The sequence below is a fragment of the Novipirellula aureliae genome, assembly GCF_007860185.1.
Classification (GTDB): domain Bacteria; phylum Planctomycetota; class Planctomycetia; order Pirellulales; family Pirellulaceae; genus Novipirellula_A; species Novipirellula_A aureliae.
In genome coordinates this window covers 584,056-636,055 of record NZ_SJPY01000005.1, presented here as the reverse complement: position 1 = coordinate 636,055, position 52,000 = coordinate 584,056, and the positions used below count along the sequence as shown (strand labels likewise).

The following is a 52,000-nucleotide window of genomic DNA, read 5'->3' as shown; positions in this document are numbered from 1 at the left end:
ACAAATTGCTGCGCAGACTGTAAACTCATGAAGGGTCTTCCTTGTTTGTCGAAAGTGCTTTGTTGTTAAACACTTAGACGCAAGAAAGGCCCTTTTTGTTTGGTGTCTCGTGAATAATCCGGGCTAGTCAGGACATCCGGTGAAGGGATCACCCCATCGAATTAGCGGGGTGAGAGGGCACTCGCTGACCACCAAAATCGACACACAAGTTGCTGGCGGGAGCGGCACATTGGCTGCCAAACGAACATCCTTGCACGTCTCTCTTTAATCTCACTGTGTTAACCAGCGAGGATCGAAGCAGCGGTAGAATCATCCTCACGATTTGGTTTTTCCCCTGAAAAGGGATAGGGGACTGAGGCGACTAGGCTCATTGCTGGAGCCGAGCACTCGAATCATCCCGAATCGGTCCCAATCGTATCACGGAGGATATCACCGATCGTATCACCGGGAAGTATCACCAAATCGTATCACGACTGGTCGTCGTAAGTCCCTACCTGGAAAGGACTTAAAAATCGGAGCGACAAGATTTGAACTTGCGACCTCTGCGTCCCGAACGCAGCGCTCTACCAGGCTGAGCCACGCTCCGATGTATTCGCAATTTTATCGTTTTCAATTGCAGGATGCTATAAGGGATCCTGCGGTTTCCTCAACGTGGCCGGATGACAGTCCATCGCGATTTCAAATGTTTTGCACAGAACCAATTGACTCCGTTGGCTGCTTCGCGAGCTGTGGCAACGTGAATCGGCTTCGGTTCGCGAATTGGCCGTTGCCCGGATGATTCATGGGCTTGCAAATTGTTTTGCTAACGTCTACGCCTTCAAGCGTTTACGTTCATTGCTCGAAAAACAGTCTGCGTATTAGCCGTTTTGGCGTTAGCGGCCTGTCGATTTAATCGGTTTGACCCGACTTATTGTTTAACGCCAAGCCATAGGCGACCGCATATGAACAAGCTGACGCCTTCGGCTAAGCGTTAAACGATTAAATCAGCAGGCCGCTATCGGCAAAACGGCTAATGAATCATCCGGGCTAGCCATTGATGGCACGAGCACCGATTCCAACACCGCGGCGGTGCTAAAGTTGATGCAACGGATGAAGTGACACTAACGCTCGGGAAAAGCTGTGCATTTAACGCGAATCTGCCTGAAGCGTATCACTTCGCTGGCCAGGTCGTCGATGAATCGGGGCAATCAATTGAAGGTGTATCAGCCTCTTCGTCTCTCGGTACGGAGAGATTTTGTGCCGGCGTCGAGGATCTGATCACCGACGTTGACGGACGATTTGCAGTCTATAGCAACGAAGCTAGACTTCTCGAGGATCATCCGAAGTGGGGCAAGCGAACCGCTGCAATTTCGTTCTCTCATGATCTCTACATTGAGGCAGAAATTGAAAGGTTAGTCGATGTGGAGCCGTCCAAACGCGATGATCTGCGAATTGTATTGCAAAAAGGATTTTCTATCGGTGGGACCGTTGTCGCCGCTGATGGGACGCCGACGGCCGATGTACCGATTTCGATGACGCAAACAGAGGCTTACCCGCGAAAAGTCGTTCGCACGGACGAACAGGGGCATTTTCGCTTTGATGGAATTGGAAGTGGCGATGCGACACTTCGCGTGGTGGATGCCCGCCTTCCCACTCGGACATGGTAACAATCCTTCCGGCTGGACGGAGGACGACGGGGGGCTTCGGTTCGCGTCGTTTACAGCTTCAGAGATGACAGGGGACACGGAAGCAATACCCAGTACATGCAGCTCACTGCCGACGACATAGCGAACCTTGAAAAGTCGCTTGCGTCTTTTGGGGCCGATGGCGAGAAAGGAGCTAGCTGTTCGTCTTGATGGGGGTCAGCTTTTTGCCTTCTCGAATCGCAGGTTCGCGAACTTGTTCCCCCTTCATCGGCTTGAAGTCACGAATCCAGATATTACGAAAACGAACGGCGTTGCCATGCTCAAAAAGGGTCAACGGTGCTTTACCGTGAGCGGTGTAGGAAGGTGGTGCTTGGTAGAAGGTGTTTCCTGCTAACTCGAAGTGGTGCTGGATCAGCACACCATTGTGCATGACCGTCACGATGGCTGGTGATACAAGTTTGCCGTCATCATCAAAGCGTGGTGCGGTGAAGAAGATATCATAGACATTCCATTCTCCTGGTGGTCGCATCGCGTTGACCGCTGGAGGACTCTGCTTGTAGATCGCACCCGCTTGCCCGTCGAAGTAGGTATCATTTTGGTAGGAGTCAAGGATTTGAACTTCGTAGCGGTCCATGATCAGGACACCGTTATTGCCTCGTCCTTGTCCTTTACCAGTAGGAGGTGTGGGGGCTGACCATTCAATATGAATCTGGCAATCACCAAAATCTTGTTTCGTTTTGATTTGGCCTTTGCCAGTGATGGCAACCCCGTCTTTGATAATCCAATTTTCGCCATTTTCCCACTTGTCCAAATTGGTTCCGTCAAACAAGACGATAGCGTCTGACGGTGGATCGGAATTCGTTTTCCCTGGCTCGACGACCGGGGGTTCTTGCCACTCGATCCCGCTCAAATACTCTCCGGAATAAGCGGTGGCTGACGTTCCGAGCATAGCGGCAATCAGCAAAACGCGGCCCAGTGTAGGGCGAACAAAAAGAAAAAGGCTTTCACATTGATTTGACATGTTTGCTTCCTGTTGATTTGGTAGGATGGAGCGAGCCGGTATCGACGTTTGGGGTCTTAGCTTCTACTTTACTCCGAATGAGTTTCCTTCGCGATCCTACATGGCGATCAACAAGAAGTCTCTTTTTTTGCAAATTTTTGGAACAAACTCATGGCGATACAGTGGTTTCCAGGCCACATGCACAAGGCTCGTTTGGAAATGGAAGCGGTGCTTCCCAAGGTGCATCTGGTAATCGAGGTCCTGGACGCTCGGATTCCCTATTCGAGCGAAAATCCATTGTTGGCGGAATTACGAGGCGACAAGCCCTGTTTGAAAGTTCTTGCCAAGAGTGATCTCGCTGATGAAGCGATGACAGCCACATGGCTATCGTATTATGAGCAATCCGATTCACTCCGGGCGGCGGCGGTTACGAGCGAGGATGTGCCGACGATCCGCAGACTCAAATCGATTCTGACTCGGATGGTTCCTCATCGCAGGGACAAAACGACCGCCGCGATGATTGTCGGCATTCCCAATGTCGGGAAGTCGACAATCATTAATTTTTTGGCGGGAAAAAAAATTGCCAAAACCGGAAACACTCCGGCAATCACTCGGCAGCAGCAACAGGTGAAAATCGGCGATGGTATCATGCTACTCGATACCCCCGGAATGCTCTGGCCGAATGTTCACAATGTGAACAGCGGCTACCGTCTAGCCCTGCTCGGTTCGGTCAAGGAAACGGCGATGGATTACGCCGACATCGGTTTCTTTGCTGCCCGTTTTTTACTGGCCAAGTATCCGGATCGATTGGCAGCGAGATACGAGCTTGATGTAATGCCTGAGACCGAGTTAGAGTTGATTGAAGCGATCGGGCGCAAACGAGGTTGTTTGGGAAAGAGCAATTTGGTCGATATCGATCGTGCTTCCAGAATTCTAGTAACCGAATTTCGCTCCGGGGTCATGGGGCGGTTAACCTTGGAAACCCCCCAGATGATGGCGAGAGAAAGGGTGCAAACGGCCGCTCGGGTTGCCGAGGCAGCCGAAGCGGCGACCAAGAAAGATGCGAAGCGAAAGAAGCGTTTTCGCGATAAGCAACGAGCCCAGCGAAAGTCGCGTGAAATGGACGGCCGCTAGAGCTTTGTCACCATGAAAAATGGGGGCTAAGCCTCTTTCGTGGCAGTGGCTTCTAGCCGCGGTTTACTGGAGCAACACGCCCCAGCCACTCTTTTGCCACAAGCTTAGAATCAAGGGGTCACAAAGCACGAATGCCAGGTAGTCAACGACGCCCCAATTGCTTGGCGTACTGTTTCACCACCGGTCGCTGGCCCAAACGAGGATTGATATGCGGGCGGGCTTTCAGCAACGTTCGTTGGGCTTCCGCGATCGATTGATTCCGGTACTTGAGCAGCCAACACATTGCTACGGTCGCACTACGGGCGCGGCCTGCTTTACAGTGAATGTAAACCGTTTGGTTCTGCTTGGCGTGTTGTTCAACGAACTCGACCGCTTCGCTGACGTTTTCAAGCGACGGATGAGTGAAGTCGGTCGTCGGCATCCAAAATTGTTCAATGCTGAAACTTTCATAGGCTAAGAGCGGACCAGGGTATTCTTCGCAAGTATTCACGACTGCCTTGACCCCTTCGGCGGCCAACCGAGGAACATCACGAGCGAACGGGTAGGCGCCAACGATCACATGCGAATCGATGTAGTCCCACCAACGTCGGATGTGAAGGATTCGGCCGAGGGTGTAGTTCCAAGCCAAGGTCGGGTAGAAAACCGATTGAGCGTACAAACGCTTCGATCGCGACAATGGGGGATTCAGATTGGATTCGGATACGGTTGGCATGTCGCTGATCGATACATCCTCACTCAATCGAAACAGAGGGAGCTACGCGTGAAGCTATTTTGATACTTGATATTAGGCGATCGAGATACTTGTCGCAACTACGGACGGCATCCCAGGATGGCCCGACCGCAGCAAATGCGGAGAGCGTGATGGACAAGTGCCGCATGGCGAGTGAGTGCTTAGCGCACGACTCTCTCGTGCGGCGAGGAGGAGCGAGTGATCGTTGAAAAATCAACGATTTGACGAAGGCTCTCGCAACAGACGGTGTAGCGAAGTCTTGCTCGAAACGAAACCGATAACGCTTGTCCGCCAATGAATAGCGAAACATGATCGCCCAGTAACCGGGCCAATCGGTTCTCTTCGGCGATGAATCGTTCCGGTTCTTGGATCGCCGAAATGCTCATCCAAACCAATTCAGCTTTGTAGTCATGAGCCGCCTGCAGGAAGCTATCCAACGGCAAATTGCTGCCCAGATTGATCGCCTTCCAGCCCGCTTCGCGGAGTGCCAATTTAACCAATGCGGTCGGCAATTGATAATGATCTCCCTCAGGTGCCCCGCCGATCGCCACCGGTGCCCCCTTGGATGGCGCTGCGATTTGTTCGACTAACCTTACTATCAACTTTATGCAGAGATCGCAGGCGCGACGTTCTTGATACACGTCTAACTCGTTGCAACCCCAAGCCTCGCCAATCCCATACATTGCGTCGGTGATCAAACTTTCGGCAGCTTGCCAACGGGAGACGCCAGTCTCAATTCGGTTTTCCAACAATTTCCAACACTTCTCGAAATCGCCCGCTACCAAAGCACAACGAAATTCGCATTGGTTCGGATCTTGCTCACCAGGGATCCGATCGTCTCGTCCCGGCGCCAGGGATGGCAAACCCAGCACATCGGGATTGACCAGCACGCGGTCGGTATCGCGAAGAAATTGCTGAAGTCCCTCAATCGTAATTCGGCGATGCCCGCCAAGCGTTCGGATGGTCGGAATATCACCGCGATCACACCATCGCTTGATGGAGGATTCGCTAACCTGCAAAGCATCCGCAATTTGTTTTGGCGAAAAATGGGGAAGTCGAACTGCCACGTCTAAACTCTTTCAACGAGTTGTGAATTGAACAAAATGAACGTTTTGACTGATCTCTAGAGCGATATCCAAATTGAAAGTGGCGTAGGGAGTCAGGACTGGCAGCCATATCTAGCTTGAGCAGGACACCTTGGTTCGGGTCGGCGCGCTTCCTGCAGCAAGCTCCATTCGAGAAACTATAGAACAACTGGCAAGAAAGCCAACGGCATCATTGGCAGGAAAACGAACAATTTCCGGGCTCCACGCCTGAAGATGGCAGGAAAATGACCAGAAACGGAACCATGTAATAAATATGCGGAAAATGCTCGTTTGCGCCTTGCCTTCCGATGACACCGCGCATATAACGACATGAACGTTTTGGGCGTCAAAAACGTTCATTCTTGATTGAGCGTCCATTAACCTGTTCCGTTTTCACTGGAAAGTAACTCGATGACCCAAGCAACCTCCACCGTTTCTGATAAGAAGATGACGATTCCAGCGCGCGTTGCAGCGTGGATGCGTTCGGCCGAACTCGAAGCGGCGAATCTTGCTGCCGACGCTGCGGCTCGCGACTACAATTTGATGAGCCGGGACGATCTGAGGCGCGCGACGAAGATGCAACTTCGCCAAGAGATCGGCTTGATCAGTAACAGCGCCTTCGCGGATGCGGGTTCGGGAAACCAGATTTTTTCGGTGTCACTCGGGCTGGCACCTCGTCAGAAGGAGCTTGGAATGCGAACGGCTACCCGCAGCGGCGTTGATCTGCCAATTCATCTCGGTCGACTTTGCGAGGCTCCTTTGTTGACGTCCGAGCAAGAGGTGATGCTATTTCAGCGAATGAACTTTTTACTCCATCACGCTGCGGTTCATCGCCGCTTGTTAAACCCGAACCGTCCGTCACGCGTTCGCTTGATGCTGATCGATCGCTTGGTGTCGCTCGCCAATTGGCATCGAGACCGAATCGTTGAGGCAAATCTGCGTTTGGTTTTCTCGATCGTCAAGAAGTTTGTGAATGCAAACAATCCATTTGATGAGTTGCTAAGTGACGGCATCGTGGCCCTAATGCGTGCGGTAGAGAAATTCGATTACGACCGTGGATTTCGTTTCAGTACGTATGCAACTCAGGTTGTTCGTCGCAATTCGTATCGCACGGTGGTGATGAATCAGCAAGAGCGACAAAAAGTGGTGGGGGGACTACAGGACATGAATTTGGATCTGAGTGATGAGGATCGTGGTTCTTCGATTAGCGAAGGTCGTTGGCATGAACTTCGCAGCCGCTTGGCAAGCATGCTTGAAGACTTGGACCGCCGCGAGAAGTTGATTATTCGCGCTCGATTTTCGCTTGGTTCGCATCGCAAGGTTCATACTCTACAATCGTTGGCTGACCGTTTGGGGATAAGTAAAGAGCGAGTTCGTCAAATCGAACGACGGGCGATGGATAAGCTACGCAGTATGGCTGGCGAAGTCCAGCTTGCTGAACTCGAAGTATAAGGGCAACGTTTTTTATGACGGCTTCTATTCGGTATCGCGTTTCAAGTTCACTTCGTGTTTCCAAAGAGCGAGCTTTCGCCTATCACGAACGGTTTGGGGCATTGCAGAGGTTAACGCCGCCATGGGAGTCGGTTGTCATCGAGAAGAGTGATGGCAGTTTAAAAGTTGGCAGCCAAGTTATTTTGAAGATGAGTGTTTTCGGCGTGCCGCTTCGTTGGGTCGCCGAGCATACTGCTTATAACCCACCCCACTCGTTTACCGACACTCAGATTTCAGGTCCATTTGCGAGTTGGGAGCACCGGCACGAGTTCGCTGATGGGGAGAGCCCGCAGAACAACGGTTCGTGTCTCACCGATACGATCGACTACCGGGTTCGTTTGGGTGCCCTCGGACGGCTGTTTGGTGGCGCATGGGTACGTCGAAAAGTTGAGTCGATGTTTGCTTACCGGCATCGGATCACGCGAGACGATTTGGCTTTGATGAGCGTCTATCCCAACCAGACGTCACAAATCGCGATTTCAGGGAGTCACGGATTGGTGGGATCCGCGCTCCAAAGCATGTTGACTTTGTTCGGCCATCAAACGGTTCGTATTGTCCGCGATTCACCATCGAAAGACCGCCTTGCCGTCTGGGAAAGCGAAAGCGAAGCCAAGCGTCTTGACGGCACAGAGGCCGTTATCCATTTGGCTGGAAAATCAATCGCTGGCAAACGATGGTCCGAAAATATGAAGCGTCAGATTCATGACAGCCGTGTGATGAAGACTCGGCAATTATGTGAATCCCTTGCCAAACTCGAAAACAAGCCGAAGGTTTTGATCTGTGCGTCAGCGACCGGCATTTATGGCGATCGAGGCGAGGCAATTCTCGATGAACAATCCAGTGGCGGAGGCGACTTTTTGGCGGGGGTGGCTGACGAGTGGGAGCAAGCTTGTCAACCGGCGAAGGATGCCGGAATTCGAGTCGTCCATGCGCGGTTTGGTTTGATTCTTTCACCATCAGGCGGCGCACTTCAGAAAATGCTTGTGCCAGCAAAATTCGCGGGCGGCGCACTTGGAAACGGCAAACAGTGGTGGAGTTGGATTGCTCTCGATGATGCGATCGGCGCACTCTACCACTCAATGATGAATGAACAGGTTCGTGGAGCGGTAAACTTCGTTTCTCCCCACCCGATCCGCAACTCCGATTTCGCAAAAACACTCGGCAGAGTGGTCAATCGGCCAGCGCTATTTCCGGCGCCAGCGGCCGCATTACGTCTGGCAATGGGTGAGATGGCAGACGCATTATTGCTGTCAAGCACACGCGTGCTTCCGACCGTTTTGCAAGCTACGAATTACTCGTTTCGTTTCACGGATTTGGAAGAAACTTTGCGATATCTGCTCGGCAAAGAGCGGCTTAAGTCTTCTCTTCGTCAGCCCGTGCCTTGAACCGTTCGAGTTGGATATGATCGTAGGTTAAACCAAGGTGACCGACCGAGCGAGCGATTTCAGCGAGCGATGAGTAGCCCAGTTTGCGACCAATTTCTGTTTTGTGTCGCTCGATGGTGCGTGGGCTACGGTGCAACATTCGGCCCACCTCAGGCACGCTGTTGCCATGTCCAAGCAGAATGAAAATTTGGAGTTCTCGTTTACTCAATGATGACAAGCAACCCAGGTCGATGTATTGGCTTGTTACTGTATCGATCGACGGCGAATCCTGACCTTGGTCGTGTCGTGAGATAATCAACGCGTAGTGATTCACTCCCTCTTCGCCCGTAACGGCATCACTTTCTGCGTCCGTGCTCACTCCACTTTCCTCGGAATCCGAATCGCGAAACTGGAGTGCCGTCGATTCACCGACTGGATAGATGGTGGAGACGATTTGCTGTCCGTCGTAGATGTGTTTTGCTCGCAGCGGCTTGCCCTCGACAATGACTTGGTTAATCCATGCAAGCCGTTCCTTGACAAATTCCGGGTGAAAGATATCGCTCAGCTTTCGGGGTAATTCCCCATCATCGGAGCTAGGCGGAGCAATCCCAAAGAGTGCGTAGGCAGCATCGTTGCCATAGATAACCGCGCCATCTTTCGACAGAATCGTCAGCCCGATTCCGGGTTCAACGCGGAAGATGTCAGCCCAGTCGATTGCATCAAATAAATTGCCCATTAGTCTGTTTTCTTGTTCCAATGTTGGTGGTTTTCGATGGCGGAGCCGTCAAGGCTGCGTCGACATATTCGACTTGTTTGCGATGAGCTTGGCAATAGCTACCGAGATCATACTGGGGGATGGGCGCATGCCGTCATTCGATGCGCAGGAGTTAGTGATATTCTATAACGATCAACGACGGGTGGAAAGCGTAAGACGGTTTTTGCCGGGAGACAAATGACAAATTCCCAAACCAGGTGTCTTAACAGAATTGCTGGATTGGAGGATAATCGCTGTTTGTAATCCGAGGATACCGTTCAATACAATCAAGATTGATTTCCATGTCAGCGATCGACCAACTTTTTGCCGAATTACGAGACTCCAATCGAAAAGCGTTGATGCCATTCATTACCGCTGGCGATCCCGACATTGAAACGACCGAGGCAATCCTGCGCAGTATCAAGGCGTCCGGAGCGGATTTGTGTGAGCTGGGGATCCCTTATAGCGATCCGATCGCGGATGGTCCGGTCATCCAATCCTCGTACCAACGCGCCTTGGATAGAGGCTTTAAACTCAAGCAGGCATTCGATTTAGGTAAACGACTTTTGGGCGGCCCCCAGAGTCCCCCATTAGCGATGCCTCGCGTCACCATGGTCAGTTATTCGATCATCAATCGGATCGGGCTCGATTCCTATGTTGAGCAAGCAAAGGAGGCTGGCTATGCAGGTGCGATTGTTCCCGATTTGCTGGTAGAGGAAGCTTCCGCTTTTGCCAAAATCTGCCAAGCAGCTGACTTTAGCTTGATTCAATTGGTGACGCCCACGACCCCCAAGGAACGCCAAGTTCGAATTGCCAACTTGTCGTCTGGTTTTCTGTATTATGTTTCCGTGACGGGTATCACAGGTGAGCGAACCGCCATGCCAACGGATTTGATCGATAACGTTGGGTGGTTGCGCGATCAAACCGACTTACCCATTTGTATTGGTTTTGGTATTAGCAGCCCTGAAACGGCAGCACAGCTTGCCCCCGTAGCGGATGGTTTGATCGTTGGCTCGGCGATCGTCCGGCGAATGGCGCTAGGGCAAGACAAGCAGGATACGGTGAATCGCGTTTGTGAATTTGTCCAAGAGTTGCGGCAAGCGATCGACAAGTAGCGGCGTCTCTCCGAGACGCCGAGGTGTGAGGCTTGAGGCTTGAGGTGTGAGGCTTGAGGTGTGAGGTGTGAGGCTTGGGGTGTGAGGCTTGCGGTGCGAGTCTCGGAGAGACTCGCCTACTGTGAATGCGAGTCTCGGAGATACCCGACGCTTGTTTGAAAATAGCGTTTTCGTCGATCTTCGGTTGGCGTTTTTGAGGTAGATGCTTCCTGCAAATCAGCTAGGTTGGCTTGGCAGTATCGGCACCCCACCTCGTCAAGATGAAAGCGGATATAGTCCGCTTTTTCGGCCTCGAGAGCATCGAGTAAGTATTGTCCGAGTTCGCTGCGGCTTGGGCATGACAGTCGATCGCGTCGCCAAATCGCACCAATGGTGTGCAGGCCGGCAGCTTCACGCCCTTGGATTTCGATCAATCTTCGCCGCAGATCGGTATCGCTGCGAAGACGTTCTTCTAATTGTGAACTTTGGCACGCTGGTAGCGCTTCGTCAAGAAACGCGGCTAGCTCGGCATCGGTAAAGTCACTCATCGTCATTACTCGACGCGGCGGATGCAAAGCGTGACGTTTTGACCGCCGAAGCCAAAGCTGTTGTTAAGGGCGTTGCTCACGTTTGCTTTGCGTGCGACGTTTGGAACGTAATCCAAATCGCAATCAGGATCTGGGTTTTCGTAGTTAATCGTTGGCGGTAAAACGGAATCACGAATTGCCAGCAGGCAAACGATCATTTCGGTCACACCACCTGCGGCGATCAAGTGCCCCATCATGCTCTTGGTGCTACTAATGGGCACCTTCATCGCGTTTTCGCCAAAGACTTCCTTACACGCTTTCGTTTCAACTCGATCGTTAACGGTGGTGCTCGTGCCGTGCGCGTTGACGTAGTCGATATCGGAGGGATTCAAGCCGGCATCAGCAATGGCCATTCGCATTGCCGCGATCCCGCCGTGCCCGTCGGGCGGGATGTCGGTCACACGGTAAGCGTCGGCGGTACTGCCGTAACCGGCCACTTCACCATAAATGTTTGCTCCCCGACGGCGAGCGGATTCCAATTCTTCGAGCACAATCATTGCGGAACCCTCCCCGAGGACGAACCCGTTGCGCAGGCGGTCGAACGGGCGGCTCGCCTTGGTGGGTTCCTCGTTGCTCTCGCTCATTGCGGTCAGGAGGTTGAATCCGGTCACGCCGAGAGGATGGATCATGCTGTGGGTACCTCCGGCGAGCATGAAGTCGGCATCGCCTCGGCGAATGATCTCGGTCGCTTCGCCGACCGCTTGGCTGCTAGCCGCACAGGCGGTAAGGCAGTTCATGTTGGGGCCTTGTGCATTGAACATGGTCGCCAAGTGAGCGGCAGGCATGTTAGGTTCCTGTTCAAGTTCCTTGGCAGGATCCAGCAGTTCCAAGCCTTTGGCGATGAACTTTGATGCGTCATAGTCACCCTCCGCCAAAGCAGCGGACATCATACGGCTAAACGTTGTGAAATCTTGATTCCCTTCGCCACTGCCCATGTAAACGCCGAAGCGGGTCGGATCGGTAATCGCAGCGAGCACACCGCTGTCCTCTACCGCTTGTTTCGCCGCACCGATAGCAAAGCGGGTGTGTCGGCCTCGATTCGACCACGCTTGGACCGATTCGCCAACCTTGCTGACGTCCCAGTCTTTGACTTCGGCACTTATCTTGGTGGGGAAGCCTGAGGCGTCGAACAGTGTGGTTTTGGCGACACCGCTTTTACCTTCTTGAAGGCCTGCCCAAACGGTAGGCGCGTCATGGCCCATCGGGTTAATCATTCCGATACCAGTGACGACGACACGGCGACGCATGGGAAAACCTATTGTGCTTGAAAAGGTGAAACGGTGGCCGCACGCTTGGCGGGCGGGTTGGTGGTACTACAGACAATCATAAACCGGGACAGGGTTACCAGAAGCGTCCACTGCGACATGAAAGAAATTCATGAGTCGCAGCATTGCTTCAAGATCACCGGGGCCAAAAAGTGGTCCATCGGTGAAGCGTCCCTCTTCTAAAAACGCGAACATCAATTCGATTTCAGCATGCAGGCTGTCGTCAATATAGCTGGTGGCCGAAACGGTCGCACCGGTATCGTGAACCGACTCCATCTTGACTTTGTAGCAAAGCTGATCACCCGGACGTGCAAAGCGATGGTAAACCGCCTTGCCGACCTTCGCCAAAACGCAACGTTTTTTGAACTGGAAATGCTCAGAAACCAAAATTCCGCCAAGTTGGGCGATCCCTTCAAGCACCAAAGTTGGTGGTAGGAGGGGGAATCCTGGGCTGTATTCATCCACAACCTCTTCGTCTAACGAGACATTTTTGATCCCGTGCGCGTGGCTGCCACTAACAAATTCAGTAAAACGGTCGACCCAAAACCAACGCATCGAAAATTACGCTCCGAGCTTGGCTTCGACATAATTGCACAAATCGCCAACCGTTAGCAAGTTGCCAAAATTCTCAACGCGAGGGTTTTTTTCGAATTCTGACAAGTCTGCCCAAGGCATTCGTGTCTTCAGTTCAACCAGTCCCTCGGCGGTTACCTTGCCATCTTGAACGTATTGCGTATTGGTCAAGACATCTTCGGGCGAAAGTTCTTCACGGGGGATGGTAATGTCAAATGCTTTTTCGAGTTTGAAAACAATGTCCAAAAAGTCAATTGATTCGGCGCCCAAATCTCCGACCAAGGTAGCATCGGTGGTCACTTCGTCATCGTCAACGCCCAATGCGTCGATCAGTGCTTCTTGGACTTTGGCAAAAATTTCGTCTTGAGAAAGAGCCATCAGAGTGAATCCTTGTGTGTTTTTCTTGGGTGGTTAAGTGAATGCGTATGGGTGGGAAGTGTAACTTGAAGAGGAAGCTTTTAGGAACCATCGGATAAAAGGGGGCCAAACATTTCCAAAAACTGCTTTTTCGCTCGCCAACTAACGTCCTGATCAGTGTTTAACCTTTCTGGATCGTTACAGCTACAACGTTCAAGAACGAGGCGAGCCGAAACGGTTGTTCGCCCCTGTTTTGTCGCATTGGCTTTGACAGTCGTCAAATTTCCGTCTGATTTCAACACTTCTGCGTTAATTTGTAGTGTTTCTCCGGGTACGAGGAAATCCCCGAACTTCACACTTTTCACTTCGCGGAGCAGAATGAGAGGATATTTGAAATCGTCGCCGCTGCGAATCATCCAAATTGCAGCTTGGTGAATTGCCTCGAGCATCATCACGCCAGGCATCACGGGAAAACGAGGGAAATGGTCGAGGAGGTACTCTTCGTCTTCCTGAAGCGTTCGCTCGGCCGAGATCTTCTTCCCAGGTTCGATCGAGGTGATTTTGTCAAGTTGTCTGTACTTCATGGATTAACTAGGCTTTGTCCAGAAAAAGGGGGCTGACCCTTTGGAGGCGGACATTTGTTTTTTCAGTAGTTTTCGGATTATTTTGAGAGGTTCAGCCCCCTTCTCGGGCATGTTTTGAGAAGGTCAGCCCCCTTCTCGGGCATGTTTTGAGAAGGTCAGACCCCTTCTCGGGCAAACGCCGCCTAGCCGTTTACCGACTGACGGCGTTGAGGACCAGGAATTTCGGGTCCAGAATGGCTGATTTGATTCGTTTCGTCAACGAAGACCAACTTAGGACGGTGGTTTGCGACTTGGTCTTCGCTCAAAAATGTATACGTCGCCAAGATCACTCGGTCGCCCGGATGCATCAAGTGGGCTGCGGCCCCGTTCATGCAGACGTCACGCGAACCAGGTAAGCCGGCAATCGCATAGGTTTCCAGCCTTGTTCCGCGCGTCGTGTTCCAGACATGGACCGATTCATACGGTACGATTCCCGCCGCTTCGAGGAGCTCGGGTGGTATCGTAACGCTGCCTTCGTAATCCACATCAGCAGCCGTGATCGTGGCACGATGGATCTTCGCAGAGAGTAGTTTTCGAGTGGGGCCTGGCATGACGGGTGTTCCAGTTCAAATGGATCAATAAGGCTGCGACGAGATGGAATTCGGCTAGCGGTTGGCGTTTTGCATTTTTTCAGCCATGTCGGATTCAACAGCCGATTTTTCAGACAAATAAGGTTCGAGAAGCTTACGGGTTACTTCGTCGTTCATTGACAGCTTCCCAAATCCACGGACTCCTCCAGCCTCGATCGCAGACTGTTGGTGTTCGTCATAATTGGTCACGAGCATCACCGGCACTTCCTTGAACGCAGGGTCGCCCTTGATTTTCGCTAGGATTTCTAAGCCGTCCGAGTAATCACGGTCCAATTTACGATTGATGGTAACCAAGTCGACCTTGTGCTTGCGAAGAGCCTCAACGGTATCGTCGAAACCATGGGTTTGGATCACCGATGCTTTGAAATGCGAAGACGCCATGCGGCGTATCGATTGAAAGTCGGGACCGCAGTTTCCGCAGTCGACAAGTAATTTTGGCATACAGTTCTAACCCGATGAGTTGGGGAATTCGTCGTGTAGGAATGGTCGTGTAGGAATGGTCTGGTAGGATTGGTCGTGTAGGAATGGTCTCTGGCAGGTAAGTGCATCTTCCCCGCTGAGAATAAGTGGTTGCCAGTAGTAGACCTTGCAAATGATCCTTGCAAATGATCCTTGCAAATGAGCCTTGCAAACGATCCTTGCAAACGATCCCCCGCAAATGATCTCGATGTAGCAGGATCTTCGACAAGATCCGCTAACCTAAGAATCAATTGTGACAGAGCACTCGATGCGAATCCTACGTCCGATCACCATTATATCGGACATTTGTGCCAAGTAGCCAGACCTTCTGTGCCGCAAAACTCAGTCAGACTGCTTTCCGATGGCAAACAATTTGTCTTTGGTGCTAATAAACAACGTTGACTTTGCCGCAACGGGGGTGCTGTAGACGCTCGTTTCCATATTGATTTCTTCAATTGGCTCCTTGTTTTCGGGACCAAATTCAAAAACGGCGACGTCGCCATCCTCGTCGCCTATGTACACGTGTCCATCTGCTATCAGCGGACTGCCCCAGCTTTGGGCGAACATGTCATAGGTGAAGTGCACGATCGGCATCCCCGATTCATCTGGTTTTGTGCTCAGGCAATGGACCAAACCAGCAAAGTCAGCGATATAGAGGACATCATCCTTAATCGCTACGGTCCCACAGCTTCGGTGCATTTCTTCTTCAAAATCGTATTCGCCATCACCATTTTGGTCAGCAAACCGGTAGTGCCAAACGGCTGCAGAATTGGGGTTGGCGACAGCCGCTTCGCCATTTTCGGGAATCACCGCCTGCAGTCGGCGATGTTCGATTGGCGTTCGCGATCCGTCGTCTTGAATTTTGACAGCCAATTCAGGCGACACGTCCCCTCGCCGAGTCGGGTCGATGCACCACAAGTGCCCTTCTCCTTCACCATGCTCCGGGTCTTGGCCGACGGCGACAAAGATTTTTCCGTCGTAGGCAACGGGTGTTGCAATGATGTTATTGCGGGTTCCTTTTCCGCCGAGCACCCATTTTGATTCTTTGGGGTTGCAGTCGAACTTCCAAAGCAATTCGGGCTTGCCCTCGGAGCCTTTGTCTGCACGGAAGCTATAGAGATACCCGTCACCGCCTGCGAACAACGCTTGCGGGGTACCATCGAAGACGGCAACCGTCGGGCTCGACCATTGGCCGTGCAAGATATTCACTCCAGGCGATCGGTCCGTCCAATAGACCTCAGCGGTATTCTTGTCCATACAAAGGAAGGAGGGGGCATCGGGAGCCGGTAAGTTGATGTGCGCTTCATCCATCCCATTGCTGGTGTTGACAAACAGCAGATCGCCGTAGCTTGTTACGCTGCAGGCGGCCATGTTGTGTTGGCTAACCCCGAGTTCGTCCATCATATCGTATACCCAAACCGTATCCGCTTCACGTTTATCTTGAGTGCCGAGTGTTTTGGAAAAGACCAAACGCGGTCCCACGATTTTTGCAGACAGCTCGCGATCGACGCCGCCGAAATTCCCCGCCAAACTCCAAACTTTGTCCGCTGTGATTGTCTTGATCGCGACATCGCCTTGGACTTCTTCACCGGCTGCCGAAAGAGCGTCCTTTGCCGCCTGGGAAAGCTTTCCAGCACTCAGGGCTGCGACGGAGTCCGTGTAGGCTTGGGCCGCATCACCCGCATTCATAATCTCAGCCACTTTTGCCGGTTCATCCACGACCGGACCATCATCTTCGTTATCGTAAAACCCGTTTGTGTCGAGGCATCGGACTTCGCCACGGTTGGTGACAAACCATAGCCGATCACCTTCGACGAGTGGCGCACAACAAATGCCTTGCAGCGGCCAATCGTGAACCCGTCCCGTGATTAGTTTTTCACTGCTATGCTGCCAAAGGAAGTCGCCGTTGGAATCATCGAGCGCGATCAAGCAGCCCAGGTCGACTTCGGAAGGGTAGCGTTTGAGGTAGCCAGAGCCATTGTTGGTACCGACGAAAACCTTCCCATCCGCGATCACAGGGTTGCCGTAGGTTTGGCTGCCGAGCGAGGTCACCCAGCGGATGTTCTCTGACGAATCCTTGTCCCAGGCGTCGGTTTGGCGATCGAAATCGCCAATGATCCAGGTTGCTGGGAGCCCCGTAACATTGGGAGCATTGTTGCCGAGCCGGGTGCCGCCCCACTGAGGCCAGGAATCGCCCGACTCCATCACTTCTTCGGGTGATTTGTATTCTTGAACGCCGCTGATCGGCGTGTCATCCTTTACCGACACCAGCAACTCCGCGGAGGCTTCCTCGCTGCAACAGGACGTTGCTTTTGGGCAGCAGGGACAGCAGGAGCTATCAGCGGTCTCCGTGGCTGAGACGGTGGACGCATGTAGTGACGTTGGTTGACCGCATCCGCTTAATGCAAGCGAAGTTAAGCTCCCGCAAACCGTTGCGACAAAGATCAATGTGATTGCGTTCCATTCGCTCTTTTTTGAATCGTTTTTAGTCATCGAGTTATCGTTGGTAAATGGTGTCTTGGTTTTACAAAAAAACGCTCGTTCCCAGACTCTTGCCGGGAGACGCACTGCGATCGAGGCTCCCGCCTCGCGTATCATTGTCTCGGCGGGTGTGAACCTGCCATCATCGGGTCCTCCGGGCGGGAGCCAGGGAACTCGTTTTGCTGTTTTAGTCGTTCGCTCTGACTTCGACATTGTCGATGTAAATCTCCGCATCCTTTGCGTTTCCGTACAAACCGGGGCTGGCGTGCAGATTTGGCGATTCGTCGCGAGCGGTGATCGTCCATTCGTCGGGCTCCGTTTCTTCCTTTGGCCATACCTTGCCTTTTAGCACGGCAACGGCCGCAGGCGGCTCGCCCTCGATCTCCGCTCTCAGTTTGATTCGATACCACCGGTCTTCCTGCCAAGGGAAGGCAATCGTCTCGGCCATCCGCAGTTGTGCCGCCCAGGTTCGAATTTGCAATTGTTGGCTAATCCCCATCAAGTCGAGGACATAACCATGAGCGCTGACGCCGATATCGGGCAGTTTTTCGTTCATTCGAGCACCTCGGACATCGGCGGTAATCGTGTACTCGGACAAATCGCTTGGTCCCATCATCGCACGGCTTCTCGCTCCCTTGGGAATCGTCGTGATTTTGACCAGGGCGGGTGAGCCATCGATCGGTTTGATAATGTGTCGATATCTCGCTCCCACCCACGAAAGCGGCGGGTCGCTGAGTCCGTCAAAGGTGAACTTCCAAGGCAGATCAGGGACAATACGAACACGCGCCACACCGGTTGAGTCCGTTTCCGCTGCATCGCCCATGGTCGCTCGGATTGTGGCTCCGGTGTGGGCGACGTCCTTGGCAGCCGTGAACCGAGTTCCTTCGATCGTTCCCACCTGTTGACCACTTGGACCCTGTACCGAGAGCCGAACTCCAGGCGGTGTTTCCACTTTCTGGCCCAGCGAATTGTACGCCAGGATCGAAAAATCGACCGATTCACCTGGTTTGACAATCACCTCGGCTGGCACGACGAGAAACTGAGTCGCTTGCTCATTTTCAGTCACAGGAGTTTCTTCGCCGATCGAACTTGCCATATCCACCGGCGTTTGCGAACTATTTTCGCCACCCACGCAGTACAAACAAGTCGAGCTTGGGAAGTAGAGTTTGGCATCGGCGACGATTGGCGAGCCCGAGAACTGCGTATCGCGAATCCGGCCTTTGTTGAGTACTTCAAAGCCGTCATCGGTCGGTGCCAGAACGGCCCACGGTCCATTTTCGCTGAGCACATAGATTTTCCCATCGGCGGTCAACAATGCACTTCGTTGGCGGCTGCTTAGAAAACTCTTCTGTTCGATGATGGGTTCGCCCGTCGCCATGTCGAAGATCCACATTTTACAGCGATCATCGACCACGTACAAACGATCTCCGATGACAACGGGTTCGCTGTAACCGACTACCACGTCTTCTCGCTTCCAGACCTCTTCAACCTTGGTTTCGTCGCCACTGCCAGAGACTTTCAAGGCGACCACGGCTCCCATCGAACGGCCGTCGATGTTTTCTTCGCTTTGCGTCGCGAACACCATCTTCCCGACAACCAAAGGCGTGGCGTAGATTCCGCGTCTTGATAAATCGTAATGCCAAAGCGGTTTCCCCGTACGAGGTTGGAAACCCCAAATCGCTCCGTCGCCTGCACCGAGGATCAATTGGCGTTGGCCATCGATCGTGACCAAACTGGGAGCGGAGTAAGTCGTGTCCTCCGGCAAATCCTTGGTCCCGCTGATCCAAACGGGTTCGCCGGTCATTTTATTGAAAGCGATCACACGATGATTCGGCTTGGCGTATTCTCCCCAGTTGATCAGCACACCGCTGATAATTGCCAAATCCTCGTGGATGACCGGAAAATTGGTTCGCCCACCGTAGGTGCTAAGCAGGCCGTATTGTTCCTGTAGCGGCGTTTTCCAGACGGTTTCGCCAGATTTCGCATCGATGCAGAGAAAGAGGCCACAAGCACCGAGGGCATAAACGTTGCCCGATTCGGCATCACCCACCACACTGGCCCAACCGATTCGCTCGGCGGGAACATCGGAAAGCCATACATTGTAGCGGTTTTCCCAGAGCGTTTCGCCCGTTGCCGCATCGAGACAAACGACGCGTTCGGCTTCGGTTGCCGTTCCTTCATCCGCACGCTGGATTGTGTACAAACGACCATCCATGACGATCGGCGTGCAAATCCCGCCCAGATCTTCTCGTTTCCAGATCAGGTTACTGCCGTCACCGCCTTGGGGGTCAAAATCCTCGGGCAAGCCGGTCGCGTCTGCACTGCCGTCAAACGCTGGACCTCGCCAATAGGGCCAATCCGCATGGCTGGTTTGTTGGGCTGCAGGATTTTGGTCTTGGGCAGACGCTAGCGAAGCTAGCAGGCCGGAGAACGTTACTATTACGATGGCAAACGAAATGGCTGCCAAAGTTCGTCGTATGGAAACGGATTTCATGGTTGTTTTCACTAGGTTCTCGTTCGGAGGATCGTCAACAGAGACAGATGGACGGTGATCTTGGTCGAGTGATGGTGAGTTTACCGAAACAGTCGAAAACGCCAGTATGATAATGGGTGGTCAGCAAGCAGTACTCGGAAGAGGCGTTTTCATCTTCTCGCTGGCACCCTGTGATGATTGTAATCAACAGTCTAGCAGAACAACAGGCACGACTGGCTGAACGAGAAGATTGGGAGATTCTTCTCTAGTCGTCAAAGCCTTCCAAACGTGTGAAAATCGCTCGGAACAGTGAATCTTGACCGGTTCTCCGCCGATATCGTTATTGTCCCGCTAAGGAACGTCGCCTTGAAACACTCAAAGTGACATTTGGCAGCGGAATGACCCAAATGTGCTTCCGGTACTGGATGCCGGAAGAAAACAGATGATTTATTGGATTGAAAAAGCGAGCCTTTGAACGTGTTGATGGGCGGCGAAGTTGTACGGATCCGCCAAAATCGACGAAGTCAAGAAAGGATCGACATGCTGAACGAAGTCGGCGGGCCGGGTGTCCGCACCCGACCCGCTAGAGCAAGTCGACGAGAGCTTTTGAGGTATGCTCGCCGGCGACTTCGTTCGGCGACTGGATCTCATCGGTGACTTGAACGATGAAGCACCGCTATTTCAATTTTCAAACATCGCTACAAACTTCCCGCATAAATTGCAATTTAGGGAGAAATGGCTCCAATGAAGCGGACAATACTAACTTTAACCTTGGTCCTTGGTAGTTCGATCTGTACCCAAAGTTTCGGGTTCGACCTACTTGACCGAATGTTGGGCGTTAAGGGCTGTGGCTCGAACGCCTGTTGTGATACCGGCTGCTATGCCGAACCTACTTGTGGCTGCGAAGCTCCTTGTGAAGTTGCCTGTGAACCCACTTGTGGCTGCGAAGCTCCTTGTGGTCCTAAAGGCTGTGGATTGCTAGACAAACTCGGCGGATGCCTCGAGCCAACGTGTGGCTGCGAAGCACCGGTTTGTGGATGTGCCGAACCCGTTTGCGAACCTACTTGTGGCTGCGAAGCTCCTTGTGGTCCTAAAGGCTGCGGATTGCTAGACAAACTCGGTGGATGCCTCGAGCCAACGTGTGGCTGCGAAGCACCTGCATGTGGATGTGCTGTGGAACCAACCTGTGGCTGCGAAGCTCCTTGCCAACCCGAATGTGGTTGTGAGGTTTCTTCCTGCGACAGTGGTTGCTGCGGAAGCGTCAAACGAGGTGGTTTGCTGTCGAAGCTTTTCAAAGGAAAACTTTGCAGCAGCAACGCTTGTGACTCGTGCTGCGAAGTGCCAGCTTGCGAGCCAGCGTACGAGCCATGCTGTGACTCCGGTTGCGATTCGGCTTGCGGACCAAAAGGCTGTGGCCTTCTGAGCAAGTTGTTCGGAAACATTCGCAAGAGTAGCAGCTGCTGTGACATGGGTTGTGATTCGGGCTGCGAAACGGGCTGCAGCAGCTGTGGCTGCGGAGCTCCTGCTCAATACTCGGCTCCTTCGCCATCGGCACCTGTCGAATACTCGGCTCCCATGCCACCCGCACCAGTGGTTGACCCAAGTGCAAGCTTGACAACCAAGCGTCGCGTCATTCAGGCCAGTGCAAGCTACGTTCGCTGAAATAGGCTTACAAGGTAGCACACTGATAACCTTATCAGACGTGACCGAAACGACCCGGTCGGGGATTTCCCTGACCGGGTCGTTTTTTTTTCGATTCACGTTTTTCTGCTCTACGGCATCAATACATCGATCCAGACCAAGCGATGGTCTGACGCGGAGAGCCAACTTGCTGCTCCGCTGGTCGACGCGGGCCAAAACACTCCGCTATCGACCACCCGCAGCGATCGACTTGGCAAAACATAGTCGACTCGCATGCCACCATTCTTTCCAAACGCAGCCGTCGTCGAAGCGGGCGGCTGCGTTTCAGCGAACCGTCCGTCACGGTCGAACATCCCCTGCTTCGGTTCCGGATCGGTCAGCGTTGAAAGTCCAAGCAGGCGAGTGATCCCACTTTGACGACTGTCACCTTGCTGAGGGTCCGAGTTGAGGTCCCCAGCGATCACGAACGATTGATCGCTTGACAGCCCCCCTTGTTTGCCAACGTCATCGACGTGGTAGTCTGGCGTGGTTTTGTCAACGTAATCGGACCAGAAACGGATCTCGTCGTGGTTGCGGCATCCATTTCGATCTTCGGCGCCGTCAAAGACGGGTGGCGTCGGATGCGATGCCAGCAAATGAATCGTGTGGTCGCCGATGCGGATTGGCACGTCGACATGATTCTTGCTCGACAGGCGAAGTAAGTTCCAGACGCGGTCGCTGTAGTGGTTTTCGCCTGTTTTCGGATCGACCGGTTTCATCGCCGCTGGCATTTCGGACCAGCGAAACTTTTGGAACGACCGGATGGAGTCTCTGTCGATCTCGTAACGACTGAGCACCGCCATTGCGTACTGCCCCTCGTACAAGCCAAAACCCCACGCATCATTGGGTAGATTGATTTTTGCATCACCATCGATATCGTGATCCGACGACAATCCCGTGTTGGTCGGTACGCTGTAGCGATAACGATATTCAATCGGTTCCAAGTTTTGATTTGCAACCGCCAAGTATTGATCGGCAAACCGATCTAGCAGTTTGCCGTCTTCGTCATAGTCGATTTCGTTAATCAGCAACACATCAGGCCGAACGGATTGGATGATCTTTGCCAATTGGTTTGCCTGTCGGTCGTTCCCCGTTTTGAGTCGCTCCTCGACTTCGCCCGCCCGCTTGCCGTAGAGCGAAACGTTGAACGTGGCGAAGCGAACCCTCGGCTGGTCGAACGTTTCGGTCGCCTGTTCTTGAACCACTCGCAGGTCCTCGGCTTGCGTTGCTTCCGGAGCAGTAGCGATCGCTGCAGCAACGATCGCTGCAGCAACGATCCCAGCGGCAGTGATCCTAGCGGCAGTGATCCTAGCAGCAGTGATCCTAGCAGCAGTGATCCCAGCAGTAGCGATCCTAGCAGTAGCGATCCTAGCAGCAACGGTCGCTGCAGCAACGATCCCAGTGGCAGTGATCCCAGCGGCAGTGATCTTGACGCCTGATTTCCGGCAAAGTCGTCTCGAGGTATGATGCTCTTTTCTCATCTTTATCCCGCTGAAGTTGTTCTTGAAAAGGGAATTTACGTTCGGCGCCCATTGTAACGAAAGAGCCAACTCTGATGAAAATCAACACCGACATTTTTGGGGCGACAGACGCCGGACTCGAAATCTCTCGTTTTTGCCTCGTTAATTCTCACGGCAACGAGGTGTATTTGATGAATTGGGGAGCGACGCTTCTTGACGTGATTGTCCCCGATGCGAAAGGCAACCGAGACAATGTGAATGTCTCGTTTACTAATCTGCAACCCTACCTCGATGAGCACCCCTATTTGGGGGCGACGGTTGGACGGTTTTGCAATCGGATCGGCAACGCCTCGTTCGAGATCGGAGGCAAGAAATACTCATTGACTCAGAATCATGGCGATCATCACCTGCATGGTGGCAACAAAGGCTTGACGTACCAGCGTTGGGATTCCGAACCGTATCAGGAGAACGGAACGGTTGGAGTCCGCTTCACCATCACTAGTCCTGATGGCGAAGAAGGCTATCCCGGCAACGTTTCGGTTACAGCGGATTACAACTGGAACGATCAGAACGAATTAGCGATTGTTTATTCCGCAACGACGGACGCGGCAACACACATAAACTTAACCAATCATTCTTATTGGAATCTGGCGGGAGCTTTGAGCGGTACGGCGCTTCATCATGTCGCAGAGATTTGCGCGGACCAAATTTTGAAGACCGACAAAGACTGTATTCCGACGGGGGAACTCACGGATATTGAAGGCACGGCATGGGATTTTGCGACACCGACGGCACTCGGTGCCCGCATCGACCAAGTCAGTGCCAATAGCGGTTATGATGATTGCTATGTCGTTCGGGGCGAAGCGGGACAACTTCGCCAAGCGGCTCGGGTTGTCGATCCACAATCGGGCCGAGTCCTCGAAATTGAAACCACTCAACCCGGCATGCAGCTCTATACAGCAAACTTTCTGCCTGGCGACGGGCGATCCAATGGTGTTGGTGGACACGAAGCATTTTGTCTCGAAACGCAGCGATATCCAAATACTCCCAACGTTGACAGCTTTCCAAGTACGCTACTGAAGCCGGGCGAAGTGTACAAAGAAACGACAATCCATCGCTTTTCGGTCGAGAGGTGAATGGGTTCCGCATGAAGGAAACCGTTCCTCATGAAGTCCGCTCGTTGCCGGACTCTTCCCTGAACCCACAAGCGGATGCAAAGGTTAAAAACCCACGGTTGACGCAGCAACCATTTTTGCTTGGTTCATGATCGCCATGATCCTATTGGTCGCGGTCGCGATGATCGTGTTCAAGGGGTCGCTTCCCAAGAAAATCGCCATGAAGCGGAACCGTCCCCCAAGTCGATGCGATCAATACCGCCCGTTAAATGGTTTAGCCTAACAGCGGGCCGGTAAGAGGCCCTTGCTTTCTCGAGCCGTACAGGGAAGTTAGAAGTCCCCAATGGTTGCATTCCCAGGCGAGAGACTGGGAACAAGTGTACTGGTTATTATGCAGATCGACGTTTGTAAAACCGAGTCAAATACTCGATGGTGTGAGCCGTGATTTTAAGCGAGTGCTCTTGGGCTGCTAGCGTCAGGGCGCGATTCGCAAGGCATGCGATCTCTCCGATGCGTCCCCCTGTAACCCGATGCAGCCGTTCGATCGCTGATTCTGCAAAGATACTTGCATCGCCATCGACGCGGCGCATTGATTGCAAGATGAATTGGCGAGTGTCATCGAGCGGCATCGGTTGAAGCTCGATTTTTGGAGGAAGCGTCCCCAGATGCATTTCGCTGCGGAGAAAATCGTCGGGACTCATCGCAATAAGAAAGGTCAATGCAGAAACATTCTTTAGTTTCTGCATTAGCCGCAGTAGGCATGCATGGTAGCAGTCACTCATCCATATCGAGTGAACGCCACGATTGGCAAGCGACTTGAGGTTCGAGAGAACGCCTTCTTGCTGAATCACCCGATCATGGAGGATCGCTACTTCGCGTTTGCCTAGGAATGCAAATTGGGTGGCTGTATTGCCCACTCCACGAAACAGAGAAAGATGTTTCAGCAGCGTCGTCGTCCCATTCGCTGGCGACGCGACTAGCGAAATCACAGGTGGTTTCTTGGGGACCCGTAAACCAAACTGCGCGAGAGCGGCCCGTTGCGGAGACCCCACAAAGAACCAGTTTTCAACATCGGGCGAAAACGGATCCGCGGAAAGCTTCCAATATCGTTCTGCCTCATTCAACGGTACTTGCTACTTCTTTTGCGTACAGGATTCAAGATGCCCAGCGGCACGAGTGCTCGACATTTCATTCGTTAGCGGGAAGATGCGTCGAGGAAGTCGTCAAGTATTTCGGTGAAGCGAGATCCGATTCGAAGCTCTTGACGATTTTACGCTACCCAAAAATCGCTTTGCACTTGTTGTGTCGTGCCTAGAAAGTATCATCGTCCTCGGTTTGCTGTTTTCTAAAGGGGTGAACCCAATGGTCACACTTCATTCTTCATTGTTTTGATATTCCAAGATGACTCGTCGTTATTACTGTCCTAATCTGCCGCCGTTGGGTGGCGAAATCAAGCTTGACGATTCGGAGTCGCAGCACGCGACGCGAGTCATGCGAGTCAAGGTGGGCGAGTCGATCACGCTGTTTGACGGTCGTGGCCACGAGGCGGAGGCGACAATCTCAGCGGTGTCACGAAATGAATGTTGGTGTGAGGCTTTTGTGCCTAAGCGAGTCATTCGAGAGCCAGCCACTTCACTCGATCTAGCTATCTCACTGCCCAAACCCGAACGCTGTAAAGAATTGATCGAACGTTTGACGGAAATAGGAGTCCGCAAAGTTATACCGATTGTAACGCGGCACACTCAGCGGCCACCTTCACCGGCGTTACTCGATAAGTTGTCTCGCATCATGATTGAATCGTGCAAACAATGCGGCCGCAATGAATTGATGGTCATCGATCCCGTTACCAAAATGGAAACGCTACTCGAGTCGGAGGCAACGGAATCATGTCGGCGTTTGCTTGCCCATACTGGTCAAGCCGAACCGCTTGAGCGACAATCGGATGCTACGTCGGTGTTGGTGGCGATTGGGCCTGAAGGTGGCTGGGCCGAAGCCGAAGTCGAGTTGGCGGTCGAAAATGGATTCCATACTGTCTCACTCGGGAAACTTGTTTTTCGTGTCGAAACCGCTGCTGTGGTCGTTGCTGCCCGTTTGATTGTGTAGGGGTTATCAGGAATCAAGTCATTTGCGAATCGCGTTTGTCATTACCGAACTGAATCCTGGCGGGGCCGAACGGTGCTTGACCGAATTGGCGATTGGGATGACTCAATCGGATGATGATGTGCGCGTCTTTTCGATCGGCCCGCGACCGGAAGATCAGCATGGCGTTTTAGTCGACCGGATGGCCGAACATGGGATTGCACCAGAGTACTTGGGGGCTGGTTCGGTTTGGCAATTCGCGAAGGCTCGCAAGCAACTTCGCGATGCACTTCGTCTGTTCGCGCCGACCATCGTGCAAACCTTTTTGTTTCACGCGAATGTGCTCGGAACACTGGCAGCGAAAGAGGCGGGCATTGCTACAAGAGTCGGTGGGCTTCGAGTGGCCGAAGTCAATCCGATCCGCTATCGGATGGAGCGGCGCTGCGTCAAGCAGATGCGGAAAGTGGTTTGCGTCAGTGACGAAGTGAAGCAGTTTGCAATGAAGTATTTGGCTTCGGGTGCTGAACAAACCATCGTGATTCCGAATGCCGTAAACACCACTCGCTTTTCAACGGCTCTGTCTTTTCCCTGGTCGTCGATCGGTTGGCCCGACGATAGCATTGTGAGTCTGTTCGTCGGACGCATGCATCCTCAAAAGGGACTGGAGTTGATTCAGCAGCAGATTGATCGACTAGCACCGGCGGGAAGCAAGCGTCGAGTGCTGCTTGTCGGCGATGGTCCACTTGCAAAGAAAATCGATCGATGGATTGACCTGCAAGGCGGACGGCGAGTGAAACGGTTGCCGTACCAGCGTGATATTGCCCCGCTCATGAAAGCCGCCCGTGTGCTAATTTTACCAAGTCATTTTGAAGGAATGCCCAATGTTGTTCTCGAAATGATGGCAGCCGGTCGTCCCGTCGTTAGCAGCCGAGTCGAAGGAAGTGGCGAGTTGCTTTCTCATCAAGCGGAAATGCAACTTTTTGCACCCCATGATTCCGAAGCGATGGCCTTCGCAGCCGAGCGGTTCTTGACCAATCCCCAATTGAGCGACGAAATTGGCCTTCAAAATCAGACGCGTGTTCGAAACGACTTTTCGATTCTAACGATGGTCGACCGTTATCGGTCTTTGTATCGATCTTTGCTTGAACGTTCAGGATGATCTTTACAAAATCCGTTAAGCTTTGCATACTGCTGAAACGCGAACACGGAAGGCGACAACGTAGAACTCACGGATTAATATGCTTGCGATTAACCAATTGTCGACACTGCGATGGAGCTTTGCCGAAGATGCCCACGCGTATGCGTCCCGCGGCTTCACCGGCATAGGAATCTATCGTCCCAAACTAGAGGATTTTGGGCTGGATCGGACGATCGAACTGCTGGCCGAAACGGCGTTAGCGGTTACTTCTTTATCATGGGTAGGCGGATTCACCGGCAGCGACGGACGGGGGTTTTCAGACGCCGTGGCCGATGCGATCAACGCCGTTCGTGACGCCGCCAATTTGCAAGCAGGAACGTTAGTGGTACTGGCGGGTGGCCAGAACAACCATATTCGAAACCATGCTCGCCGCACGCTCTGCGACGCCCTTCGCGAGATCGTCGAGGTGGCCGAAGAGTTTGGCGTCCGTTTGTCTCTCGAACCGATTCACCCTGGATGTGGCGACGAATGGTCGTTCGTTAACGATCTGCAATCGACACTTGATATTATTGAAACCGTCGACAGTCCTTCGCTCGGCTTGGTACTCGATACCTACCATGTCGGCATGGATGAAGAAGTCGTGCGCTGGCTTCCCGATGTCGTTCCGCACTTGCATTTGGTTCAATTAGGGGATGCACGTCATTCGCCGCTGGGAGAAATGAACCGTTGTTTACTCGGCGATGGTTGTGTCCCGATTCGAACGATACTTGATACGCTTCGTGAACAAGAGTACGACGGCCCCTACGAAATTGAGCTGATTGGCGAAGACGTCGAGTCGTTGTCCTACGAATCCATCCTTGACCATGCCAAGTTGTTCATGGATCGGATCACCGACCGAGTGAATCAACCGTAGGCCTGTTCGTAGCGAACGTCGCCAAGACTGTCGGCATTGGGACGTCTGCTCGACCGCCGCCGAACTCTTGACAAGCTCTGCAAAAAAACTCACGCCCTTATGGGGGCAAGATACCCCAGCCACTCTCCTGCCAAGCCTAAAATCAAGCTGTGCCAAATCACGAGGTTCGTCGATACCCTTTCAGCAGCTGCCACCATAACGAGGCAGCGATCTTCAGGCATCCCGTAACGAGGCAGGAGCCTTGTTGCGATTCAAGCCGCTAACACGCTTTAGACCGGGTCGTATGCATCGTTCCCCAGGCCGCGTCCGCGCGGGATGAACTTGCACATCAAGATTCCCAGGAAGTATAAAAACATCAACGGAACGGCGAGTGCGACCATGCTGGTAACATCTGCCGGTGTCGCAATCATCGAGACGACGAAAATCACTACGGTTGCGACTCGCCAACTACCAATATATGCCTCGGTTTCGAACAGGCCGATCCGTTGTAGAAATAGCATCACCAGCGGCAGTTGGAAAGCGATTCCAAAACCGAGCGGTAGCATGAGAACGAAATTGACGTAATACGTAAGTCGCGGTTCGACGGCGACATCCATACTGCCGTTAAACTTCAGTAGGAAGGAAAGGACGTAGTTGAGGACTAGAAAGAACGCCAGAATAACGCCGCTTGAAAAGAGCAGGACGCTAATCGGTAAATACATGTAAAAGTAGCGTCTTTCATGGCTGTGAAGTCCCGCCGCCACAAAGCTCCAAAGGTGGTACAGGATCATCGGAGACGCCAACACCGCTCCCACGATCAATCCCGCTTTCACCCAAATCATAAACGACTCTTCCACTTTTAGCGTGCTGGCGCTAGCTTTGTTTTGCCGCAGTTGAATCTTAGGTTTCAAATCAGACGGGTCGGGCAGGCGGCTAATCAGATCTTTCATCTGATGGGGCTGGACCACAATCACCGGGGAGTCTGCGTTTGCGTCCTCGTCGTCGGGTGTGGCAGGAATTAATGCATCTGGATCCAGCGTTTGAAGTTCGTCAGGAATTTCGTAGACCAATTCCCAAATCAGGGCGCTGTTCATCAAAAATTGACGAAGCGGTTGGATTTCGGGTGCATCCAAATCGGTGTAGCCTAGACTGGTCAGGTCCCGTTCGGCGTTGAATTTCTGGATCGCCTCTTGCAGCGGGTGTTGGATATAGCGAACCACGCGATTTGCGAACAATAATCCGACCGCCATACCAATGGCTAACCAGAGAATTGCCTTGACGAGACTACTGCGCAATTCTTCGAGGTGTTCCCCGAAGGTCATCGTCGAATTATCGAAAAGGTCGTCTTTGGGGAGTGCCGGTCGGTCCACGTTTATTGTATTTTTTGTTGAGGGCAGACTTAGAAGAAAAATCGCTGGCTTCGTACCATAGGATAAACAAATGATCCCGCCGTACCCACTCGTATTCAAACCACTCCTCAAACAAACGATCTGGGGAGGCCGACTACTCGGTGAGCGACTCGGGAAATCGATCGGTGACGATACCAATTATGCCGAGAGTTGGGAAATCGTCGACCATGGGCAAGACCAAAGTGTCGTTGAATCAGGGCCTTTAGCGGGAAAATCGCTACATGAGCTGCTGACCCATCACCGTCGTTGGCTTGTGGGAGGAAAGGATGCGTCGCCAAGCAATGCCTTAGCGAATGACAATGTACTCGAAAGTGACGGGATACAAAGCAATCGATTTCCGCTCTTGCTGAAGTATCTCGATTGTAATCGCGTTCTGTCGGTCCAAGTACACCCTTCGGACGATTATGGCTTAAAAATGTCGGTGCCTGATCGCGGCAAGACCGAAGCGTGGTTTGTCGTCGACGCCAAGCCCGATTCGGTCATCTATGCGGGCCTAAAAGAGGGCGTGACCGCTAGCGAATTGCGACAAGCGATCCATGCGGGACAAACCGAGCAGGTGTTGCATCAATTCCACCCTACGCCAGGTGATTGCGTGTTTATTCCTGCCGGAACCGTCCACGCCATCGGTGCGGGGGTGTTGATTGCTGAGATCCAACAAGCGAGCAATACGACGTTTAGGCTTTTTGATTGGGATCGAACGGATGCCGATGGAAATTCGCGCCCCTTGCATATCGAAGAAAGCTTTGATGTTATCGATTTCGCAGGTGGACCCGTTAAACCCATCCATTTTGACCCGTCTCTTGCCGATTGGCAAACGCTCGTTGAATGTGACAAATTTCGTTTGCGAGCGGTGCAAAATGCAAACGTTTTGGTCGGAGATGACGATCAATTTCACATTTTGACCGTTCCTCAAGGGACCGCGTCGTTGAACACCAAACGGCAGTCGATCGAAATGACCACTGGCACGTCGCTGCTCTTGCCCGCAGCCCATGACGAGGTCGAGCTTCAGGTGGGCAGCGACAGCATCGTATTGGAAATGTCGTGAGGCAGGTTTACTGCCCTTCACGTGACGCCAATTTCCGGCTAGGATTTCTGGCAATAAAAAATAATAAATAAAGCCTGAAACCCTACTGCGACCGCAAACGAGCCCGCTAATGAATTCCAAAGCAAGCACGACCGCCAACGACATTGAAACGCAAGCCGTCGACACCATTCGAGCCCTCAGTATGGATGCGGTTCAAACCGCTAACAGCGGCCACCCAGGCACTCCCATGGCGCTGGCTCCGATCGCTTATCAAGTCTTCAACAAGACGATGAATTACGATCCGGCCAAACCGCATTGGCCTAACCGCGATCGTTTCATTTTGTCATGTGGCCACGCGTCGATGCTGCTTTACAGTACGTTGCATTTGGCAGGTGTCAAAGCGGTCGACAAGTCGGGCAAGGTTCTCGATGAGCTATCGATCAAACGAGAAGATATCGAGAATTTTCGTCAACTCGGATCGGTCTGTGCCGGCCATCCCGAGTATTCGGAAGCAGCAGGGATTGAAACGACGACCGGGCCGCTCGGCGCGGGTGTCAGTAATTCGGTCGGTATGGCCATGGCCGAAAAATGGCTGAAGGCGAACTACAATACCGACGACGAAGTCTTGTTCAACTACAATGTTTACGCCATTTGTAGCGATGGCGATTTGATGGAAGGCGTTGCTTGTGAAGCCGCTTCGGTCGCTGGCCATTTGCAACTCGACAATCTGTGCTGGCTTTACGACGACAACCACATCACGATCGAGGGTGACACGGACTTGGCGTTCAGCGAAGACGTCGGCACTCGATTCAAAGGATTGGGTTGGAACGTTCTGCACGTGGACGATGCGAACGACCGGGATGCATTGGCTGCCGCAATCGAAAAGTTCAAGGCATGCCATGACAAACCGACCCTAATCATTTGTCGCAGCATCATTGGTTGGGGAGCCCCAAACAAGCAAAATACGCATGGAGCCCACGGGGCACCATTGGGTTGGGACGAAATCGCACTGGCCAAAAAGAACTACAATTTTCCACCCGACGAGAAATTTTATGTTCCCGAAGGCGTGGTCGAAAACTTTGCTGAAAATGTTGGCCGCCGTGGTCAAGCAGCGTCCAAGGCGTGGGACGACGTTTGGGCCAAATACCAAAAAGCCCATCCTCAGAAAGCAGCCGAACTACAAACAATGTTCGACGGTAAACTGCCCGACGGATGGGATAAGGATATCCCCACATTCGAAGCCAGCGAAAAGGGGGACGCGACCCGCAATAGCGGCGGCAAAGTCCTCAATGCGATCGCTAAAAACGTGCCTTTCATGATCGGTGGATCAGCCGACTTGGCTCCGAGTACAAAAACCAATTTGACGTTCGAAGGTGCCGGACAGTTTTTGCCTCGCCAATACGCTGGACGCAATTTGCACTTTGGTATTCGAGAACATGCGATGGCCGGAATTGTCAATGGTTTGTCGCTCTCCGGATTGCGAAGTTACGGGTCAACCTTCTTCGTCTTTACCGATTACATGCGAGGCGGCATGCGATTGAGCAGTATCATGCACCAACCGGTTTGGTACATTTTGACTCATGACTCGATTGGTGTTGGCGAAGACGGGCCAACCCACCAACCGGTTGAGCACTTGGCTGCTTGTCGCGCGATCCCCGGTTTGTATGTTTTTCGGCCTGGTGACGCCAACGAGGTGGCCGAGTGCTATCGGACTGCGATGCAAATCAGCGACCATCCGTCTGCGTTCACCCTGTCACGCCAAAACATGCCAACGCTCGATCGCACGAAATTTGCAGCCGCCAGCGGTTGCAGCCGTGGTGCTTACATCCTGAGCGATTGTGATGGAACGCCCGACGTTATCTTGATGGCCAGCGGTAGTGAGTTGTCGCTGTGTGTTGAAGCATCCGAGACATTGACGGCGGAAGGCAAGAAAGTACGAGTTGTCAGTATGCCCTGCATGGAACTATTCGCTCAGCAAGAACAGTCGTATATCGACGAGGTGTTGCCTCCAGCGGTGACAAACCGCGTCGCTGTGGAAGCGGGAATCCGAATGTGCTGGGATCGCTGGATCGGCAGTGCAGGGAAGTTCGTCGGTATGAGTGGTTTCGGAGTCAGTGCACCCTACGACGAAGTCTACAAGCATTTCCAAATCGACGCCGAAGGTATCGCCAAGGCCGCAAAGGGTTAGGTTCGCGACCTTCTTTGCGTATCGGTTCGCCGTCATATGCCATCGCAGCTTCGCCGGTCAGCGGCCGGTCTTCGGAAGTAGCTGCATTTCTTTTTGAGGCCAGAGAGACCTGCGAGTTTTTGTTTCGAAAGACGCCAAGGGTTTCGGCAGCGGCCAAGAAGACGTCCGAAAGCCGAAAGTCTTGGCGACTTTCGCTACGGTTGGAACTGCGATCTATACGGTTTCTTTCCGATCGAAGCCTCTTCGGGCTGGTTCCACGCTACGATTGATCAAGACCGGTTCGTGAGACGCCTAAAAGCGGTCATCGATCTCGACGGTTTCCATCACTTTGGTATTACGTTCAATCGCGATCACCGTGGTCCGTTGCCGCATCCCATCGCGGCTTTCCGCTGTGATCGGCAACACTTGGCGTTTGTCGGGCAGTTCCAATCGGAGCGTAAACGATCCGTCGCTTTGTAGTTTGACAGGCCGTTCGGCAATGCTAACGGTTGCCCCGGGGGTCGTTTTGCCAAAAACGATTAGCTCCGCATCAACTTTGAAAGGCAGCTTGGTTTGCCGCAGCAGGCTAGGGTCGGCCACCATTTGGCCTTGGTCTCCACGTGACGGCATTGAACGCTGTAAACGGTCCTCGAAAACTTCTTTCAAGTCACCCTCATCCGAATCGTAACCACCACTTAGGGAGTAAATCCGCTCGTAATCTTCGGCAATATCACTCCAGTGCTCGTCGAGTCGGTCGCATTGGCCGGGTTGCGGGGTTTCGACGACATTGCTTCGGCATAGCGTATAAAAATCGCCTGTTTCGCTTAGGTAACCGATCAGAACTCGGAACCGCGACATCGGTTCATCCACATCGATGTACCAGTTGTTGACACCCCCATGAATCGGAATGTCGCGAGCGACGACTTCCGCTTGATTGTTCGTCACATCACCGACCAACATCAACCGCAGGGTTGGTTTCGCGGAATGCCATCTTTCGGCTAGCGAGGATTCTGCACGTTGAACGCTTGCCCGTGTGATTTCCCAGGTGGCTTGGAGCCAATAGGAATCGCGGACAAGCAGCACGACTCGGTCGTGATGAGATTCATCCGACTTTGAGCGAATGGTTCCGTTGGCGACAGCGGCCCCGGCTATCAGCGTACCGGTTGATAGATCGCGGTGCCGCTGCATCGTTTCATGGCGACTTCGCATTTGAGCGCGGATCCGTGCCGTTTTTGCCGATATCCGTTCTTTCTCTTCTTTGGAGGCTATAAATTCTTCATTTCGTTTCGCGTTGATCGCTGCTTTTCGAGCTCGGGCCGCCGCAATTTGTGCCGATTTACTCGGGGTCGGCTTTGCAAGGCTCCGCTCTTTTGCGGTCGATTGGGGCCTTTTTGACGTCGCCGCAGTGGATTTAGCCGTGGATTTAGCCGTGGATTTATAGGCCACTTCGGTCTTCGAAGACGCCGCTTTTGAGTTTTTTCCAGCCTTCGAACGGCCTTTTGACGCCGACGTGGCCTTCGCCTTGGACGCAGGAGATTTCGCAGCGGTCGCCGATTTGGATGGAGTCGATTTTCGCCGCATTTGCCGCTGGACCTTTGAAATGGCAGTAACCAAATCGTCCTTCCGCATGCCATGCCAGCCTTCAACACCGTAATTCTTTGCCAGTTCGGCGAGTTCACGCCTCGTCTGAGCCTTTAGGTCTGCGGTTTTGATCACCTTCGAAATCTCCAGGTTGTTTACAATGCTAGCAAGTCTTGCCCCGTTCGTCTGCTCAACTTGGTGTTCAGGACGGGGCCAGCCATCACCGTTGCATTATGGTCAGGGATTCCCCCTTGTTCCAGGTGCTGTGTGACAAAAGGTTCAGATTCAGTGCCAAAATCGATACGCGTCATCCCTTTGTCCCGCAAAACAGGCTTATGCAACGTAGTTTGCTCAGCTTTTTTTCTCGGCAGAGCCAACCAAAACGGGGGATAGAAGGGGTTCACATGTTCACATTTCTCCGCCCGCGATCGCTGGGTTGGGTATTATTTCGCGGTGACTATAACGCGGTGACTATAACGCGGTGATTATAACGCGGTGATTATCTATCGGGGTGATTGTGTGCTCCGCTCTCCGAGCGGGAAGCGTCGTCGGTCTGGAGATAAATGTTTTGCAGAGCCATTCGCTGAACGCTAACCACTCGAGAAGCTGCGTGACATGGTGGCGAAGCCGTCAAACGATGAAAGCGTACGATGAAACGTGTCACTCCTTAAATCGACGTTCCAAGTGAAAGGTGACTCCTCACGCCATCGATCCACCATGGAGGCGGTTCGCTTTCGAATGTCTTTCTGGTTTTGGATGTGGGGTCGCAAAATGTTAAGCGATGGGCATGTAGGCAAAGCGGTTGGGCATCGGGTGTGAGTGTTTGCTGCTCTCCGAGTTTGTTTTCCGTGAGGTAGAGTGGGTCACCGAAAACGGGAAACCCAAGTGACCAGAGGTGGACACGGATCTGGTTCGTCCGCCCGGTCAGCGGTCGGGCAAGAAGTAACGTCGTGTTGTCGGGCAAGCGCTTCACGACTTCAAAATCGGTGCGGGCAGGCAATCCAAGCACTTGGCCTGGGAGTGATCCAGCGTCGGCAGAGGCGTCGATTGCCGTCCGCCCACCGGCACCGCGACGGCGACCGCCAACGGCAGGCGATGAACTGATCGCTAAATCGCAGCGATAATGGTTCCAAGCAATCGAACCGGTCGCACGAACCAGGTAAAGTTTTTCGACTTCGCGGCGTTCAAATTGGGGCTGGACGAAAGCGGCGGCTTCGCCAGAGCGGCACACGACGACGACACCCGTCGTGTTGGCGTCGAGTCGGTGGGCGATCCGAAGCCGCTCTTGGGAATAGTGTTGCTGAAGCAGATAGAGCAAGGTGTTTCGGCTAAACCGGCCACTCGCATGCATCGGCAGCGGTGCAGGTTTATCGATGACGAGCATTGACTTGTCTTGATGAATGACCGATACGTTACCATTCACCTCGGGCTCGGTAACATCATGCATGACATGCACGAAGCAGTCACCTTCGCGCACGACCCGAGTGGCTCGGACGGGGAACGAATCGATTCGGATATCGCCTGCATCGATCCAATCGAGCCACGTTTGTCGAGCGATTGGAGGGTGATAGCGGCATAGAAAATCGATGAACGTCAGGCCTGCGAATTTCGCTTTGACGCGAATGCTACGCCGACTTTCGTATGGAATGCTGCCGGGCAGCGGATCGAAGCTGAAACTACAAACTGGTTTTCGCACCGCTGATCAGTTTGATGAACTCTTCGTTTGACTCGAACCGGCTTAGCTGCTTCGTCAATTGCTCCATGGCATCACAGGGATGCATGCTGCTGAGTGTCCGCCTCAGCATGGTGACGGCTTCGAGGGTTTCTTCGTCGAGCAACAGTTCTTCGCGTCGCGTCCCACTTTGGCTGATGTCAATCGACGGCCAAACACGGCGATCGGCTAGTCGTCGATCAAGAACCAGCTCCATGTTGCCGGTTCCCTTGAATTCTTGGAAGATTGCTTCGTCCATGCGGCTGTTGGTATCGACCAAAGCGGTTCCCGCGATGGTAAGCGAACCACCTTCGTCAAACGCTCGTGCGGTGGCGAACAGTTTCTTGGGGATGTCCATCGCTTTGATATCCAATCCGCCGGTCATTGTTGCCCCGCCACGTCCGCCGCGTCCAACCCATTTGTTGAATGCTCGGGCAAGTCGCGTGATCGAGTCGAGCAGCAAGAACACATCTTGGCCCATTTCTGCTAAACGCCGAGCCCGGTCGATGACCAATTGGCTAAGTCTGACGTGGCTTTCCACGTCCATATCCAAGCTACTGGCGATGACTTCGCCACCATGGACACTGCGTCGCATGTCGGTGACTTCTTCGGGCCGTTCATCCACCAACAGAACGATTAGTTTCACATCGGGGTGATTTTGATAAATCCCCTGGGCAATGTTTTGTAGCATCACTGTTTTGCCGCTTCGTGGGGGGGCAACGATCAGAGCGCGTTGCCCGCGGCCGAGTGGTGCCAACAGGTCGATGACGCGGTTCGTGAGTGGTTCACGGCCACATTCGAGTTTCAGCCACTGCTCGGGGTTGATTGCAGTCAGCGAGTCAAATTCTTTGACGTCGATGTATTTTTCGGGGGTCAGTCCATCGACATCCAAGATTTCGCGGACCCGTGGTCCTTGTTGGCGACGGGCTTGCTGAACCATCGCCGTCAGCATGACGCCTTGCCGTAAGCCGAACTTTTCGATCATCGTGCCGGGGACGAAGGCGTCGCTTCGTTCACGAGAATAATTGTTCTCGGGGCTTCGTATGAAACCGTAACCGTTGGGATGCAGTTCTAAGATTCCGACGTTTTCTTCAAGTGGAGCATCGCTAGCGAAATCGGCGGGTTCGCCATTCGCATTGGGTTGCCCATTTTGACTTCCACCGCCACTTGGGCGGCGTCGTCGGCGACTGCGGTTTTTCCCACCGCCACTACCGTTGTTGCCACCATTATTGCTTTGCGGGCCATTGTTGTTGCCCGGGCCGCTTCGGCCACGATTACTACTACTGTTACTGCTGCGCTGTTTTTTAGCCATGTTTGATCCAGATGCGCTGTCGGAATTGTCTGCATTGCCACTTAGGCGTTTCGTTGCAACAAGGCTCTCGACGAGCGTGAAATCGAAGAATTACCGCAAAAACAAATAGGGATGGGGAGCTTTTGAGAAGCAACGGCGGTAGCGTGCTCTCCAGCAAGTCAACGTTTAAAAGCTTTGGTAGCAAACGGTTCACGAAAAAAACCGTCTCGGATCGATATCGTTATCACCATGCCCTCTGGCAAGGAAAAACGATTCTCCAAAAAATTCGGTGCTTGAGATTCTCGTGGTGGAGACTCTCGTTCATTGAGATTCAAAGTGAAATTCGTTCAGTTATTCCGTTCTGAAACGTATGACGGGAAACATTCGTCATAGAGACTACATCATGAAGTGTTGGTAGCATTTTCTATGCCAACCGTTCCGTTCGCAATTGCAACGCTCCTTCTCTAGCCAATTTCGTGCGGCGAGGGGTGATCGCTTTTCCGAAGCGAGACACCGAAGAGAGTAGCGGCTAAATTCGCCAGCAAACCTATCCCAAGAAGAAGGCAACCCAAGTCGGCGGTCGGCCCGTCCTTCTTTAACTATGAGCAAATATAGGCTACTACGCTCGTGTGTCAAGTGCGAATTGATAGGGTAAAGCGAGCAAAATGCTAAGAATTTCGCTTTCGGTTTGGCAAGTTGTAACCGTTGTAGCGAATTTTATCTCTCAAAATTGCTCTTCTGGCTTCGCGAAGCCGGTTTCGCAGGGCATAGGTGTTCGGATTATCCGATCTTTCCCAGAGCGTAGGGAAATGCCGAATACAGCGATTGGCATGATCGACAAGTCAGCGACCTGGAAAGATATCATGAACGCAAATCAGTCTACGACAAAATCCCAAGCCATCGCTTCACACCGCTCTGCGAATTTCAACTCTCAGGTGAAGTGGTTGGCGATTGTGTTTGTCGCACTCATTGCTTTCGAATGGAAAAAGTCGAGTGATCTACCGCTGCACGACACTCCTGATGACCGAGTCGCCGATGCGGCATCCGCCAACGCGGTGATCCCTGCCCCCGAAGTCGCAGCACCTCGACGCGAAATCGATACGTCCTATCCCGCCAACCGGACCGTCTCGAACAAACAAAATGTCAGAGAGAATGTCAGAGAGAAATCGTTCGTGAGTCAACCTGTGTCGGTGGCCAGTCGACCGCGTTCGGAAGATTCGTCCAAGCCGACGATGTGGCTGCCCAAGCCAAAGAGCACACCCGACGTGCAAACGGTTTCACTGCCCTATGCGACGTCATTGAAGTCTCAAACCGAGTCCCGCGCAATGCTCGATCAAGCAACTCGTGAATACCAGGTCGGAGCCTCGCTGTCGGCCGAGACGTCCGCTTGGCAGTCGCTTGTCGACACGGCCGAAGCGATCGCGATTGCTTCCAAAGGCCAACCGCCCAAGCTCGGCTATTCCGCTCCCGACCCACGTTCCGAGCTGCAGCTTGCCCGCACCGCTCTTTTGGAAGCACGTGACTTTGCAAATCAAAATCAGGCGAGTGCGAATCGTCAAATCAGTCTCGACGTGATCGTCAAATCACATCAAACCGAAACGTTGCATTCGGCAAACCTGAGCAAACTGAGTGCGACACAAGCGATTGAAATCTATCTGGACGAAGCTCGCAATCGATTCGCTTCGCTGGCCGCCCAAAACCGACTGGCGGCCGAAGCGATGGATTTGCTCGCGGCAATCTACTTGACCCGCAACGATCCCGCGACGATGCCAACGAGCACTTCACTCTGTCTTCGACGCGCTGCACTTGAGGGCCAACCGGACAATGCCTCTTTGGCATCGAGCCTTGGTTTTCAGCTCGCCAAAGTCGGGCTACTCGAAGAATCTCGGCGAGTGCTGTCCCATTCTCTTAGCCTTCGCTACGACTTAGACACGCAAATGGCGCTTGTCCATGTTCTGAGATCGAGTGGGCAGCCACAGCAGGCCGCGGAGCTTGAGCGGTCCTACCGGGAAGCAAGTCAGCGAGCGATGGCCAATAGGAATCGCAAGCCAATTCCCAACATCGAACGGCTTTCGCCAGCCGAATTTGCTGCAGTTTCTCGTCCCGTCATGCCAGCCACGCGAATCCAGTCGATCCAAAGCAATGGGCAAGGCAATCATCTGGGCCAAGCGGAGCCCAGCGTTTCGGGCCAGCCCGTTTCGGGCCAACTCGTTTCGAATCGGATGGGATCTGCGCAAGCAACTCCGTTTGGTTTCGCTTCGCAAAGCACCAACCGATCATCGGAAAAAAACAGCGGTCCCTCCTCGGCAAATCAAGACGGTAGCGTTCAGGCGGACAAGCCCAACCTCATTCGCAATGCATTTGAGTCGATGACCAAATGGTGGTGATCGTGTCATGAAGCGATTCCATGCCGTGAAGCAGTTCTTCTCCTATTTATTTATCGTTAGCGAATAACATGTCCATCCATACCACCATAAAACGATTGCTGAGATTGTGGTTGTTGATGCTTATGATACTGGGCCATGTTGCATTGTGTCGCAATGGGAACGGTCAATCGATCGGTTGTGCCCAAACTCGATGCGATGCGGCGATAGGTGATGGGGCGGGATGTGGCGGAGCTTGCCACTCATGCATGATGGGCGTCGATTGCCAAGACGGATGTGGTGGCGAATCGCGATGGAGCGATTTCCGGCCGATGTCATTTAGTTCCTATGGCCCCGGCGGATATGCCGGGCCCTCACGGCTGGCACACCTCAATGAGTATCGGCTGCGACCTGGGGATGCGGTCGAAGTTTTCTACTTGATTACTCGAATGCAACCTTCAGGCATGTACCGGTTGACGCCTGGCGATTCGATTTTGATCGAATCGCTGACCAACGAAGAATTGACTCGTGGAACCTTAGAAAACGGTTTGACGATCCAGCCCGACGGGACCGTGTCGGTTCGCTTGCTCGGACCGATACGGGCTGCAGGGATGTCGGTGACTCAGTTTAAGGAGGCTCTCAACGAAGCTTACTTGGAATTGTACGACAAGCCCGACATCGACGTGACGCCGATTGAGACCAATCGATTGGCTGAGGATATCCGTGCAGCGGTTGGCGGGCAAAGTGGTTTTAATCAGCAATCGGTGCGTGTGGTTGTGATGCCCGACGGCATGATTCGCTTACCAGGAATCGGTGCCGTCAACGTTCAGGGGTTTTCGCTCAGCGAAATGAAACGCGAAATCAACTTGCGTTACGCCCAGATCGTCGTCGGTCTGGAGGTGGAGCCCCTTTTGGATTCCCAGGCACCTCACTACGTTCATGTGCTTGGGCAGGTCGGCACACCGAACCGAATCGAGATCGATGCGCCAACCACCGTTCTCGGCGCGATCGCGACCGCAGGTGGTCACTTACCGACCGCAAATATGCGGCAAGTGGTCATTTTTCGGCGTGCCGAAGATTGGCGTCTTATCTCCACAATGCTCGATTTGCAGGGAGCCGTGTTTGGTAGAAGGCCTTCGCCCGCAGATGAAATATGGGTGCGTGATGGAGACGTGATCATCGTCCCCGAAAGACCCATTGTCCGCTTCGACAACTGGGTCCAGCAGGTCTTTACCAATGGGATTTACGGCGTCATTCCTCCCGGCATTCAGTTTGACGTCAGCCAATAACCCCTCGCTTAGTACCTCGGCACCGATGCATCGATTTGTAGACTCCATTGGTCAATACCACCCGCCATGTTTTGAACTCGGCTGAAGCCGCTTGCGCGGAGCGCGTGAGTGACCTGCAAGCTGCGGCCGCCGTGGTGGCAATGCACCACGATCAATCGAGCCTGGTGTGGATCGAGTTCACCGGCACGGCCTGCCAGTTCACTCATTGGCAACAACACGCTGCCATCGATCTTTGCCATCGTGTACTCGCTCGGTTCACGAACGTCGAGTAGCAGAAAGTCGTCGTTGCGTTGAAGCTTTTCCGCGACCGCGTGGACATCAAGTTCAAGTGGGAGTTCTTCGTTGGTTTGCATCGGATCCAATTGGCAACAAGTGGGTTGGGAAAAGGGCTACAAGCGACAGTTCGACAAAGTGGTTTCGAAAATGGCCGAAGCACCAAGCCGCTCCAATTTTTCCATCGCTTCAATGACGCTTTTTCGTTTTACCATGACGCGAACGCTACACCACGCCTCGTCCTCAAGTGCGTTGATGGTCGGTGAATCGAAGCCCGGAGTAATCGCTTCCGCTTCGGGTAATTTGGTTCGCAGTACGTTGTATTCGAGTAGCGAATAGTCGCGAGCAATCACAACCCCTTCAAGTCGCCGAACGACTCGGTCGGCGGTAACTTGGTCACGGCAATGATCGTTTTGGATCAGTACGGTTTCATAGCTACCAATCTCATCGAAAATTCTTAGTCGGTTCGCAGCCAATGTGCTGCCGGTCTCCACCAGGTCGACAATGGCATCTGCGACTCCTAGTTGGATCATCACTTCGACCGACCCCGTAAGCGATACCAAGTGAGCGTTGGCACCGTGCGTTGATAGATAGCGCCGGGTGACTTCGGGAAAGCTGGTGGCGATCCGTTTTCCATCGAGCTCGCTGGCCGATTGAATGGGGGAATCATCGGGAACACAAATCGCCAACCGGCAACGTCCAACGCCAAGCTTCATTCTCAGTTGGATATCGGCACCCGCTTCTTCGACTAAATCGCTACCGGTGATGCCCATATCAATTGCCCCTTCAGCGCAAAGCGTCGGGATATCGTCGGTTCGCAGGAAGATCAAGTCGATCGGCAATCCGCTCACCCGAGCAAACAGTCCGCGTGATTGGCGGCGGAATTGTAAACCCGCCGACATCAATAGCTCGGTGGCAACGTCGCATAGACGGCCTTTGCTCGGCAGCCCAATTCGGAGGTGGTTTTCTGTTTCCAATGTATTTCTTCTAAAATTTGGTGGAAAGATGGATCGAAATGGAAGCCCAAACTCAGTTTTTTTTCTCTCGGTTTGCTTTCTCCGTTAAGCCTGAGGTGCCCTCTCGACGGGCAAGTTCAGCGGCAACTTCCTCTAAATTGACTGATTTATGGGCAAGTAAGACGAGCGTATGGAACAGCAAATCGCCCGCCTCGTAAATGAAATGCTCGCGGCCTGCATCGCCTGGTTCGTCGGCGGCCTCGATCAATTCATTCGCTTCTTCGCAGATTTTCTTGCCGATTTTTGCAGTCCCACCCTCCAATAGCTTGGTCGTATAGGAACCCGTTGGACGTTTTTCGGCCCGTTCGGTCAGCGTTTGCATTAAACGTGCGAGTGGATCGAGAGAATGGGGCATGCTGAGCGGACCGGTCTAAAACAGGGAGTTATCATGGTAATCGAGACCATAGGGTATTCAATGTTGCCTGAGACGCCAACGTGGCAACCTGCCGATATTAGGATGCGATTGTCGCTCCACTATCCGACCGCAAAGCGTTCGCCGGATGGCTCGCCCCACTTTCGATCCCCAACCGACAAACACAATCCGTTCGCAGAGCCGAGCGGAAAACGTGATCCGTTCGGTGTTGGGATTGAAAGCGCTCGCAACACCTTCGTGCCACTATGTCCCACTTTGTGGGTGGCTAGGGTCCCTTGCGGCAAGCTGGCGAAAGCCTAGAATAATGGGAACGCTTTTTGCTCGGGATGTGGTTGCTGGTCGTGGTCTCATCGATCATAACCGCCTACAGCCTCCTGCATGACTCATTCCTATGGAGATCGGAGATGGTCAAATCGTTACCCCAAGCCGAATTTTTTTCAGCCCGCGAGCATTCAGCCCGCGAGCATTCGGCTAAGAAATCGGCACAGCCGGGAGCGAGGCTTCCCGGCGGTTCGCCTGTCAGCCCTCGTTTCTTCAAGCTCAAACTTGCTTCCGAAACCGCTGTCGCCAGCGAATTGCGAGAAGAGGTCCAACATGTTGAGCGGCGGTTGCACCGAATACTTGAACAGCCTGAACAGTCCGCGATTATTCTTGACGCCTTGGCAGTCGATCCACTGGTGATCCAACAAGCTGTTAGGCGGTTCGTTAAAGCATGTGACACCCTCGGGTTTGAAAACCTGATCATTGTCGTTCGCGAGTCGCAACTGGAATTGGCGGGTTGGAAGGAGTACCGGAAGTGGTTCCGCGAACATTTGGACGAGCACGGCTGCAGTGGACGAATCGCTTGTTTGGTTATCCAGGATGGTTGTCCTGAATGCGATGCATTAGCGTGCTGGGTGGCCGCGACCGACAGCGTTATTTTAACCGATCCCGATGGGATCGGTGAATTTGCAGCCAACCATGTGGTGGCCGTCGAGCCAAACGACTTCGCGCTTGATCACTGGCTGGCACAATTGCAGTTACTAGCATCACCGCGGATTGGATAAGGGAACGCAAAGATGAGAGGGTTTCTTACAGCAATTGCTATACTGGCTTTGATTCTTGTCCTTAGCGCCTGGGCAGGTTGGTGGACCGTAGAATCGAACGACGATAGCACCAATGTCCGGATCGATAAAACCGAGATTCAAAGCGATACCGAGCGTATCACCGACGGCGCAAAGCGATTGGCCAACGATGTCGTCGAGCAAGTGGATCGACCGGCCAGCGAAGAGGTCGCCCGCGAAGAGGTCGCCGGCGACGAACCGGCCCGCGACCAACCGGCCCGCGACCAACCGGCCCGCGACGAACCGGCCAGCGAAGAGTTGGAAACAGACAAGGCCGTTGACCCTTAGGGCAATCCCAATGCCGACATTTTGTTGGCTCCATCGAGAGAATCCGTGGGTTGATTCATCAATCCCACGTACCGAAGGGTAGTTTTTTCAGGCATCGCAGGGCCAAAAGAATGTTCCCGGTGCATCGGCAATCGGACGTTCAAAAAGAAACCTCGGCAAAACAAGCCGTTTTATCACGACCAAGCGAGACATTCTTCCCGCCCTGACCCCGTTGTCCCTAAGGAAGATGCTCCTCAGCAGAGCTAGGCCGGAGGCCGAAACATCCTTGCCATTGGGCGTGAGCCACCGGGATGGATGGCAACCGAACGTCGGTCGAGAAGTGATCGATGATGTTCACGAATCGGCCCGTCGTCGGCACCGAGCAAAGAGGCCGGAAGAAGAGTCCAAGATCGCATACCGTCGCCGCCGTCGTTTCGGCGAAACACCGTTCGCGGTCATCAAGGTGATGTTCGATCGGCGGCGTTTCTTGCTCCGAGGCATCGAGGGAGTCGAGCAAGAGTGGCAATGGGTATCGCGACTGCCATGCCCCCAAAAAAACTTCCGCAACTTCCTTTTTACCCACAAATTCTTCGGAAAAACCTATTTTTTGTGGGCGATCGTCAAGGAGCCTTTACGATGCCGCCGCGACAAGAAACCGGTGGCGTGTGGATGCCAGGGTTCCCGTTGGTCCAGCCAGCCTACTTGATCACCAAGTTTACCAATCTACCAGGCACAACGATTTGTTTGACGATTGTTTTTCCTTCGACCAACGATTGCACTTTTTCATCCGCTAAGGCAATCGATGCCAATTCATCCTTCGTCACATCCGGCGAGACGTTGATTTTGGCTTTGATCTTACCATTGATTTGAACGGGTATCTCGATACTGCTTTCGACCAATGCTGCTTCGTCCCAAGTTGGCCAAGATTGTTTTGAAATCGACCCTTCTTGGCCGAGCAGGTGCCAAAGCTCTTCACACAAATGGGGTGCGTAGGGTGACAACAATTTCAAGAAAGTTAACATCGCTTCTTTGGGTCGCTTTTCGCAGCGAGTGAAGAAGTTGGTACATTCCATCATCTTTGCGATCGCGGTGTTGAAGCTCAGGCCTTCGCAGTCTTCGGTTACTTTGCGAATCGTTTGATGCAGGACGCGAAGTTGGTCTTTGTCGCACGCCTCATCGCAAATCGCTTCATTCAACACCAAGTCATCCGCATCCTGATCGACGACCATTCGCCAAACCCGGTCGAGAAAATTGCGGACGCCTCCGACACCAGTCATCGCCCATGGTTTGGTCGCTTCGAGCGGCCCCATGAACATCTCGTAAAGTCGTAGAGCGTCGGCGCCATATTCACGAACCACCGCATCGGGATTGACCACGTTACCGCGAGCCTTCGACATTTTGTGCGCACGCGAGTCGACCTTGATCGTAGGTTGGCTCTTGAGTACGAATCCTTCGCCCTTCTTTTCGACATCGTCTTCGTCGATCGACGTGGATTGCACGGGGATCCCCTCTTTGCTGACTCGATTTCCATCGGCGTCTTTGCGAACGTCGCTCGTGGAGACGGGGTTGCCATCGGGATCAACGAATCCGGTGTATTCGACATCGCCCAAGATCATTCCTTGGTTGACCAATTTCCCAAAGGGTTCAGGGGTGCTGACGTGGCCACGGTCGTAAAGGACTTTGTGCCAGAATCGCGAATAGAGCAAATGCAACACTGCGTGTTCGGCACCACCGACGTACAAGTCGACGGGCATCCAAGCTTTTTCTTTCGCCGGATCAATCAATCGCTCGCTATTTTCCGTATCGATATAGCGTAGGTAGTACCAGCAGGAACCGGCCCATTGGGGCATCGTATTGGTTTCGCGGCGATAGCGTTTGCCATCGATCGTGACGTACAGCCAATCGTCGTCTGCTTTGGCCAACATCGGTTCGGGCCGTCCGTGCGGCTTGTAGTCTTTCAAATCAGGCAGCAGGACTGGCAAATCGGCTGGATCGACACCACGTTTGATTCCGGTCGGTTTTCCATTGGCATCAAGTTCATGCAGGATCGGGAATGGTTCGCCCCAAAAACGCTGGCGGCTAAACAACCAATCTCTCAATTTGTAGTTGACCGCTTCGGTCGCTTGCCCTTTTTGGTTCAGCGAGTTTGTAACCGCTGCTTTCACTTCCGCCGTGGTTTGGCCATCAAACTCACCGCTATTGATGGCTTGTCCCTCGGCAACGAAGCAGACATCGCCCGCTAAAATCGCGTCACGTTCGGGGTGATCCGACGGCGGGTCGACCACGGGGACGATCGGCAAATCGAACTGCTTCGCGAACGCGAAGTCGCGATCATCGTGTGCGGGAACCGCCATGATCGCACCGGTTCCGTATCCTGCCAACACGTAATCGGCAATCCAAATTGGAATCGGTTGACCGTTAACAGGATTGATCGCGTGGCTGCCGGTAAAGACACCGGTTTTGACTTTATCACCGCCATCGGTCCGTTCGCGGTCACTCTTGAAGGACGCCTTTTCGCAGTACGCTACGACGGCCGCGGATTGCTCGTTCGTCGTGAACGACTTGACCATCGGATGCTCGGGAGCGACCACCATGTAGGTTGCGCCAAACAGGGTGTCGGGCCGCGTCGTGTAGACGCGTAGCGCCGCATCACCGGGCTCGGCGGAAAAGCCAGATTTCGATCTCTCGCTTTTCCAAGCGTCCAAGTTTGCCGGGTCACCGACGTAAAAATCGACCTCTGCCCCCGTGCTGCGGCCGATCCAATCCTGCTGCAACTTCTTGATCCCGGTGGGCCAATCGAGATCGTCTAGCCCATCGAGCAAACGTTCGGCGTACTTCGTGATCCGCAGCATCCATTGCCGTAGAGCAATCCGCTGCACCGGATGATCGCCGCGTTCACTTTTCCCGTCAATGACTTCTTCATTCGCCAATACCGTCCCCAGGGCGGGGCACCAATTGACAAGTGCATCGCTCTCATAAGCCAAGCGATTGGCATCACGGTAGGCTTCGATTGCCGCGTTGCCCTGGGCAGTCACTTCGGCGGGAATTGGCAATTCGTCGATCGGACGACCTTGTTGCTGCTCGCTATCGAACCAAGTGTCGTATAGCTGCAGAAAAATCCACTGGGTCCAGCGAAAATAGGCCTCATCGGTCGTTGCGATGGCGCGATCCCAATCGTAACTGAAACCGAGCATTTTCAATTGGCGAGTGAAATTGTCAATGTTCCGTTGGGTTTGGATCCGCGGATGTTCACCCGTCTTGATCGCATGCTCTTCGGCGGGCAAACCAAAGGCGTCAAAGCCCATCGGATGCAGCACCGATTCGCCTCGCATTCGTGCAAATCTTGCCACAATATCGGTCGCGGTATAGCCCTCCGGGTGCCCGACATGCAGGCCATCGCCGCTGGGATATGGAAACATGTCCAAAACATAGCGTTTGGGACCACTGGGCAATTCAGGGGTAGTAAAGGTTCGATTCTGTTCCCAAAAGGCTTGCCAGCGAGGCTCGATTTCAGCGGGATTGTAGCGTGGCATGTGTGGCCCGATTCGGCGAATGAGTTTGAAAGTGTTATTGGTTTGTAGTTGGAAAGAGACAGATTCTAAGAAATCAACGGCTGTAGGGAAGGAGAGCCAAAAAGTTCCGTTGACATTGTGGACGAAAAAACACTACGAATCGTCTGTTATGCACTCGACCTGTCTCTCTCGAATCGCGATTTGTGTCACCGCAGCGGTCTGGATCGCTGCGGCGAACGGGTGCAGTACGCGCGCACCGATCCATTTTTGGAGCCCCCCCGAAATTCAATCGGCCGTTGGAAAACGGGTGGCTGTTTCCAAGGTATCCGGGCCGGAAGCAATTGCCGATAAGATTCACACTCAGCTTTTGGCCAATTCGCCCCGTGATCCAGGCAGGAGTCTGGAGCTCGTCGATTACGAAAAATTGCAAGCCCACTCGACGATCCAACTCGTTTCGGCGATCGATGATCAAACCAGCGACGTGGCGCTTGCTTCGGCGGCTCGTCGTCAGGGATACGACTACATTCTTCGCGGCGAGGTTCTCGCCGGTCGCCAACACCGGCGAATTTCGCCCAACTTGAATCAAGGTGATGCGAAGCAGGTCGATCAACTGACGATGTCATGGCGGTTGATGTCGATGAACGAATCGAACCGATCGAGTGGCCGGCCGGTCGTGATCGACGAAGCCTCCGCCGTCGACCTTTATCCCGATTTGGCATTTGTCCCCAATCCAACCGATCGCTTGGTATCGGCAGCCGTTCGCGAGACGTATCGTTTGATCACTCCGTCGATTGATCGCCAAAAGGTAATTCTAGCGGTTCCTGTCGTTTTTTTAGGCAGCGCTGCTGTTCGTCGCGGCAATGTCGAAGCTCGCAAAGGAAATTGGGCAAAAGCGGAGCAGATTTGGAGTGAAGTCGCCAAAAAACACCCGCTGCAAGCAGCAGCAGTCCACAACTTGGCCCTAGCAGCTGCGGCAGCTCAAGACTTTTCACGAGCCAAACGGTTGGCTCGACAAGCGATTCGACAGCATCCAACAACGATGTATAAAGAGACGTTGGTTTGGATCGAACAACGGCAGCGAGATTACCACAAGGCCTTTAACCTACCCGATCCACCGGAAGGATGGTTCGTCACGCGATAATCGCTGCTCCGCCTATCAGTCGTCTGGGAGGGCGACGATTTCATTCTGTTTCGCCTAAATCCATCCCATCGGATCGACAATTTCTACCCAGCTCGACCTACCAATTCACCGGCATTCGCTTCGGTTGGCCTTCGCGGTCGACACAGGCGATGGTGGTCGATCCTTCGGCTAGCAATTTGCCTTCTCGAACGATTTTGTAATGATGGTAGAGCCGTACTTTGCGGAATCCTGTCAACTCGGTCGTTTGGGTCAACCGATCATCAAAATTCGCAGGAGCGTAGTATTTTACGTTGATTTCGGTCACAACCAGCATAAATCCCGCTTCTTCGAGTCGTTTGTAGCTCATTCCAGCGGCCCGCAGCATCTCCACCCTGCCGCGTTCGAAATAGCTGGCGTAATTGGAATGGTGAACGTGGCCTTGGCCATCGGTTTCGTGATATTCGACGCGGAAATCGATTTGATGCGTTGCGCCGATTTGGAAAAGCGGGTTTTGCACGGTTGCCTGAGTCCAAGTTGTTTCGGAGGAAAAAGGGGCAAAAGGATTGCCGAAGATTGACCAACAACGTGGCCGAAGCCTACACTAAAGCCAAACTTTTTAACAGTATTTACCAACTCAGACGAGCCTAGCATGGAAAACAATGAAGGATCGGGAACCGGAACCGCTTTTGAAACCGCCCGCGGTAAGAGTTATCCGGCACTCCGCCAATTTACGGTCTTTTTGGAAAATCGTGTCGGGCAGTTGCTAGAAGTCGTCAAACGCTTCGAGGGAACCGGCATCCGCATTTGTGCGTTATCAATTAACGACGCCGCAGAATGTGCCTTCGTTCGTTTTCTCGTGAGCGATGCCGATCGTGGTCGCGAAATCCTCGAACGTAGCGGTTTAGCGATTATTGAAACGGACTTGATCGGTATCGAATTGCCTGAGGGCCCTCAACCGCTGCTGCGAGTTTGTACCGCATTGCTTCAGGCTGAACTCAATATCGTTCAAGCTTACCCATTGTTTGTGCGCCCGCATGGTAAACCCGCTGTGGCGATTATGGTTGAAAATATTGATTTTGCGATGAAGACGTTGCGGGAGAAAGGGTTTCACATGATCACCGAAAGCGACCTGAGTGACGAGCCGATTGGAGACATGTAATTCCTGATCGATATTCATCCTGCCCCCCCCTTAGCCAAGCACGCTGAGCCAAGTACGCTGAGCCGAGTATGAAGATGAGACCATCAAGTTCTTCAGTCCCTACGCTCGAAAACGCACAAGCGGTTCTCCGAGAAGTTTGGGGGTACGACGCGTTTCGTCCGCTTCAAGCGGACTCGATCGAATCGGTTCTTCAGCAGAAAGATTCTTTAACCGTCCTTCCCACCGGTGGTGGCAAATCGATCTGTTTCCAAGCACCCGCATTGTGTGTCGATGGCATGGCAGTCGTTGTGTCGCCGCTGATCTCGTTGATGAAAGATCAAGTCGACGCACTTGTGTCCAACGGTGTTTCGTCTGCGTTTATTAACAGTACGTTGTCGTTGAGCGAGAAACGAGACATCGCCGAGCAAATCGATCGCGGTGAAATCAAGTTGCTTTACGTTGCCCCAGAGGGACTGTTGAGTGACCGCATGCTCGACTACCTAAAAAAGTCTAACGTATCGTTCTTTGCCATCGATGAGGCGCACTGCATCAGTGCTTGGGGGCATGATTTCCGGCCCGAATATCGCGGGCTGCGAATACTGAAACACGAGTTCCCTCACGCGTCCGTTCACGCCTTTACCGCAACCGCCTCGGGCCCGGTTCGCGACGACATTGTTTCTCAACTTGGTCTTGCCGACGCTAAAGTGATGGTTGGCGACTTCGATCGACCGAATTTGACTTATCGGATGATCCGAGCAAACAAGCGTTTGCAACAAGTCGCGGATATTGTCGAAAAACATCGCGGCGAATCCGGGATCGTTTATTGCATTAGTCGCAAAGAGGTAGAACGAACCGCGTTGGCTCTCGAACAGATGAACTGTACCGCGCTGGCCTATCATGCGGGGATGAGTGACCGCGACCGCAAAGCGAACCAAGATGCTTTCATCAAAGAGAAATGTGACGTGATTGTCGCAACCGTCGCATTCGGCATGGGGATCGATAAGTCGAACGTGCGGTATGTCATCCACAGCGGGATGCCGAAGTCGATTGAACACTATCAACAAGAAAGTGGGCGTGCGGGGCGTGATTCGCTCGAATCCGAATGCGTGCTAATCTATTCGGGCGGCGATGTGGTCACTTGGAAGAGGATCATGGAAGGAGGCGATAATGCACACGATAACTCAGGCGCTCTTCGTTCTCTTGAAGCAATGAATGCGCTGTGCACTAGCCCGGTATGTCGGCACAAGGCGATCGTCGAATACTTCGGGCAAACCTACACGTCGGACAACTGTGGTGCATGCGACGTGTGTCTGGAAGAGGTCGAATTGGTCGAAGACCCGATTACATTGAGCCAAAAGATTCTTTCCGGCGTGATCCGCACACAAGAGCGTTTTGGTATCGCACACAACGCAAAAGTGTTGGCGGGATCGAATGAAAAGCGAATCCGTGATCTTGGGCATGACCAACTCAGCACGTTTGGCTTGTTGGCCGATGAAGGAGTCGCTGCCGCACGTCTATGGATCGATCAACTGATCCAGCAAGGTTATCTGTTGCAGACGGGCGAATACCAAACGATATCCCTGTCCGAATCAGGCCGGCGTTTGATTCGTCGCGACGGAAATCCCAAACTAACCGTTCCAGGAGTATCGAAATCGTCGCCACGTCGCTCGGTTTCGGTCGATTCTTGGGATGGCGTTGATCGCGGATTGTTTGCTGCACTAAGAGAACTACGAAGTCGTTTGGCGAGCGAGCGAAATGTGCCAGCCTATATCATCTTTGGCGATGCGACGCTTCGAGAATTCGCCCGCTGTCGACCGGATTCAATCGAACGTGTCGCATTGATCAAGGGCGTCGGGGAAAAGAAACTCGAAGACTTCGGACTCGCGTTCTTAGAGGCAATCAACGACTATTGTACGACCGCAAATCTGCAGCGAAATGTGTCGACCGTCGTCAAAGTAGAGCCCGTACAAAAACGCGAAGTCATCCGGCCGAATGCATTTGCATCGTTCGAACACTTCCGCGCCGGGGCATCGATTGAAGAGGTGGCCGAGAAGATGGGGCGTGCCAAATCAACGGTCACAGGCTACCTACAATCGTTCCTACAAAACGAAAAAATCACCGATTCGTCCGCTTGGGTCGATGAGCAGACAAAAACGAAAATCCTCTCCCATTTGCATCTGCTTGAGGAAGGCAAAATGAAGCCGATGTACGAGTTTTTCAACGGAGAGATTTCTTACGAATCGATACGGATTGTCTTGACATGCAAGCGAAACGCGGAGAGCTGAGCGACAATCTTACGTCAATCTTACGTCGT

46 protein-coding genes and 1 tRNA gene (1 of these 47 cut by a window edge) are annotated in these 52,000 nt (G+C 53.1%); 19 read left to right on the top strand and 28 right to left on the bottom strand.

Annotated elements, in window-relative coordinates; genetic code table 11:
• Nucleotides 1-512: 512 nt before the first annotated feature.
• A tRNA-Pro gene (locus Q31b_RS17690) sits at nucleotides 513-586 on the bottom strand.
• A gap of 508 nt (nucleotides 587-1,094) precedes the next feature.
• On the opposite strand from Q31b_RS17690, the gene Q31b_RS17685 reads away from it, so the two are divergent.
• Nucleotides 1,095-1,646: a carboxypeptidase-like regulatory domain-containing protein gene (locus Q31b_RS17685; RefSeq protein WP_146600956.1), complete on the top strand. Its 552-nt coding sequence runs from the start codon at nucleotides 1,095-1,097 to the stop codon at nucleotides 1,644-1,646.
• Between the two features lie 172 nt (nucleotides 1,647-1,818).
• Here Q31b_RS17685 and Q31b_RS17680 read toward each other — a convergent pair whose 3' ends face one another.
• The gene (locus Q31b_RS17680; protein WP_231617652.1) at nucleotides 1,819-2,646 is read right to left on the bottom strand and encodes a 3-keto-disaccharide hydrolase; all 828 of its coding nucleotides are present in this window, start codon (nucleotides 2,644-2,646) and stop codon (nucleotides 1,819-1,821) included.
• Nucleotides 2,647-2,796: 150 nt separating this feature from the next.
• On the opposite strand from Q31b_RS17680, the gene ylqF reads away from it, so the two are divergent.
• On the top strand, nucleotides 2,797-3,759 hold the full coding sequence (gene ylqF, locus Q31b_RS17675; protein ID WP_146600955.1) for a ribosome biogenesis GTPase YlqF: 963 nt from the start codon (nucleotides 2,797-2,799) through the stop codon (nucleotides 3,757-3,759).
• 142 nt (nucleotides 3,760-3,901) lie between these two features.
• Here ylqF and Q31b_RS17670 read toward each other — a convergent pair whose 3' ends face one another.
• From Q31b_RS17670 to Q31b_RS17660, 3 genes are all read right to left on the bottom strand, one after another.
• Entirely contained in the window at nucleotides 3,902-4,471 is a 570-nt protein-coding gene (locus Q31b_RS17670) for a dual specificity protein phosphatase family protein (RefSeq protein ID WP_146600954.1), read from the bottom strand.
• Nucleotides 4,472-4,650: 179 nt separating this feature from the next.
• Nucleotides 4,651-5,556, bottom strand: coding sequence for a helix-turn-helix domain-containing protein (locus tag Q31b_RS17665; protein WP_146600953.1), 906 nt, complete (start codon nucleotides 5,554-5,556; stop codon nucleotides 4,651-4,653).
• 111 nt (nucleotides 5,557-5,667) lie between these two features.
• Nucleotides 5,668-5,952 carry a hypothetical protein gene (locus Q31b_RS17660; protein ID WP_146600952.1) on the bottom strand — a complete coding sequence of 95 codons (285 nt, stop codon included), beginning with the start codon at nucleotides 5,950-5,952 and terminating at the stop codon, nucleotides 5,668-5,670.
• A gap of 165 nt (nucleotides 5,953-6,117) precedes the next feature.
• Here Q31b_RS17660 and Q31b_RS17655 point away from each other — a divergent pair, with 165 nt between their 5' ends.
• Nucleotides 6,118-7,026 (top strand): sigma-70 family RNA polymerase sigma factor, encoded by a 909-nt coding sequence (locus Q31b_RS17655; RefSeq protein ID WP_390622333.1) that lies wholly within the window; start codon nucleotides 6,118-6,120, stop codon nucleotides 7,024-7,026.
• A 14-nt stretch (nucleotides 7,027-7,040) separates the two neighbouring features.
• Nucleotides 7,041-8,450 (top strand): TIGR01777 family oxidoreductase, encoded by a 1,410-nt coding sequence (locus Q31b_RS17650; protein WP_146600950.1) that lies wholly within the window; start codon nucleotides 7,041-7,043, stop codon nucleotides 8,448-8,450.
• On the opposite strand, the gene Q31b_RS17645 is transcribed toward Q31b_RS17650, so the two are convergent.
• Complete coding sequence (locus Q31b_RS17645; protein WP_146600949.1) at nucleotides 8,419-9,165, bottom strand: helix-turn-helix domain-containing protein; 747 nt, start codon at nucleotides 9,163-9,165, stop codon at nucleotides 8,419-8,421. The two genes, Q31b_RS17650 and Q31b_RS17645, sit on opposite strands and share 32 nt — an antisense overlap.
• A 320-nt stretch (nucleotides 9,166-9,485) precedes the next feature.
• Here Q31b_RS17645 and trpA point away from each other — a divergent pair, with 320 nt between their 5' ends.
• Nucleotides 9,486-10,298, top strand: a complete 813-nt coding sequence (gene trpA, locus Q31b_RS17640; RefSeq protein ID WP_146600948.1) for a tryptophan synthase subunit alpha — start codon at nucleotides 9,486-9,488, stop codon at nucleotides 10,296-10,298.
• Between the two features lie 116 nt (nucleotides 10,299-10,414).
• Here trpA and Q31b_RS17635 read toward each other — a convergent pair whose 3' ends face one another.
• The 9 genes from Q31b_RS17635 to Q31b_RS17595 form a co-directional block, all read right to left on the bottom strand.
• Nucleotides 10,415-10,825 (bottom strand): hypothetical protein, encoded by a 411-nt coding sequence (locus Q31b_RS17635; RefSeq protein ID WP_146600947.1) that lies wholly within the window; start codon nucleotides 10,823-10,825, stop codon nucleotides 10,415-10,417.
• A 5-nt stretch (nucleotides 10,826-10,830) separates the two neighbouring features.
• Nucleotides 10,831-12,111, bottom strand: coding sequence for a beta-ketoacyl-[acyl-carrier-protein] synthase family protein (locus Q31b_RS17630; RefSeq protein ID WP_146600946.1), 1,281 nt, complete (start codon nucleotides 12,109-12,111; stop codon nucleotides 10,831-10,833).
• A 66-nt stretch (nucleotides 12,112-12,177) separates the two neighbouring features.
• Entirely contained in the window at nucleotides 12,178-12,684 is a 507-nt protein-coding gene (locus tag Q31b_RS17625) for a 3-hydroxyacyl-ACP dehydratase FabZ family protein (RefSeq protein WP_146600945.1), read from the bottom strand.
• Nucleotides 12,685-12,690: 6 nt separating this feature from the next.
• On the bottom strand, nucleotides 12,691-13,080 hold the full coding sequence (locus tag Q31b_RS17620; RefSeq protein WP_146600944.1) for an acyl carrier protein: 390 nt from the start codon (nucleotides 13,078-13,080) through the stop codon (nucleotides 12,691-12,693).
• 80 nt (nucleotides 13,081-13,160) lie between these two features.
• Nucleotides 13,161-13,643, bottom strand: coding sequence for a 3-hydroxyacyl-ACP dehydratase FabZ family protein (locus Q31b_RS17615; RefSeq protein ID WP_146600943.1), 483 nt, complete (start codon nucleotides 13,641-13,643; stop codon nucleotides 13,161-13,163).
• A 182-nt stretch (nucleotides 13,644-13,825) separates the two neighbouring features.
• Nucleotides 13,826-14,233 carry an aspartate 1-decarboxylase gene (gene panD, locus Q31b_RS17610; protein ID WP_146600942.1) on the bottom strand — a complete coding sequence of 136 codons (408 nt, stop codon included), beginning with the start codon at nucleotides 14,231-14,233 and terminating at the stop codon, nucleotides 13,826-13,828.
• Between the two features lie 54 nt (nucleotides 14,234-14,287).
• On the bottom strand, nucleotides 14,288-14,713 hold the full coding sequence (locus Q31b_RS17605; RefSeq protein WP_146600941.1) for a response regulator: 426 nt from the start codon (nucleotides 14,711-14,713) through the stop codon (nucleotides 14,288-14,290).
• Nucleotides 14,714-15,073: 360 nt separating this feature from the next.
• Nucleotides 15,074-17,224, bottom strand: a complete 2,151-nt coding sequence (locus Q31b_RS17600; protein ID WP_146600940.1) for a PQQ-binding-like beta-propeller repeat protein — start codon at nucleotides 17,222-17,224, stop codon at nucleotides 15,074-15,076.
• Between the two features lie 175 nt (nucleotides 17,225-17,399).
• On the bottom strand, nucleotides 17,400-19,706 hold the full coding sequence (locus Q31b_RS17595) for an outer membrane protein assembly factor BamB family protein (protein ID WP_146600939.1): 2,307 nt from the start codon (nucleotides 19,704-19,706) through the stop codon (nucleotides 17,400-17,402).
• 1,120 nt (nucleotides 19,707-20,826) lie between these two features.
• On the opposite strand from Q31b_RS17595, the gene Q31b_RS28400 reads away from it, so the two are divergent.
• Entirely contained in the window at nucleotides 20,827-21,108 is a 282-nt protein-coding gene (locus Q31b_RS28400) for a hypothetical protein (protein ID WP_197171728.1), read from the top strand.
• 349 nt (nucleotides 21,109-21,457) lie between these two features.
• Here the strand turns inward: Q31b_RS28400 and Q31b_RS17580 are convergent, their stop codons facing one another.
• Nucleotides 21,458-22,846, bottom strand: coding sequence for an endonuclease/exonuclease/phosphatase family protein (locus tag Q31b_RS17580; protein ID WP_197171726.1), 1,389 nt, complete (start codon nucleotides 22,844-22,846; stop codon nucleotides 21,458-21,460).
• Between the two features lie 74 nt (nucleotides 22,847-22,920).
• Here Q31b_RS17580 and Q31b_RS17575 point away from each other — a divergent pair, with 74 nt between their 5' ends.
• Nucleotides 22,921-23,961 carry an aldose epimerase family protein gene (locus Q31b_RS17575; RefSeq protein ID WP_146600937.1) on the top strand — a complete coding sequence of 347 codons (1,041 nt, stop codon included), beginning with the start codon at nucleotides 22,921-22,923 and terminating at the stop codon, nucleotides 23,959-23,961.
• A gap of 368 nt (nucleotides 23,962-24,329) precedes the next feature.
• Here Q31b_RS17575 and Q31b_RS17570 read toward each other — a convergent pair whose 3' ends face one another.
• Nucleotides 24,330-25,064, bottom strand: coding sequence for a hypothetical protein (locus Q31b_RS17570; RefSeq protein ID WP_146600936.1), 735 nt, complete (start codon nucleotides 25,062-25,064; stop codon nucleotides 24,330-24,332).
• A 277-nt stretch (nucleotides 25,065-25,341) separates the two neighbouring features.
• On the opposite strand from Q31b_RS17570, the gene Q31b_RS17565 reads away from it, so the two are divergent.
• From Q31b_RS17565 to Q31b_RS17555, 3 genes are all read left to right on the top strand, one after another.
• Entirely contained in the window at nucleotides 25,342-26,043 is a 702-nt protein-coding gene (locus Q31b_RS17565) for an RsmE family RNA methyltransferase (protein ID WP_146600935.1), read from the top strand.
• Nucleotides 26,044-26,065: 22 nt separating this feature from the next.
• Nucleotides 26,066-27,178: a glycosyltransferase gene (locus Q31b_RS17560; RefSeq protein WP_146600934.1), complete on the top strand. Its 1,113-nt coding sequence runs from the start codon at nucleotides 26,066-26,068 to the stop codon at nucleotides 27,176-27,178.
• A 79-nt stretch (nucleotides 27,179-27,257) separates the two neighbouring features.
• A complete protein-coding gene (locus Q31b_RS17555; protein WP_231617651.1) occupies nucleotides 27,258-28,070 on the top strand; it encodes a sugar phosphate isomerase/epimerase family protein in 813 nt (270 codons plus the stop codon).
• 269 nt (nucleotides 28,071-28,339) lie between these two features.
• Here Q31b_RS17555 and tatC read toward each other — a convergent pair whose 3' ends face one another.
• A complete protein-coding gene (gene tatC, locus Q31b_RS17550) occupies nucleotides 28,340-29,371 on the bottom strand; it encodes a twin-arginine translocase subunit TatC (protein WP_146601003.1) in 1,032 nt (343 codons plus the stop codon).
• A 121-nt stretch (nucleotides 29,372-29,492) separates the two neighbouring features.
• Between tatC and Q31b_RS17545 the strand changes: the two genes are divergently transcribed.
• The gene (locus Q31b_RS17545; RefSeq protein WP_146601002.1) at nucleotides 29,493-30,503 is read left to right on the top strand and encodes a type I phosphomannose isomerase catalytic subunit; all 1,011 of its coding nucleotides are present in this window, start codon (nucleotides 29,493-29,495) and stop codon (nucleotides 30,501-30,503) included.
• A gap of 109 nt (nucleotides 30,504-30,612) precedes the next feature.
• The gene (tkt, locus tag Q31b_RS17540) at nucleotides 30,613-32,670 is read left to right on the top strand and encodes a transketolase (protein ID WP_146600932.1); all 2,058 of its coding nucleotides are present in this window, start codon (nucleotides 30,613-30,615) and stop codon (nucleotides 32,668-32,670) included.
• Nucleotides 32,671-32,961: 291 nt separating this feature from the next.
• On the opposite strand, the gene Q31b_RS17535 is transcribed toward tkt, so the two are convergent.
• The 3 genes from Q31b_RS17535 to rho all read right to left on the bottom strand — a co-directional run bounded on the left by Q31b_RS17535 (nucleotide 32,962) and on the right by rho (nucleotide 37,253).
• Entirely contained in the window at nucleotides 32,962-34,365 is a 1,404-nt protein-coding gene (locus Q31b_RS17535) for a DUF4912 domain-containing protein (RefSeq protein ID WP_146600931.1), read from the bottom strand.
• Between the two features lie 532 nt (nucleotides 34,366-34,897).
• A complete protein-coding gene (locus Q31b_RS17530; RefSeq protein WP_146600930.1) occupies nucleotides 34,898-35,926 on the bottom strand; it encodes an RluA family pseudouridine synthase in 1,029 nt (342 codons plus the stop codon).
• Nucleotides 35,907-37,253: a transcription termination factor Rho gene (gene rho / locus Q31b_RS17525; protein ID WP_146600929.1), complete on the bottom strand. Its 1,347-nt coding sequence runs from the start codon at nucleotides 37,251-37,253 to the stop codon at nucleotides 35,907-35,909. The genes Q31b_RS17530 and rho overlap by 20 nt, the downstream gene beginning before the upstream one ends.
• A 788-nt stretch (nucleotides 37,254-38,041) precedes the next feature.
• Between rho and Q31b_RS17520 the strand changes: the two genes are divergently transcribed.
• Together Q31b_RS17520 and Q31b_RS17515 are read left to right on the top strand one after the other, a co-directional pair.
• Nucleotides 38,042-39,619 carry a hypothetical protein gene (locus Q31b_RS17520; RefSeq protein WP_146600928.1) on the top strand — a complete coding sequence of 526 codons (1,578 nt, stop codon included), beginning with the start codon at nucleotides 38,042-38,044 and terminating at the stop codon, nucleotides 39,617-39,619.
• A 68-nt stretch (nucleotides 39,620-39,687) separates the two neighbouring features.
• Nucleotides 39,688-40,884, top strand: a complete 1,197-nt coding sequence (locus tag Q31b_RS17515; RefSeq protein ID WP_197171724.1) for a polysaccharide biosynthesis/export family protein — start codon at nucleotides 39,688-39,690, stop codon at nucleotides 40,882-40,884.
• 8 nt (nucleotides 40,885-40,892) lie between these two features.
• Here Q31b_RS17515 and Q31b_RS17510 read toward each other — a convergent pair whose 3' ends face one another.
• From Q31b_RS17510 to Q31b_RS17500, 3 genes are read right to left on the bottom strand one after another with little or no spacing between them, the layout of a single operon-like run.
• Nucleotides 40,893-41,237: a rhodanese-like domain-containing protein gene (locus tag Q31b_RS17510; RefSeq protein WP_146600927.1), complete on the bottom strand. Its 345-nt coding sequence runs from the start codon at nucleotides 41,235-41,237 to the stop codon at nucleotides 40,893-40,895.
• A 36-nt stretch (nucleotides 41,238-41,273) separates the two neighbouring features.
• Entirely contained in the window at nucleotides 41,274-42,134 is an 861-nt protein-coding gene (gene hisG, locus Q31b_RS17505) for an ATP phosphoribosyltransferase (protein WP_146600926.1), read from the bottom strand.
• A 52-nt stretch (nucleotides 42,135-42,186) separates the two neighbouring features.
• Nucleotides 42,187-42,528 (bottom strand): phosphoribosyl-ATP diphosphatase, encoded by a 342-nt coding sequence (locus Q31b_RS17500; RefSeq protein WP_146600925.1) that lies wholly within the window; start codon nucleotides 42,526-42,528, stop codon nucleotides 42,187-42,189.
• 422 nt (nucleotides 42,529-42,950) lie between these two features.
• Between Q31b_RS17500 and Q31b_RS17495 the strand changes: the two genes are divergently transcribed.
• Together Q31b_RS17495 and Q31b_RS17490 are read left to right on the top strand one after the other, a co-directional pair.
• Nucleotides 42,951-43,592: a hypothetical protein gene (locus tag Q31b_RS17495; protein WP_146600924.1), complete on the top strand. Its 642-nt coding sequence runs from the start codon at nucleotides 42,951-42,953 to the stop codon at nucleotides 43,590-43,592.
• 12 nt (nucleotides 43,593-43,604) lie between these two features.
• A complete protein-coding gene (locus Q31b_RS17490; protein ID WP_146600923.1) occupies nucleotides 43,605-43,937 on the top strand; it encodes a hypothetical protein in 333 nt (110 codons plus the stop codon).
• Between the two features lie 217 nt (nucleotides 43,938-44,154).
• Here Q31b_RS17490 and Q31b_RS17485 read toward each other — a convergent pair whose 3' ends face one another.
• Both Q31b_RS17485 and leuS read right to left on the bottom strand, forming a co-directional pair.
• Nucleotides 44,155-44,499: a hypothetical protein gene (locus Q31b_RS17485; RefSeq protein WP_146600922.1), complete on the bottom strand. Its 345-nt coding sequence runs from the start codon at nucleotides 44,497-44,499 to the stop codon at nucleotides 44,155-44,157.
• Nucleotides 44,500-44,614: 115 nt separating this feature from the next.
• Nucleotides 44,615-47,449, bottom strand: a complete 2,835-nt coding sequence (gene leuS, locus Q31b_RS17480; protein ID WP_146600921.1) for a leucine--tRNA ligase — start codon at nucleotides 47,447-47,449, stop codon at nucleotides 44,615-44,617.
• 148 nt (nucleotides 47,450-47,597) lie between these two features.
• Here leuS and Q31b_RS17475 point away from each other — a divergent pair, with 148 nt between their 5' ends.
• Nucleotides 47,598-48,569 (top strand): tetratricopeptide repeat protein, encoded by a 972-nt coding sequence (locus Q31b_RS17475; protein ID WP_146600920.1) that lies wholly within the window; start codon nucleotides 47,598-47,600, stop codon nucleotides 48,567-48,569.
• A gap of 97 nt (nucleotides 48,570-48,666) precedes the next feature.
• Here Q31b_RS17475 and Q31b_RS17470 read toward each other — a convergent pair whose 3' ends face one another.
• Nucleotides 48,667-49,065, bottom strand: a complete 399-nt coding sequence (locus Q31b_RS17470) for an acyl-CoA thioesterase (protein ID WP_231617648.1) — start codon at nucleotides 49,063-49,065, stop codon at nucleotides 48,667-48,669.
• Nucleotides 49,066-49,197: 132 nt separating this feature from the next.
• Here Q31b_RS17470 and Q31b_RS17465 point away from each other — a divergent pair, with 132 nt between their 5' ends.
• Nucleotides 49,198-49,707 (top strand): acetolactate synthase, encoded by a 510-nt coding sequence (locus Q31b_RS17465; protein WP_146600919.1) that lies wholly within the window; start codon nucleotides 49,198-49,200, stop codon nucleotides 49,705-49,707.
• 68 nt (nucleotides 49,708-49,775) lie between these two features.
• Complete coding sequence (recQ, locus tag Q31b_RS17460; RefSeq protein WP_146600918.1) at nucleotides 49,776-51,971, top strand: DNA helicase RecQ; 2,196 nt, start codon at nucleotides 49,776-49,778, stop codon at nucleotides 51,969-51,971.
• Nucleotides 51,972-51,991: 20 nt separating this feature from the next.
• Here recQ and Q31b_RS17455 read toward each other — a convergent pair whose 3' ends face one another.
• A protein-coding gene (locus tag Q31b_RS17455) for a RecQ family ATP-dependent DNA helicase (protein ID WP_146600917.1) crosses the window boundary here: on the bottom strand, nucleotides 51,992-52,000 show its final stretch. It continues 2,886 nt past the right edge of the window; 9 of the gene's 2,895 nt are visible here — the last part of the coding sequence; its start codon lies off the right edge, out of view; its stop codon occupies nucleotides 51,992-51,994.

Excerpts from the sequence above, each read along its gene's own strand:
- tkt (WP_146600932.1), top strand. The coding sequence starts at position 30,613 with ATGAATTCCAAAGCAAGCACGACCGCCAACGACATTGAAACGCAAGCC.
- recQ (WP_146600918.1), top strand. The coding sequence starts at position 49,776 with ATGAAGATGAGACCATCAAGTTCTTCAGTCCCTACGCTCGAAAACGCA.
- Q31b_RS17680 (WP_231617652.1), bottom strand. The coding sequence starts at position 2,646 with ATGTCAAATCAATGTGAAAGCCTTTTTCTTTTTGTTCGCCCTACACTG.
- Q31b_RS17555 (WP_231617651.1), top strand. The coding sequence starts at position 27,258 with ATGCTTGCGATTAACCAATTGTCGACACTGCGATGGAGCTTTGCCGAA.
- Q31b_RS17660 (WP_146600952.1), bottom strand. The coding sequence starts at position 5,952 with ATGGACGCTCAATCAAGAATGAACGTTTTTGACGCCCAAAACGTTCAT.
- Q31b_RS17565 (WP_146600935.1), top strand. The coding sequence starts at position 25,342 with ATGACTCGTCGTTATTACTGTCCTAATCTGCCGCCGTTGGGTGGCGAA.
- Q31b_RS17655 (WP_390622333.1), top strand. The coding sequence starts at position 6,118 with ATGAGCCGGGACGATCTGAGGCGCGCGACGAAGATGCAACTTCGCCAA.
- Q31b_RS17615 (WP_146600943.1), bottom strand. The coding sequence starts at position 13,643 with ATGAAGTACAGACAACTTGACAAAATCACCTCGATCGAACCTGGGAAG.
- Q31b_RS17635 (WP_146600947.1), bottom strand. The coding sequence starts at position 10,825 with ATGAGTGACTTTACCGATGCCGAGCTAGCCGCGTTTCTTGACGAAGCG.
- Q31b_RS17575 (WP_146600937.1), top strand. The coding sequence starts at position 22,921 with ATGAAAATCAACACCGACATTTTTGGGGCGACAGACGCCGGACTCGAA.
- Q31b_RS17605 (WP_146600941.1), bottom strand. The coding sequence starts at position 14,713 with ATGCCAAAATTACTTGTCGACTGCGGAAACTGCGGTCCCGACTTTCAA.
- Q31b_RS17625 (WP_146600945.1), bottom strand. The coding sequence starts at position 12,684 with ATGCGTTGGTTTTGGGTCGACCGTTTTACTGAATTTGTTAGTGGCAGC.
- rho (WP_146600929.1), bottom strand. The coding sequence starts at position 37,253 with ATGGCTAAAAAACAGCGCAGCAGTAACAGTAGTAGTAATCGTGGCCGA.
- ylqF (WP_146600955.1), top strand. The coding sequence starts at position 2,797 with ATGGCGATACAGTGGTTTCCAGGCCACATGCACAAGGCTCGTTTGGAA.
- trpA (WP_146600948.1), top strand. The coding sequence starts at position 9,486 with ATGTCAGCGATCGACCAACTTTTTGCCGAATTACGAGACTCCAATCGA.
- Q31b_RS17580 (WP_197171726.1), bottom strand. The coding sequence starts at position 22,846 with ATGAGAAAAGAGCATCATACCTCGAGACGACTTTGCCGGAAATCAGGC.
- Q31b_RS17620 (WP_146600944.1), bottom strand. The coding sequence starts at position 13,080 with ATGGCTCTTTCTCAAGACGAAATTTTTGCCAAAGTCCAAGAAGCACTG.
- Q31b_RS17630 (WP_146600946.1), bottom strand. The coding sequence starts at position 12,111 with ATGCGTCGCCGTGTCGTCGTCACTGGTATCGGAATGATTAACCCGATG.
- Q31b_RS17515 (WP_197171724.1), top strand. The coding sequence starts at position 39,688 with ATGTCCATCCATACCACCATAAAACGATTGCTGAGATTGTGGTTGTTG.
- Q31b_RS17495 (WP_146600924.1), top strand. The coding sequence starts at position 42,951 with ATGGTCAAATCGTTACCCCAAGCCGAATTTTTTTCAGCCCGCGAGCAT.
- Q31b_RS17475 (WP_146600920.1), top strand. The coding sequence starts at position 47,598 with ATGCACTCGACCTGTCTCTCTCGAATCGCGATTTGTGTCACCGCAGCG.
- Q31b_RS17645 (WP_146600949.1), bottom strand. The coding sequence starts at position 9,165 with ATGGGCAATTTATTTGATGCAATCGACTGGGCTGACATCTTCCGCGTT.
- Q31b_RS17510 (WP_146600927.1), bottom strand. The coding sequence starts at position 41,237 with ATGCAAACCAACGAAGAACTCCCACTTGAACTTGATGTCCACGCGGTC.
- panD (WP_146600942.1), bottom strand. The coding sequence starts at position 14,233 with ATGCCAGGCCCCACTCGAAAACTACTCTCTGCGAAGATCCATCGTGCC.
- Q31b_RS17500 (WP_146600925.1), bottom strand. The coding sequence starts at position 42,528 with ATGCCCCATTCTCTCGATCCACTCGCACGTTTAATGCAAACGCTGACC.
- Q31b_RS17650 (WP_146600950.1), top strand. The coding sequence starts at position 7,041 with ATGACGGCTTCTATTCGGTATCGCGTTTCAAGTTCACTTCGTGTTTCC.
- Q31b_RS17670 (WP_146600954.1), bottom strand. The coding sequence starts at position 4,471 with ATGCCAACCGTATCCGAATCCAATCTGAATCCCCCATTGTCGCGATCG.
- tatC (WP_146601003.1), bottom strand. The coding sequence starts at position 29,371 with ATGACCTTCGGGGAACACCTCGAAGAATTGCGCAGTAGTCTCGTCAAG.
- Q31b_RS17490 (WP_146600923.1), top strand. The coding sequence starts at position 43,605 with ATGAGAGGGTTTCTTACAGCAATTGCTATACTGGCTTTGATTCTTGTC.
- Q31b_RS17600 (WP_146600940.1), bottom strand. The coding sequence starts at position 17,224 with ATGACTAAAAACGATTCAAAAAAGAGCGAATGGAACGCAATCACATTG.
- Q31b_RS17520 (WP_146600928.1), top strand. The coding sequence starts at position 38,042 with ATGCCGAATACAGCGATTGGCATGATCGACAAGTCAGCGACCTGGAAA.
- Q31b_RS17465 (WP_146600919.1), top strand. The coding sequence starts at position 49,198 with ATGGAAAACAATGAAGGATCGGGAACCGGAACCGCTTTTGAAACCGCC.
- Q31b_RS17595 (WP_146600939.1), bottom strand. The coding sequence starts at position 19,706 with ATGAAATCCGTTTCCATACGACGAACTTTGGCAGCCATTTCGTTTGCC.
- leuS (WP_146600921.1), bottom strand. The coding sequence starts at position 47,449 with ATGCCACGCTACAATCCCGCTGAAATCGAGCCTCGCTGGCAAGCCTTT.